Genomic DNA, 55,551 nt, shown 5'->3' on the forward strand with positions numbered 1-55,551 from the left:
ACAGCACTATATATTGGTAACCGAGCAAATTCTGGATTTTCATTTCAATAAAGAAAGCCTGAGACTCACCTATATCACCGACCCCGCTTTCGCCGAACACACAGCCGATTTATTGCATCGCGCCAAAGACCGTCAGTCGATGATCTTTTATCAACAAAAACTGACCGAAGTGATCAATAATCACGACCCTGACTGGCTTTTATCGCTCGCCGATCTAATTCAACCGCTGTTTAAACTCGCCTACCAACGATCCAGCCTCAAGACGGCTATCAAGGACAACCGGATCGTGATTTTTACGATCAACAGCTATGTCAACAAACATGAAACAATGCCCTATCTGCCTAGAAACATCATTGCCAAGCCGCGCACTGAATATCCGGTATTTTTATATCGAAGAATTGATCTAGCAAAGCATTTCATCGCATCGGCAACGCTAACAGCGACCGGCGGCGGTCATTTGGCAAATATGATAGGAATGGAAAAAGAATTGAGCGACGCAAGAAGCGGCAGCGGGTTTAGTTTTGTCGATTTGGCCGGCAACCGGGCCGGCATGCGTTTCGGCCAATTGGCCGTATCGAGCCCGGAAAATGCGCGCCGTCTGCAGCAGGCGATGGCTGAAATTAAAGACTACACGGCGTTCATGCCGGATGTCAGGGATTTTCCGGAAAACCTCAACCGTTCCGCATTCAAAAAACAATACGGCTCGGTTTACAGTCCGAAATATCAGGAAATGTTGATGGCGATCGATAAGCGTATCGATCAACTAGAGATCTATCAAGATTAGCGAACGTCTAGCGCACCGAGCTAGACGTTCGAATTAAATAATAGCTTATTTGGCAACACGCCCCGGAGTACCCGGTAAAGTCGGCATGCTTTGTTTTGGAAATTGCCCCGTCAGCCCATTCAAGAACGCAACGATATCTTCAATATCCTCGTCCGGTAAATCTTTGTCCAACTGAAGTTTACCCATCAATTTAACGGCTTTCTCCAAAGTATCGACCGAACCGTTATGGAAATAAGGCGCGGTTAACGCTACATTGCGCAAAGTAGGTACTTTCCACATATGTTCGTCTTCTGGTTTATTGGTAACTTCAGCACGGCCTTTGTCTCTTTTGAATTTATATTGCGCTTCAAAATAACCGTTACTGTTCACAGGGAATTTTTGATAAGTGCCTGCACCGTTAAATGCCGGTCCGCTATGACAAGAAGTGCAACCCAGCTCAGCAGCTTTGTTCAGACCGCGAACTTGTTGCTCGGTGAGGGCCGATTTGTCGCCTTTGACATATTTGTCATAAGGGCTGTTTGGAGTAATTAGCGTTCTTTCATAAGCGGCGATCGCCTTGGTTGCGTTTTCCTGGCTGATCGAGTTTTCACCGAACACTTTGGTAAACGCCTCCTGATAACCTTCTATGGTTTTCAAGCGGTCAACCACATCGTCCCAACTTTTCATGCCCATTTCGATAGGATTGGTCACAGGGCCTGCCGCTTGGTCTTCGAGACTCGCCGCGCGGCCGTCCCAAAACTGGACTTTGTTGAAAGCCGCATTCCAAACGGTCGGCGCGCTTCTGCCTCCGGTTTGACCGTTTACGCCCATGGAATTCGGGCGATTATCCTCGCCTCCGAGCATGGTGTTGTGACAAGAAGCACAAGACACAGTACCCGTTGAAGACAAACGAGGGTCATGATAAAGCATTTGACCTAATGCCACTTTTTCAGCAGTCGTTGGGTTATCGGCGGGCTCCGGTGCCTTCGTAGGTAATGCCTCCAAAGCATAAGCACCCGATACGGAACCGGCTAAAACCAGAGCTGTCACCAGCGAACGAATTTTAAACATACTATCCTCCTAATTATTATTAAACGACGAGAGTCGATCGGTATAGCCGTAAAATCAATTCACCATGAATGATCAAACCGGCTTTGCACACTGCACACGAATTGTATGCCAAGCAATCAGTTAGGTAAAACCGAAATCGTTACTGGACACAAATCGCGCCAACCGCGTACAGTGGCGTATTCAATGCCCTAGCCTCATTCCGACAAGTTGCGATAAGCCGACCGGAAATAAAGTAACGGAGAACCTGATCGGCACACGACATCCTGCACTTCCCCAACCATGATCCAATGGGTACCCGCTTTAACTTTTTCGACGACCTTGCATTCCAGACTTGCGAGGCAGTCGTTTAAAATCGGCATACCGCAAATGCCATTTTCCCATGACACATTCGCAAAACGCTCTTCTTGACTGGCGCCGCCGGCAAATTGATTGGAAACCTCTTCTTGTTCCGCAGTGAGAATATTGACCGCAAAATGCTTGCTTTCTTCAATACCGTCTCCGGTATCCGCATTCTCATTGATACAAACCAAAATTTGCGGCGGTTCCAACGAAACGCTGCAAAAAGAAGTTGCCGTCATGCCTTGCGTCCCGTAGCGTTCGGTATTTGTTGTAATAACCGTCACACCGCTAGCCCAAAGTTGCAGAGCGTTTTTAAATTCATTTGCTTCAACAGCCATTTTTTTCTTTGTATCCTTTTTAAGTGATCGGACAGATGCCGATTGAACATAAGGCCGAACATTATAGGATAAATTGTTTTTATGTTGAAAAACTAAGTCGGATTTCGAGACAATATGCCAACGAAACGAGGCAAATATCAACCCAAAAAATGGCTAAGTGACAAGCCTTGTAGGGTACGATATGCGTACCATGGCACTTATAAGTAGTCATTTTCGTGGACTGACTATCGGATTACTGTGAAAGTTCGCGGATTCGGACTCTGTATTGCTGTTTCCCAAGCTCTGCTTGGGAAACGATTCCGCTAGCTCTGCTTGCCGTCACGAGAAGCAGAGCTTTCGGGACTGCCTTCCCAAGCCGAGCTTGGGAAGGAGCAAAATCTTGGGATATTAAACATCAGTGACTTCGAAATCGCGACGAAGGCGTCGCTCCCACAAGGGGCCGGATGCTCTGTGGGAGCGATCCCCAGATCGTCCCTCACCTAACGCTAGGTGAGGGAAAGTCGGGAACGTTGGGCGACAAAAAATGGTATCGAGGCCTCATTGGCTAAGATTGCAAAACAGTAATTTTTTTCTGGTTCCCACGGTCCTCCGTGGGAACCCATACCTTGTCAGCCGAAGCAAGATCGGTATGCATTCCCACGCTGGAGCGGTGGGAACGAGGAAAACTGTAATTTTTGACTTATGTATAACGATGAGAGCTCTGCTTGGGAAGGAGCAAGCCTGTAGCCCGTATGCATCGTCAGCGGAATACGGGGCAGGCATGGCTTCGAAAGCCCCGGATTGCGCGAGCTCCATCCGGGCTACGCAGTTGAACTTTCATTTACCGGGGCGATGACCGGGCCTTCATGAACGTTAGATTGAAAGCTTGCAAACCTAGCTTTCGTAGCGTTGCCTCAACATTTCAATTTCTTCGAGCAATTCGAGCACCAATGCCGCACCGGGGAGGTTTATGCGAAGATCGCGCTGAAGCCGTTGAACGGCTTGAAGCCTTTTCAGTGCGTCCGCCCCGAAACGCCAGTCGCCGATTCCAGAACCTTCCGGCTCCAAAACACCCTCCTCGACCAGTTCGATAACCCACTCGGCGCTGGTTTGTCCGAGCCGGCACAATTCAAGCAACGTAAAACGGGTATTATCATCCAAAACGATTACGCTGCTTATAATGACTTCATTGCTCATACTAGACTCCCATCCCGGCTCTCGGGTTTAGCGGCATCGCTCTTGCCATTTGTTCGTATATCGCTTTATCGGCATCAGACTTGGCTGGAGGCACGACAACTTTCAAAACGGCAAACTGATCGCCGGGCGGATTGCCGGGTAAGCCTCGCCCTTTCAGACGTAGCTTATGGCCGGTTTGCGAACCGGGCGGTATTTTTAATTCGACCGAGCCGCCCAGCGTCGGCACGGCAACTATTGCGCCCAATGCAGCCTCCCAAGGCGTTACCGGCAGTTCTAAATAGATATCGAGCCCTTCGGCATGAAAATAACGATGCTTTCTGAACGCAACTTCGAGATACAAATCGCCTTGCCGCCCTTTTCCGATGCCGGGTCCGCCTTGACCGGTCAATCGGATTTGTTGTCCGGCCTTAACGCCTTTGGGAATTTTGACGTTCAATGTGCGCGTTTTATTGATGATACGCCCGGCATCATCGATCTCAGGGATTTGTAGACTAATTAGGCGAGAAGCGCCGTGATAGGCATCTTCGAGATCGATCAGAATTTTAGCGCGATGATCTTGTCCTTGTGCTGAAAAATTCCGGCTATAAGTCTGTCTGCTTGCCCCGAACGGCGCGCCTCTCCCGAACAGCGTTTCGAAAAAGTCGCTGAAACCCGACGTATCGCCGCCGGTAAAGCCGCCGCCGGAAAATTCGAAACCGACATCCCAATCGGGCGGCGGCGTAAACGGCTGGCCTTCGCGCCATTGACTGCCGATGCGGTCGTAGGCCGCTCTTTTTTGAGGATCTTTCAGGACTTCGTAAGCCTCGCCGACTTCCTTGAATTTTTGTTCAGCATCGGGCTCCTTGCTGACGTCGGGATGGTATTTTCGCGCCAGTTTACGGTAGGCGCGCTTGATCTCGTCCTGAGTCGCGGTTTTTTCGACACCCATGATTTTGTAATAGTCTTTGTATTCCATCGAAAAACCTTTCCTTATCTGTTTCTATGCCTCAGGTTTCATAGCTCCGGCGTATGGAGACGAGACGAGTTCAGTGCCGCTCCTGCGGCACGGGACGCAGAGCGTCCCGGACTGCATTCCCACGCCGGAGCGTGGGAACGATAATCGATAGCGCCTCAACGACTGCCTTGCATCAGGCCCCGAATTTTTGCGACCAACTCGGCTTGCATGCCTGGCGCGGGTTCGCAATCGCCCATCAATAACGGCAAAAGCAACGAATCTTCCAGATTCAGCAAGGCTAGAAACGATTTTTTTTCGTCGTCCCCGGCGGCCAAATAACCATACTCGAGATAATTGATCAGCATGATATCCAGCTCCAGCGTGCCGCGTCGGCATCTCCAGCGAAGTTTGGCCAATTCGCTCATTACCCCAGTTTTCGTTGCACCAGCAGTTTTTTAGTTTCCGCTATCGCCTTGGCCGGATTCAAACCTTTCGGGCAAGTGTCGGTACAATTCATGATCGTGTGACAACGATACAGCTTGAATGGGTCTTCCAATTCGTCGAGACGTTCGCCGGTTCCTTCATCGCGGCTATCGACGAGCCAACGATAAGCCTGCAACAAAACGGCCGGACCCAAATAACGCTCGCTGTTCCACCAATAACTCGGACAACTGGTCGAACAGCAGGCACACAGCACGCACTCGTAAAGTCCGTCCAATTTTGCCCTGTCCTCACGGCTTTGCAGTCTCTCGGAGTCGGCCGGCGGCGGCGTTTGCGTTGCCATCCACGGTTTAATCGAAGCGTATTGCGCATAAAAATGCGTCATATCGGGAACCAAGTCTTTGACGACCGCCATATGCGGTAACGGAAAGATCTTGATCGTGCCTTTATATTCGTCGATCGCCTTGGTACATACTAAGGTATTTTTACCGTTGACATTCATCGCACAAGACCCGCAAACCCCTTCACGGCACGAGCGGCGGAAAGTCAAGGTGCTGTCGATCTCGTTTTTGATCTTGATGATCGCATCGAGCACCATCGGGCCGCAACTGCCGACATCGACTTCATAAGCATCGATACGCGGATTTTCACCCGAATCGGGGTCCCAGCGATACACCTCGAATCGCCGGACATTCGTTGCGCCGTCGGGCGCCTTGAAAAATTTGCCCCGGGTCAACTTGGAATTTTTCGGCAGTGTAAACTCAACCATCAGTAAACCCTCTCTTTCGGCGGAATGGCTTCGACTTCATCGGTCAAGGTATATAAATGCACCGGCCGATAGTCGATTTTGACTTCATTATCGTTTAACCAAAGCAAACTATGTTTCAGCCAATTCGCATCGTCGCGCTGACTGAAATCCTCACGCGCGTGCCCTCCCCGGCTTTCGGTTCGATTCCCGGCCGCAGCCATCGTTACGACGGCTTGGCTCATTAAATTATCCAATTCCAAGGTTTCGACTAGATCGGTATTCCAAATCATCGACTTGTCGGCCACGCTCACATCGGCAAGGCTTTCTCGAATGGCTTTCAGTTGCGTCAAGCCCTCCGCCAATGTCGAACCGGTTCTAAAAACGGCAGCCTTGCTTTGCATGACGCGCTGCATGTCGAGACGGATCTCGGACGTTGTACGACTGCCGTTGGCGTTTCGCAATTTGTCGAAACGTTCCAAGGCCTTGTCGCATGCATCGCTCACGAGCGGTTTATGCGCTGTGCCAGGCTTGATCAATTCGGCGCAGCGAATTGCCGCCGAACGCCCGAACACGACCAAATCGAGTAGCGAATTGGACCCCAAGCGGTTAGCGCCATGTACCGATACGCAAGCCGCTTCGCCGATCGCCATCAAACCCGGTATCACCTTGTCGGAATCGCCGCCTTTCAACGTGACGACTTCGGCTTTGTAATTAGTCGGAATACCGCCCATGTTGTAATGCACGGTCGGCAGTACCGGAATCGGCTCCTTGGTGACATCGACGCCGGCGAATATCCGAGACGTTTCGGCAATGCCCGGCAAACGTTCGTGAATGATCGCAGGGTCCAAATGTTCGATGTGTAAATACACATGGTCCTTGAGCGGACCGACGCCGCGGCCTTCGTTGATTTCGACCGTCATCGCGCGGCTCACGACGTCGCGGGACGCCAGATCTTTCGCCGACGGTGCGTACCTTTCCATGAAGCGTTCGCCTTCGGAGTTGGTCAAATAACCGCCTTCCCCGCGCACACCTTCGGTAATCAAGCACCCGGCGCCGTAAATCCCGGTCGGATGAAACTGCACGAATTCCATGTCCTGTAACGCCAAGCCGGCCCGCAGCACCATCGCGTTGCCGTCGCCGGTCACAGTATGCGCCGACGTACAAGAAAAATAACTGCGCCCGTAACCGCCGGTCGCCAGTACGGTCATGTGACCCTTGAATAGATGCAAGGAACCGTCATCCAAACACCAAGCCAGCACGCCCCGGCATTCTTCGCCTTCCATGATTAAATCGAGCGCGATATATTCGACGAAAAATTCGGCATTATGCTTCAAAGACTGCTGATACAAGGTATGCAAAATCGCATGACCGGTCAGGTCGGCCGCCGCGCATGTGCGTTGCGCCTGACCTTTTCCGAAATGCGTGGTCATGCCGCCGAACGCGCGCTGATAAATCTTGCCTTCCGGCGTTCTGGAAAACGGCACACCGTAATGCTCCAACTCGATCACGGCCGGAATCGCTTCGCGGCACATATATTCGATCGCATCCTGATCGCCTAGCCAGTCCGAACCTTTGACCGTGTCGTACATGTGAAAACGCCAATTGTCTTCGCCCATGTTGCCGAGCGCGGCGCTGATGCCGCCTTGAGCGGCCACGGTATGACTGCGGGTTGGAAAGACTTTTGAAATACAAGCGGTCTTCAAGCCTTTTTCAACCATCCCGAAAGTCGCGCGCAGCCCCGCACCTCCCGCGCCGACCACAACCACGTCATAACTGTGTTCGATAATCTTATAACTTCCCGTCATGTTTAGCCTGCTAGAGATATTTGTAAAACAGCGAACAATGCCGCGACAGCAATTGCCGTAAACAGTAAATGGCACGTCCAGACCGCACTCATTTTCGCGCCTTCGGTGGAAACATAATCCTCGATGACCACTTGCACGCCCAATGCCGCATGGAAGCATACCGCTAAAATCCATAGCGCGATAACAACCGTATTAAGCGGTGCCGCCAGCCAGCTTACCGTTTCTTGATAAGTCGCGGTGGTCGCCAGCTTGATCAAAACAATCAACCAATACGACAAGGGTATTAAAGCTACCGCGGTGACGCGTTGCAGCCACCAATGTTCGGTGCCGGATTTAGCCGAACCCAAACCGCGCGCTTTCGAAATCGGAGATCGATATTCCATGCTTGACTCCTAAAGAATGAAAAATGCAAAGGTGGCTGCTGTCAAAACCAGCGAAACGAAAAGCTCGATTAGCGCATAGCGATTCAATGTTTCGTTGTCGAAACTGCAACCGGCATCCCAAATCAGATGACGAACACCGTGACACAAATGAAAAAACAAGGCATACATGAAACCCCAAAGCACGATTTGCAGCAAAATCGAATCGGTCATCGCCTGCATTGCCGAGAAGGCTTCGGCGCCGCCCGCAATCGCATAAAGCATGCATAAAAACAGGATCAAACCTAAAGAAAGCATGACACCGGTCATGCGATGGGTAATGGAAATGAGGCCCGTCAAGGGCAATCGGTAGACTTGTAGATGAGGGGATAAAGGTCTGTTAGTACTGTTCATAACCGCCGCCTGCTGTTATTGAAAGCCACATACTACCCTTAGCATAGGGAATTTTCCAGGTTAAAAGTCGATACACCGGCCTTTCTTTTCCCAATCGCCGTATCGGGTCGGCTCAGGGCCCGGAGCGCCTCCTATTTCGGGAGTAGAATTCGGTGGCTTTGTACTCGTATCGACAGGCGTTTTTTTGTCTTGCTCATTCATTTGGCGTTCTTTATTCGGGTCATTTTTCATGTCGTTTACTCCTAAATTATATTCCACTGTTTTCCAAGCTCCGGCTTGGGAAACACACCCCAGAAGCTCCAGCTTCCAGTGACCGAAACAACCGCAATCAATCCCGACTCGCTCGCTCAATCTTCCTTGATCGTCGGGAAGCTAGAGCTTCCTGAACAGGTTACCCAAGCTCCAGCTCTCATCGTTATACATAAGTCAAAAATTACCGTTTTCCTCGTTCCCACCGCTCCAGCGTGGGAATGCATACCGATCTTGCCTCGGCTGACAAGGTATGGGTTCCCACGGAGGACCGTGGGAACCAGAAAAACCCGCCCCGCACGGGATTTCGTTCGATTTCCAAATCTTAAACCAGCCTAGGTATAGGGCGGCAAGATTTTGCCATCGATCCCGTCATGTTATTGACGCAATCAATTCATAATATTGATATTATAGGTTTTTTTCTTTTTGGCACGATCATAGCTTTAATCCTAAAAACAAATCTTTATCGAGGATTTAGCCATGCAAAAAAAAGCCGCCAATCTCGCCGTTGTCAGTAACAACACATTCGAAGCCTTCAAAGCGGATAATTTGACTCATTATGACATTAGCAGCGCTTTGCAAACTACACTGGAGTTCGATGAGCTAATCCATATCTTCAGTAATAAAATTCAAAACCTGATTCCACATAGCGGTTTTGTTTACAACAACGATGAATTCGGTCTTGAAATCAAAAACGGCATAGTGACTCGAAGCTCATGCTCTTATGCAATGAAGGTCGAAGAACAGCAACTCGGCGAACTCAAATTGATGCGCCGTCAGAAGTTTTCCGAACAAGAATTAAAAATGATTGAAACGCTGCTTTGTTGCTTGATTTATCCGCTCAGAAACGCGACCTTATTTCAACAAGCGATGAATCTGGCATTTACCGATGTGCTGACGCAAACACGGAATCGTTCCGCCTTCAATGACACCGTTCGCCGCGAAATACGCCTTGCACATAGAAACGGCAACCATCTATCGGTAGTATTTATCGATATCGATCATTTCAAAAGCATCAACGATAACTATGGCCACCAATGCGGCGATCTTGCGTTGACATCAATCGCCAAATGGATCAATGAAAGCATTAGAAGCAGCGACATCGTGTTCCGTTACGGCGGCGAGGAATTCGTCGTGCTTCTCAGCGAGACCGATTTAAAAGGCGCCGAATTGTTGGCGGAAAGAATTCGGCAAAACATCGAAAATCATATTTTCGCTTACGGACTGGAGACGATACGCATGACCGCAAGCCTCGGCACCAGTACTTTACACGGCGACGACACGCTAGACGAATTCATCGACCGGGCCGATCAAGCCATGTACCGAGCCAAACAAACCGGCAGGAACCGCGTCGTTACGGCTTAATGATGATTTTTCGCCTGAAACCAGAGCTCCAGCATCATCAACAAGCTGTTTCCCAAGCTCCAGCTTGGGAAACACACTCCGGAAGCTCTAGCTTCCAGAGATCCTCACCATTGCCGAACCACTTCAATCATCCCTTCTTGCCCTAAATAATTTCGTGCACTGGAATAACGCCAGTGCTCCGGCTTATCCACATAGCCTCGTTTAACAGGGTTTTGATGAATATATTCCAGCTTTTGACGCATGACTACCTCTGACTCTATTATTTGCGGATGGCTGCCTTCTTCCCAAACCTGATAGTCGCTATCATACTTGTGTACCCGTTTAAACAATGCCAGTAATTCCAATTATTTGAACGATGCTGTTCAAGATAGGCAATGAGTTGTTTTGCCGTGTATGATTTAAATCGCTGGATATCACGGCTTAAATTTTCGGATGCGGCAATCAGATGTAAGTGATTTTCAAGGATGACATAACCGTATAGTTGAAAATTGTCATTGCTCTGGAGATAGCGCCAGGAGTCAAGCACGATATCGACTAGTTTTGGATTTGTGAACAATGGTAGCCAGTGGTTTATCGTTGCTGTCAGGAAATGCGGGCAAGGGTTAGTTAGCACTCGATAACTGCTTCTTGGCATATTTGCGCTCCGTTTTTTTCGGGAAGCTAGAGCTTCCGTGACCGGTTTCCCAAGCTGGAGCTTGGGAAACAGCGAAACCGCGTCGTTACGGCTTAATGATGATTTTTCGCCTGAAACCAAAGCTCCAGCATCATCAAGATCCAAATCAATTCGCCGTAATAGGCCGCGTGGATACTCTGATGCATCTTAACGGCATGATCTAGAAAATCGGCGCGAAAATAATCGCGCTTTTTCAAGGCGCCGATACTATCGTATGCCAGCTCTTTCAACGGTTGATGGTCCTGCAGCCAAATCCCGAACGGCAAACCGAAACCATGCTTAGACTTGTTAATAATGGCTTCGGGCAAAAAATCGCGCATCGCTTGCTTATAAAACCAACGCAATTGCTGACCTTTCAACTTTTCCGAAGACGGTATCCGGCAAGACAAATCGACAATCGCGTTGCTCAGTAAGGGGTATCGCACTTCGACACCGATCATCTCGCACATTCGATTGACCTTGACCAAATCGTTATCATGCAAGGTCGTTTTCCAATCCATGTACAGCATACGGTTTAAAGCCGAAGCATTTTCCGGTCGGTGATAACAATCTCGCAGACTCTGAATTGGCCGGTCGATATCGATACCTGTCAAAAAATCGCCGGTAAATATCTCCTGAGCCGGATGCCGGTTCATGAAGTTATAGTCTTGCAAACGGTCCGGCAACGGAACTTCGGCCTGCTCGACATAGCGTTTGGCTTTAAAAAGAATTTTATTTTTCAGCAGCACATCGGGCGTATTGTACAAACCGGCTCTCAACAAAGTCCTAGCAAAACCGGGTATTCGATAATAGCGATTAAACAACAATTGTTTCGCATAGCGTTCATTGCCCGCGTACAACTCATCGCCGCCGTCGCCGGCCAGCATTACCTGAATGCCGTTGTCCTTAGCCAATTTGGCGCAATAATAAGCCGCCAACGCCGACGAATTGCCGAACGGCTCATCGTAATATGCGGCAATCTTCGGCACGGCGGCCACAGTATCGTCCGGCGTCACATAATATTCATGCGGCTGGGTTTTGAAACGCTCAACGGCAATACGCGCATACTCGATCTCATCGTAGCCTTCAACCGGAAAACCCATCGTAAAAGTTTTGGCTTGCTCCGGATACACTTTCGACAACGCACCGGCAACGCTCGAACTGTCCAGCCCCCCGCTCAAAAAAGCGCCGGTCACATTCGAATCGGCAGCCGACTGCCGGACAGCTTCTAAGATTTCATTTCGTAACGCTTGCCCGGATTGCTCGAGCGAATAAGCCCCTTGTTCGGAAAAAACCGGCATCCAGTAATACTGCAGAGCGATTTTTCCATCTTGATAAGTCAATAATTGCCCGCCTTCCAACTTTTGGACTTGCCGATAAATCGTATGCGGGCTCGGACAATGATGAAAATAGACATAATCGTAAATCGATTGGCGGGAAATCTCCGAACTGACTTCAGGGTGCGCGATGACACTATCGGCCGTCGAACCGAACACGATTCCGTTCGGCGTTTGCGCATAATAGAGATTGTTTTGCCCTAGGCGGTCTGTCGCCAACAACAAGCGTTTCTCGTATTCATCTAACAACATCAAGGTAAATGCGCCCTGCATATCCTTGATAAAATCGGCACCTTTAGTTTTATAGTTTTCGACAATCGCTTCTAGCGGCCCGAAACCGTGCCCGGTAAGCGCAAGCAGGCAATCCCGCTGTTTAAGCGACCGTTTATCATCGGAGACTAAAGCAAACGATTCGGCTATGCGTATGCCGATCGTTTTTTTAGTCGACTCGGGCGCGCAACTTTTCAGCGATTCGGCAAGCTCATGCGCTTGATTTCGATCGATACCGGTACCATACCAGCCAGCAATAAATCCCATTTTTCACCCTTTAATCGATTTTTGTTTTTCTATTATACCTTTCGCACTTCAAGTTTCTGCAGTGTTTAAGGAGGCGCCGGGGTGTTCGGCAAAGGCTTTGCCAGCATGGATGCTGACATAGAGCCTACATGGACGTATTCACGGCGTCCTTTGACGGGCACCCCGGCGCCGAATTTTGATCTACGATAGGCATATTCGCTTAAATTCGGCAACCAAAGTATCGACACGATGATGCCACGCGTTCTGCTCGGCATAATGCCTGATCGCCTGCCTGTCCCACTGTTTATTCAATGCATCCGATAAAGCAAGTTGTAATGCCGATGAATCGCCGAACGGCACGATCGCACCTAATGACGCATCATTGACGACTTCACTATTGCCGCCGACATCAGTGGTTATCACCGGCAAACCGCAAGCCATCGCCTCCAAAAAAACATTGGCCCATCCTTCATTGGCTGTTGACAATACAAATATATCTGATGCCGACAACGGCGATTTTAATTGTTCCGAAGGCAACGGCCCTAAAAAGCGGACATGGTTTTGCAAATTCAAGTCGGCAACTTGTTGTTCCAATTGCTTTCGATTATTACCCTCGGCGCAAGCCCCGCCGACGATCAAATACATCAAGTCGGGAAATGCTTTGAGCAATAACGGCAATACTTCGATAACGCGATGATAACCTTTGCGATCGACCAATCCGCCTACCGATATTAATACTGGCGCACCTTCAGGCAAATTCAAATCCCGCCTGGCTTCGGCGCGATCGACCGGTTGAAACTTATCGGCATCGACGCCGTTACCGACGACTTGTATTTTGTTCGAATCGATGCCCAACGCAACGACGTGACGCTTGAGCGAATCGGCCACCGAAAATATTTTCGTGGCCCTCTGCAAGGCCGAAACAATCCGAAGTTTGCGTGCCGGAAACTTCGACAAACTGACTTCAGTCCCTCTTAACGTAATCGTCACCGGCACCTTGAACCGTTTACCGAGCCAGGTCGCGGCATAACCGTCCGGATAGGCGAAATGCGCATCGATCAAATTAAATCGGTGTTTCCGCTTCAATCGGACCATGGTCGGCAATGCACCCAAAGCCATCATAAAACCGTCCCACTGCTTTAAAAACCCCGGAATCGACAAAAAACGAGGATAATAAACCTCAACACCCTGTTGTAATTCGAATTTCGGCGGCTGAGGACGAAAACCGGGCTTCACCAAACGGATCAGGCTTTGCAACGGAAACCAGGCAACCGGCGAAACGACGACAATCGGCAATTGCTGACCGACCCGAAACATGCGCTCACGAATGAATACACCCGAATTCGGTTGCGCGGAACTGGGAAACAAAGAACAAAAAACGACGAGGCGAGGAGTTTTATCGGTCATGAACAATCATTTTTGGAGCAAGCGTTGATAGACATTTTGATAACGGCTTACGCTATAGGCCCAATTCCGTTTTTCCTCGACGAAACGGCGCCCGTTCGCGCGAATCGCATCCCATTGGGAACGATTATTCAACAAGCGCAGAACCGTTTGCGCGAGACTTTCGGCATTTCCCGCTGCAAATAAATAACCGGTCTTTTCATCGTCGATCAATTCCTTATGCCCGCCGACATCGGACGCTATGACCAATCGCCCTTGCGCCATCGCCTCCAACGGTTTGAGCGGCGTAACCAAATCGGTCAAACGCATCGACAGGCGCGGATAAACGAAAATATCGACCTGATTGTAATAGTCTTGCACTCGATCATGCGGCACTCGCCCGGTAAAAACGACCTTGTCTTGCAAACCCAAATCGCGGGCCTTTTGCTTGATCGCGTCATCCTGAGGACCGCCGCCGACCAACAATAAACGAACATCCGGAATTTCCTTCAGAATCGAGGGCAAGGCATCGAGCAAAAGAGGAATGCCTTCATAGGCATAGAACGAACCGATAAATCCCAATACCACCTTATCCACCAACCCCAGTTGTTCGCGCAATGGCAGATCAGGCTCGACGTCGTAACTGAATTTATCGATATCGACCGCATTCGGAATTACGGTAATTTTGCTATCGGCAACGCCCCGGCCGATAATGTCGTTTCGCAAACCTTCGCAGATCGTCGTCACGGCATCGGCATTTTTAAACACATGGGTTTCCAGAAAGTGAGTCACGCGATAACGCAAACTTCCTTCGGTCGTCGATCCGTGATCGACAGCAGCGTCTTCCCAAAACGCTCGGCATTCATAGACCAATGGAATCTTGTGTTTTCGTGCCGCTTTCAGAGCAGCCAATCCGTTCAACGCGGGGGAATGCGCGTGCAGAATATCGGGGTTGATTTCTGGAATGATTTCATCCAAGCGTTTACCGAGCGATTTTACAATCGCCCATTGGTTCACAATCGGCCAATCGGCCCAAAAACATTGCGGCATCGGCGACCGGTAAAATAGTAACCCGTCGACTTCTTCAACCGCTTGCTCGGTAACTTTATGCTTTGCCGAAGTTACATGAAATGTTTGCCAACCAAGTTTCTTTTGTTGTTCTAAAATAGCACGGGTTCTAAAAGTGTAACCGCTATGCAGTGGAATCGAATGATCAAGTATGTGCAGTATTTTCATTTTTTGTTGTTATTCAAACTCGACACGGCCATCCCTGAGTTTGGAATGTATGATTAAGTTTAGCCCGAAAATTGCGTCAATATACACTATCTTTTTTAGCAACGAGTTACTTGCACCACAAATTCAAACAAAACTCTCATGAACTTACTATTATTAGGTAAAAACGGACAAGTCGGACGGGAACTTCAACGAACGCTCCTGCCTCTCGGCGAAGTTGCCGCATTCGGCCGCGACGAAGCAGATCTGCAAAACCCTGACGCATTACTCGATTTACTTAAAGAACGCAAACCGGAAATTATCGTCAATGCCGCCGCTTACACCGCTGTCGACAAAGCCGAAACAAACGAGAAAGCCGCATACGCAATCAATGCCGAGGCGGTCGATGTCTTGGCACAATACGCAAAAACCCACGGCACCTTACTCGTGCACTACTCGACCGATTATGTATTCGACGGCGTAAAAAATGAAGCCTATCTCGAAACCGATGCAACCAACCCGCAAAGCGTTTACGGGAAATCGAAACGCGCGGGCGAAGAAGCCATTTTAAATACCCGATGCAATACACTGATTTTCCGAACCAGCTGGGTATTTTCCGCGCAAGGCAATAATTTTATTAAAACCATCCTGAGGCTCGCCCAAGAACGCGAAAATATTAATATCGTGGCCGATCAATTCGGCGCGCCCACTTGCGCCGAACTCATTGCCGATGTTACCGCTCATGCCATTATCGGCTTTCGCCGCAATCAACTAGCCGGAGGCATATATCACTTGACATCCGGCGGCGAAACTACCTGGCACGGATTGGCCTGTTACGCCGTTCAACGAGCCTACGAAAACGGAATGCAACTTAAGCTTAAACCTGAAAACATACAGCCGATTCCAACCGAAGCCTATCCGCTTCCTGCCCAGCGTCCGAAAAACTCGCGCTTGAAGACCGACGCACTCGCCAATTCCCTGGCGTTACATTTTCCGGATTGGCGGTTATATGTTGACCGAGTAATCAGAGAATTATGCATTCGAGATTAAAACGTTATGAACAAAAACTGGAGCAAACCATGACCGCAAGCTCACTTACCACTCAAAAACCGCCTCCAACTCGAAAAGGGATCATACTGGCGGGCGGTTCAGGCACCCGACTGCACCCGGCAACACTTGCGATTAGCAAACAATTACTGCCGGTTTTCGATAAACCGATGATTTATTATCCGCTCAGCACGTTGATGCTGGCTGGAATACGCGACATCTTGATCATATCTACCCCCCAAGACACGCCGCGTTTCGAACAACTGCTCGGCACCGGAGAACAATGGGGATTAAACCTGCAATATGCCGTACAAGCCTCGCCCGACGGACTCGCCCAAGCCTTCATCATCGGTCAATCATTTATCGGCAACGACTTAGTGGCATTGGTGCTAGGCGACAACATTTTTTACGGTCATGACCTTCATCAATTGCTCGGTAATGCAATGAAGCGCACCGAAGGCGCCACGGTATTCGCATACCATGTGCAGGACCCCGAACGCTATGGCGTCGCAGAATTCGACAATAACGGCAAAGCGTTATCGCTGGAAGAAAAACCTAAACAACCCAAATCCAATTATGCCGTGACTGGCCTTTATTTTTACGATAACGATGTCGTCGAACTCGCTAAAAACCTTAAACCGTCTCCTCGCGGCGAACTGGAAATAACCGATTTAAATCGGCTCTATTTAAACGAAAAAAAACTCAATGTCGAAATCATGGGACGCGGCTACGCTTGGTTAGACACCGGCACTCACGATTCGCTGCTCGATGCCGGTCAATTTATTGCCACCATAGAACACCGCCAAGGATTAAAAGTCGCCTGTCCTGAAGAAATCGCCTACCGGCAAAAATGGATCGACAATACCCAACTCGAACGATTAGCTCAGCCTCTCTCAAAAAACGGATATGGGCAATATCTATTACGGATTCTTAACAACGAAAAGGTTTTTTGATGAAAGTCACACCGCTCGCAATCCCCGACGTTATTCTTATAGAACCTAAAGTGTTCGGCGACGCTCGCGGCTTCTTTCTGGAAAGTTATAACCAGGAGTCCTTCCGGCAAGCCTCCGGGCTCAATCAACAATTCGTTCAAGACAATCACAGCCGCAGCTCCAAAGGAGTCCTGCGCGGCCTACACTATCAACTTGCGCCAAAAGCACAGGGCAAACTCGTTCGAGTCGTAAGCGGCGCCGTATTCGACGTAGCGGTCGATGTCCGAAAAGGTTCCTCGACTTTCGGTCAATGGGTCGGCGCCGAACTCAACGAAGAGAACCATCGGCAAATGTGGATTCCCCAAGGCTTTGCACACGGCTTTGTCGTTCTCAGCGAAACGGCCGATTTTCTATACAAAACCACCGACTACTACGCACCGGAACTCGAACGCTGCATCGCTTGGAACGATCCGACCATCGGCATACAATGGCCGGCAAACATCAACCCGGTCCTTTCCGACAAGGACAAAGAAGGAAAAGCGCTAAATGAAGCGGAATGTTTTGAATAAACTGTAGGTATTTGAGCGTTAGCGGCTTTCCCTCACCTAACGTTAGTTGAGGGACGACGAAGGCGTCGCTCCCACCATCGCTGTAACCCTTTGTGGGAGCGATCCCCTGATCGCGATTTCGAAGCCAGGCGCCTTTGCTGTTTCCCAAGCTCTAGCTTGGGAAACCGATACGTGAAACTCTAGCTTCGCGATACAAATGAATAAAAAACAAATACCTCTGCAGGACGGAGCTACAAGCCCCGTCCTGCCTAAGAGGCGGTGGTGAAATTAGGCATTGCCATTCCTTGGCACTGGATTCCGCCAGAGATTGGCGCTTATGGTTGCAAACCCGTTTTGCCAATAACCCTCATCTATAGAGTGAAAGAACACCAAACCCTTTTCCAGTAAAATTACAAACAAACCATGCTAATCATTATCACCGCACTACTGACAATATGGATTTTACTCACCATAATCCTTTTTGTTTGGAAGCGCGACCTATTCTTAAAAACCTGGCAAGAACCTTATTTCGCCGATACGCCGATATTAATCGAAAGCGACGACTGGGGGCCGGGCGGCGATTTTCATGCCGACCGCCTTGAGGCCCTGTTGAAAGCCTTAACCGAACAAAAAGACAGCGCCGGACGCAACGCCCTATTGACCGCAGATGTCGTGCTGGCCGTACCCGATACCGCTGCGCTAGATAAAGCATCCGACGGCGAATATCCGAGAAAAATACTCGACCGCGATTTCCCCGGCATTTATAGAACGATGCTAAAAGGCATCGAAAACGACGTTTTCGTCCCGCAATTACACGGATTGGAACATCTAAACGGCGAAGCCTTCGTTAAACTCTGCCGAAATAACGACCCGCGCACGGCAAATGCACAAGCCGATTCTCACTGGTGGGACTGGGAAACGCTCGACTCGCCTTTGCAAGGGCATTATGTCGATGGCAGCAACTTACCGACACAACCGGTCGACGCGAAAAAAGCACGTAAAATCATCGAAACGGCCACCGAAACCTTTCAACGCTTGTTCGGCCAGCCCACTTTAACGACCGTTGCCCCTTGTTATCTCTGGAACGAAGACATCGAAGCCGAATGGAGCCGCCATTCGATAAAAGCGATTCAAACAGCCGGCTACCGCTGTCCCAAAAGAGCACACGACGGACGCTATATTCAAGACAAGCAATTAATTAGAACCGGCGATATCAATGCCTTCGGACAAGTTTATTTAGTCAGAAACGTCATGTTCGAACCGGTCGACGGTAAAAACACGCCGGACAGCGCCTATCAAGAAGCACTACAAGCCTACAGACAAGCTTTACCCGTTACGATTTCGACCCATCGCTACAACTTCACGCGCACTGAAAACGAATTCGAATTTTCGCTCGCGGGACTGAAGATTCTATTGAATAAACTGACGCAAAACTTAAGCGGAACGCGCTTTCTATCCTCGGCGGAATTGGCCGAAGCTCTTATTTCGCCAAACAGCCCTGTAGTCAATCGCTTCAATCAAAAAACGCTGCCACCGATCGAGCGAATCAAAGGCCCAGCCAAACTCAGCCCGTTTTTATACCGGCTTTATTATCGACACCCGAAACTTGCCATGATCGGTAAAATAAGCGGTTTAATAGTGCCCGGCTGGCTAATTTGCCAATATACCTTAAAAAAAACCATTAAATCATGAACATCAGCGTCGTCATTCCTGCCTATAACAGTGCCGAATTTATTGCCGATGCGGTCCATAGCATCCTAAAACAAACTCGACCCATCACTGAAATCATAATCGTAGACGACGGTTCGACCGACAACACACAACAAATCGTCGAAGCTCTGCCCGGCCCGATCACTTATGTCAAACAGCCCAATCAAGGCCCTTCGGCGGCCAGAAACACAGGCATCAAGGCCGCAAACAGCGAATGGATCGCTTTTCTCGATGCCGACGACCAATGGACGTCTGATAAAATCGACAAACAACTTAAACTATTGCGAAAAATCCCGGAGCTCGTGTTGATAGCCGGCGACATGGCCGAGATCGACAAAAGCGGTCAATTGATTACTGAATCGGTCTTGGATAAACACCACCTGTTAAATAAATTTCAAGCAATCCAAGACCGAGCAATCCCAAACGCACTAGCCGAACTCGTCACCAAAAACTTCATTCCCACCGGTACCGTGCTGGTCAACAAATCAGCCCTCTTAGAAGCCGGCTTATTCAATCAAACCATTCGTTTCGGCGAAGATTTAGAACTATGGGCAAAAATCGCCGCGAAACACCCGATTACATGTATACCCGAAGTGCTGATGTTACGCCGGCAACACGGTAACAACGCCACGCAATTGACTGCAGCGCTGCTGAGCGATCTAGTCAAAGTCATGACCTCGATCAGAAATTACGCCGCAAAAGAACTGTCATTACAAAATATCGACCCCAACAGGCTCGTCGCCAATGCCTATGCCGACTTAGGCTACTGGCATTTTAGCGAGTACGATTTGATTACGGCCCGGCAAGCATTTTCGGCCAGCCTCAAAGAAAAGCCGAATAAACGCGCCCTGCTCTACTGGCTAGCCTGCTTAATGCCAGCAGGAATAGTCAAGATGTTGCGCAAAATAAAAAATCTATGACCGACCAAACCAATCAACCTAAAAATCAGTCCTGATTAGCATGATACTTCAGCTTGCCGAAGCCAAGTGTCCGAGCGAGGTCCAGTCGTAGCCGCAAAAACTAAAATATGCTGTTACCCAAGCTCCAGCTTGGGTAACCTGTTCAGGAAGCTCTAGCTTCCCGACAATCAAGGAAGATTGAACTAGCGAGCCAGTGAATATGCGGAGGTTGTGTCGGTCTCAGGAAGCTGGAGCTTCCGGTGTGTCTTTCCCAAGCTGGAGCTTGGGAAAGAGCGTGAACATCCCAGCGTGCTTTGGGAAGGCTTCATGAAAGCTCTTGTTGCTGCAAATAAGCAAGCATATCGGGATTCTGAACACGCCGATAGATATCGGCAACCGACAAAGTCAACCCTATGGATTCGAGTACAAATTCATCGCCTAAAAAATAATGCCGTGACAACCAATTTTTGCTGCGTCTGCAAACTTCAACATCGACAAAATCCTGCTCGATCAATACCAACTCTTGTAAACTTGGAATCGATTGGTAAGCCATGCGCTTTATCGTTTGATCCATGCGGCGCGTCGATGACGACAACACTTCGACTAAAACCGTCGGAGAATCGGTGTAATAAGGATTCTCGGAACGATCTTCACAAACCACCATGACATCGGGATAAAAGAAATCTTCATTAACCTTGACTTTCACGTCGCTCGCAAAAGGTTCGCACGAATGATTTTGCAAATGAACATGCAGAAGAACAAAAATATTACCGGCGATACGCTCATGATCCTTACTGGCACCCGCCATCGCATAAGCAACACCATCGATCAACTCATGCTTGATTTCCGAAGACAGCTCACCCAGCAAATAGTCTTCTTCACTAATGCCCTGTTTAATTGCAACGTTTAACGCCATGACTAACCTCAGGTAATTATTCACACCCCCCCTATCGTTCCCACGCTCCAGCGTGGGAATGCAGCCCGAGACGCTCTCGCGTCTCGTACCGCTGGAGCGGTACTCAGACATTCCCACGCAGAGCATGGGAGCGAGAATGGTCGTGGAACTGAATACTCACAACCTCAGTAATTCCCGCCATATCTAAAAAACAATTATAATCATTGCATTAGATCATTGATAAAATGCTTATGTCAAAAGTATCAGGAGAGCCGCAATGACCACCGTAACCCGAAACGAAGTTTGGGAAATGTTTCGCGAAGTGGCACGCAGCTTCGAAGAAACAGACCGCAAATTTCAAGAAACCGATAAGCAATTCAAAGAAACCGATCAAAAATTCAAAGACACCGAACGCCTAGTTAAAGAAGTCAGCAAAAGCATCGGCGATCTGGGCAACCGATTGGGCGACTTCGTACAAGAAATGGTCCGTCCGGCACTCGTGGACTTATTTCGCGAGCGAAACATCGACGTACATGAAGTTCATCCGAACATCTATGCCGAACGAAACGGCGAATCGGCCGAAATCGATTTACTGGTCGTCAACGAACAAACCGCGATTGCCGTGGAATGCAAAAGCCAAATGTCAATCGACGACGTCAACGAACATTTGAACCGACTGGAAAAATTGAAACGCTTGTTGCCAAAATATCGAGATGTCGAACTCATGGGCGCGGTTGCCGCAATGGTCATACCCAACGATGTTGCCCGTTACGCATACCGCAAAGGCTTATACGTACTCTCCCAAAGCGGCAACACCGTCTTGATCCGCAACGACGGAAAATTTTCACCGAAAATTTGGTAACAGCTCTATCCGCTATGGGAGCAAATCCCAGCATAAGATGGGTAGCAGCGAAGCGGAAACCCATCGCTTTGTCTGTGCGCAGATACGAATGCGATAACGCCGCCATTAATTAAACCCGTGATTTGTTAAAATGACTCTCCTGACACAGAGGGCTTCTAGAAACCGGTAAGCAAGAACTAACGTAAAGACTTACCAAACCAAAGTTAAAGAAACATCACCTCTAACACACAAAACACCATCGGTTAATTTCGACTACAATAAACAAACCGTAAAACAACGACCGAATGGTGAGTAAAACATGCAAACCCCGCCCCCAAAACGCATTCTTTACGTAGAAAACGGCATCGGCTACGGCGGCGCGATCATTTGTCTTCGTCATCTGGTTCGAAATCTCGATCGTCAACGATATATTCCGATGGTCGTCACCGGCAGAACCGGCCCGCACTACAAAGAAATCGCCCAAGAAGCGGAATGGAAACACATACCCGATAGACATATCGACATCGTCGGCGCGCATCGAAACTTAGACCCCGCAACATGGCCCGATAAAATCCCCGGTTTACGCTTCGTCATCAATCAAATACTCGCCAGAACGGACGATACCGCGAACTTCCTGCCTTTTTTCGTTCGATTGCTGTGGACCGCGAAAAACTTTAAAGCCGATTTAATTCATGCCAACAACGAACCTCTTTGTAACCGAGCTGCCCTACTCGTCGGCAAAATCCTAAACATACCCACCGTCTGCCACGTTCGCGGCGATCAAAAAGGCTCTCGATTGATGGAATGGGCCTACAGCCTTCCCGACCGGTTGATATCGGTATCGCAATGGGTCGCCAAAAGCGTGCGGGAAAAACTACAATTTCCCGAAGACCAAATCGACGTCATCTACGATGGCATAGAATTGGAAAAACTGGACATCGAAGCCGACGGCAACGTATTCAGAAAAGACCATGACATTACTGCAAACGATTTTGCCGTCGGCCTAATCGGCCTGTTAATCCCGTGGAAAGGCCAAGAAATGTTTCTCGATGCCGCCAAACTATTAAAAGAAAAAATACCCCATTTAAAAATGCTTATCATCGGCGGCACTCCGGATGAATGCCAAGCTTATGAAGCCGCGCTCCGGCAACGAGTCATTGATGAACAACTCGGCGACATCGTCGTATTTACCGGCCATGTCGCAAAAATGGAACCCGTCTACAACGGCCTCGACGTCATCGTATCGGCCTCGACCAGCCCCGAACCCCTCGGAACGGTCGTCATCGAAGCATTGGCAATGGGCAGACCGTTAATAGGCCCTAATCACGGCGGCGCCGCGGAAATGATGGAACATGACAAAACCGGCCTGCTATTCACGCCGAAAGATGCCGCATCACTCGCCGAACAAATTGAAAGATATTACAAGGACAGTGAGTTGCGAACAGCGCTAGGAAAAAACGCCCGTCAACATGCCTTGAAAACCTTTGACGTCGAAACGCATGCCGAAAAAGTGCAAGCGGTCTACGACAAGCTATTGAACTAGCCTCGATCAATGAAAACCGACAGTCTCTTTTACCGGCTTTTCCAAAACGCACCAGAATTGCTACTGGAACTCGCCGGACTGGACTTCCGCAACGAACCGGACTACAGCTTTCGCTCCGAAGAAATCAAACAAACCGCGTTTCGACTGGACGGCGTCATGATACCGCCTACCAATCAATATGATTTACCGGTCATTTTCGTAGAAGTACAATTTCAACCCGACCCCCAATTTTATAGCCGTTTCTTCTGCGAAATATTTTTCTATCTTCATCAAAATCAACCTATACATCCTTGGTTAGCAGTAGTCATCTACCCCTCGCGTAAAACCGAAACTGACGGAACCTTACATTATTCCGATTTATTGAACGGCGACCGGATTAAAAGAATCTACTTAGAGGATTTTACCGACCCGCCCGAAGATAAAATCGGTCTGCAATTGATTCGACTGATTATTGTCGAAGAACCGCAAGCAATAAATACAGCGCAAAATTTACTCAGTCGTATTAAAATCCAAAATGATCGACAAAAAGCGGCGTATTGGCTGGAATGGGTCGAAACCATCATGGTCTATAAACTACCGCGATTGAGCCGCGAGGAGATACAAGCAATGCTAGGTTATAACGATATCGAACTAAAACAAACCCGCTTTTATCAGGATGTTTATTCAGAAGGAAAGCTTGAAGGCAAACTAGAAGGCAAACTAGAAGGAAAGCTAGAAGGCAAGGCTGAGGGCAAACTAGAAGGAGAATCTACTATTATTCTCCGACTACTCAAACGACGATTCGGACCAATACCGAACGACATTCAAAAACGCATCCAACAATTGCAAAATACACAACTCGAAACACTGGCAGACCAATTATGGGAAATAGATAACCTCGATAAACTACGGGAACGATTGGCACAAGTCGTCACTGAATGAGATAGGGTTTATTGTCGCTCGTTCCCAAGCTCTTGGCTTGGGAATGCAGTACGAGAAGCTCCAGCTTCTCGTAACCGGTAATCAAGAGCTTACGTGAAGAGCTTCCCAAACCGGAGTTTGGAAAACAGCAAAGAAGATCAGAATACTTACTTTTAAAACTCTCTTGGTCACTGATTTCTTTATGCTACCTTTAAACCAGACCGCCACATTTTTCTAATAATACTAACAATGCATCCTTTCATTTCCCGGAATATCGTATACCCCCTTCAAGAAAAACTCTTGAACCGACCGACTTTTTCCTATCTAAAAGAACTGGAAAAAACCCAATGGCTTTCCCGAGAAGAAATCGAAACATTACAACTCAAGAAACTACGAACGCTGCTGAAAATCGCCAATGAACATTCTCCTTGGCATGCCAACCGCATTGAAGCATCGGGTATCAATCTAAACGAATTAACACTCGATGATCTAAGAAAGATCCCAACAATGACCCGCATCGACGCCCAACAACACGGTCATGAAATGGTATGGCACGGAGTACCCGGCGGCGCCTATCGCTACACCACCGGCGGCTCAAGCGGACAACCGCTGATTTTTTACTATGGAAGACAACGCCAAGCCGCCGACATGGCCAGCCGGATACGCGCAAGACGCTGGTTCGGCTTCAATGTCGGCGAACCGGAAGTCTACTTATGGGGTGCCCCGGTAGAACTCAATAAAACCGACCGCATCAAAACGATACGCGACCGTTTGCTGAACCAACTCCTTCTCAACGCCTTTCAAATGTCGCCGGAAAAAATGACAGACTACCTGAAAGCGATCGAAAAATTTCAACCACGCTGTATGTATGGCTACGCCAGCAGTCTGACCTTACTCTGCAAACACGCCCGACAAACCGGAAAAACGATCCAACTGCCCCACCTCAAAGTCGTCTGCACGACCGGCGAACCGCTCTACCCTGAACAACGAGAAATCATAGCTGAAACATTCAAAGTACCGGTCGCCAACGAATACGGCAGCCGCGACGCCGGCTTTATCGCACACGAAAACGCACATCAACAAATGCTGCAAATGAGTGAAAGCAATATTGTCGAAGTGCTCGATGCACAAGGCCATCCGGTAAAACTCGGCGAAACCGGTGAAGTTGTTATCACCGGCTTATGCTCCGAGGCGCAACCCTTCATTCGCTATCGAACCGGCGATATGGCATCATTATCGAACGAAACCGACAAAGACGGACGGGGACTACATGTCGTTGAACAAATTCATGGTCGCAGCACCGATTTTCTCGTACACGAAGACGGCTCGATCGTCCATGCGCTGGCCGCAATTTACATACTGAGAGAGACCGAAGGCGTGGAACAATTTAAAATCATTCAACATGACATCAATGAATTCGAAGTCTTATTAGTGACCAATGAGGATTGGCATACCGCGTCAGTCAGCGAGATTACAGAAAAATTCAAAGCGCGTTTCGGCAATCGATGCAAAACCCACATTAGTCAAACAGAATCGATCCTAACTGAATCGTCCGGAAAACTCAGGCAGGTTGTTTCCAAAGTACAACCTGATATTTAACTCGACACTGCGTCAGGCATCGCTGAAATGACGAATGAAAAAAGATTTGAACCTGTCGTATATAGAGAAAATAACGGAACGCATTTCGAATTTTGACTAAACTCAAGCATAACTGACAAAGCGTTTTAGGCGAGTGCGGCACGGTCAGGACTACGCCGGAGCGTAGTGGGCTTCTGACAGAATATAAAGAAATAACAATTTGGTGAATCGATGAAATTTAAAAACCTGATACCGTGGCGATTTAGCGGCATTGATCCTTTTCTAAGCACATATGGAGACTTTTTGTTTTTTCATTCAATACAAAAAACTCCCTCCATAGAAACTAATCCAGATGCACAAACTAGTATCCATACCATCGTTCCTCATCGTTACCTCAACGCATTTCTTTTAGCTATCAAATCGTTTTTAAGATTTTACTCAGACGTTGCTGTTTACGTTCATGACGACGGATCGTTAACCTCAAAAGACATCGACATCATAAAAGAACATATAAAAAACGTTATCATCTTAAAAAAAAGTGAAGCGGATCGATATTTTAATGAAAATATTAACGATCCATTTTTATCAAAGGTAAGAAGTAGCTATACCAGCTACTTAAAGTTATTCGATCCGGCATTCCGCAGCAAGAGTGAGAGAATCATGCTTTTGGATACCGATACATTATTTCTTAAAAGACCGGATTCAATAATAGAATGGGTTAAAAATGGCGGAGACTCTTGGTATCATTTAGCGCCCAGGGGAAATATGAAAATAGTCAAAGATAACACCAACACGGCAAAACCAAGCTCTCCGCATATACAGACATTGATCATGGAACAGTTAGACGAGATTAATGCAGCTTTATCTAGAAATTACAAAATAGAACAAGGATTTTGTGCCGGTTTTATCGGCTATAATGCAAAAGACGTAAATTTAGTCGAATTAAAAGCACTATTAACGAATTTGCATAACAGATTTGCCGATAGAATATTTAAATGGGGATCAGAACAAACGATTCATGGACTGATACTGTGCGGCAATAATGCAAATCCATTACCTATTGAGGATTATTTTGTTTATACCCAAAATAATGCAAATAGCGCTAAGAATGGTACATTCATCCACTTTGTTGGTGAAAATAGATTTTATAAAATGAACTACCCACGATTTGCACGTAATGTTATTCAAAGCATGCTTAGTGATAACAAAAATAAATGAGAATTAGCTATGATATCTTCGCCGCGTTATCCCAATATTATTTTTAGAAAAAAAATAAACGTTCAGAAAGATATAGATAGTGTTATTAAATCTATCCGGGACAATTCTCCAGTCGGGCTTCACCTGGGATGTGGAAATAATCGAATTCCAGGCTTGATTAACTGCGATCTTTTTGCTGAAAAAGCAGATATGAAAATCTGCGCTACTAATCTAGAAAATTTCGAATCAGAATCCGTGGATTTAATCGAACACCACCATATGATTGAACACCTTTCATTTAAAGAGGCTTTGATTGGGATAAAAGAATGGGCACGTGTACTTAAAATTGGTGGCTATTTAATCATAACTTGCCCCAATATACATCGTGTTCTATTAAAATGGTTTTTGGCTAGAAGATATTGGAAGTATGAATATATAATAAAAATGATATATGGTCCTCAAGAACACGAAGGAATGTTTCACAAAAGTGCATATGATAAACAAAGATTTGTTGAGCTGTTAGCACCTCATAATATCGATGTAGAGTTTTCCTATACACCTTATCCTAATAGACCGACCCCTTCTTTATTAATTATTGCACGTAAAAAATCATCTCAGAATTAATAAAAATAAAGTAACTTTATGAAAATAGCTGCAATTACATCCGGAAAAAACACGCCTTCTACACGTTTCCGGATTAGACAGCATATTAAATTATTTTCACAAAAAGGCATTGAGGTAAATGAATATTATCCCTGGCTAGATAAAAATGCAGGATTACCATCGATAATAACAGATAGCATTCCCAGAAATATTTATCCATTTATGGAATTCAGTTGGCAACAATTAAAAAAACAAGCGCGTATTTCTGGAGTTATAAAAAGTTGGAGCCATGATTTAACATGGCTTGGTAGAGAACTGTTACCTGGCCGCTACACTTTAGAACGATTTTTACATAAGCCTATTGTTTTCGATGTAGATGATGCTATTTGGCAAGCAAAACCTCACGGCGTAAAAACGATTTCAAGAATTGCGAAAGAATCGACGTTCATCACAGCCGGCAATACATATATTGCAGAATGGATGAAGCAATATAATCAAAATATTGAGATTATTCCAACCGCAATCGATATAGTGAAATACAAAGCAAAAGAATGGACTAACACCGATCGGGAAAAATATCCTTTTATTATAGGTTGGACAGGAAGCGCAGGAAATTACGTATATCTTTATAATATTGAAAAAGAATTAAATAATTTTTTATCTCAGTATAATTCAAAATTGTTAATTATTGCTGAAAGCCCTCCCTGCTTTAAACACATTGCTTCTGATAAAATCAAATTTGTTGAATGGTCTGAAAAAACCGAGGCAAGTGCATTACTAAAAATGGATGTCGGCTTAATGCCTCTTCCCGATACAGCATGGACACGTGGCAAGTGTGCTTTTAAAATGCTTCAATACATGGCATGCTGTGTTCCCGTTATTGTATCCCCTGTTGGAATGAATAAAGAGGTACTCAACATGGGACCAGTTGGTTTCGGCGCTGAAGCAAATGAAGAGTTTTTAATGCACCTGATTCATTTATATGAAAATCCAGAAGTTGCTTTCGAGATGGGAAATAATGGTAGGAAAATAATAGAGCAATATTTTAGTACCATAGTAATTAATGAGAAATTGTCCATGATTTTTAATAAAATTAAAAACATTAATTAACAAATACTATACCAAGAATAAATAATATAATTATATTATCTTCATTAAAAAATAAATTACCAAAAAATATGAAAATTCCCTGTCCCTATCTTTTGTTTGCTGGTTATCTTTTTTATTCATTAGCTTTCAACACAGTTAAGGCAGATATAACAAAAGTCGAACTGGCTAGCCTGCCACCATTCTGCCAAGCAAGAATGGGTAATGACGCTAACTTGAAAAAAAAATGGTCAAAAATCCTAGGCCAGTCTAATTTCACATGGATGAATCACTTTTGTTCTAATCTTATTGCTAAAAAGAGATGTTTCGCCATTATTCAGAAACAAAAACGCTACAAATGCTATGAAAGACTTACAGACCATAGTTACACACTGGAACATACTAGCTCAAATTTTCCTCTGAGGCCTTTGATTTATTATGAGGCCGGCGATACTTTTATGAAAATCGAGGAATATGGCAAAGCGGAAATTCAGTTTATTAACGCTATTAAAGCTAATCCAAAGTTTTCGAGACCTTATATTTCTCTAAGTAAAATTTATGCAAAACAAGGAAATGAAACAAAGGCAATCGATATTATAGAACGAGGACTTATTAAAAAACCTTCCTCAAAAGCACTCAAAAAAATACACAAGAAACTAATCAAGTAGCAAATGAATATTGGACAAAGCATCCGAAAAGGAACCACATGGGTATTTACCGGATCATTAATTGGCCGAGTCTATGAATTTGCTTTCGGTGTGATACTGGCCCGACTTCTCTTGCCTTCCGATTTTGGGACATTGGTCACCGTGCAAGTATTTACTGGTGCTGCAGGTTTCATTGCCGGCGGCGGAATGGGGCAAGCCCTTGTTCAAAGAAAAGATATCGAAGAAATTCATTTTCACGTCGTTTTTACGCTGCAATTCATTATTTGCTTACTTATTTATCTATTCTTTTTTTCGATATCACCTTATTTTGCCAAATGGTTCGACAACCCTATCTACGAAGATTTATTAAGAGTATCCGCTCTTACATTTTTATTTCGCCCGTTCAACAATGTAGCAGGGGCAAAGTTACGCAGAGCCATGAATTTTAAAACCACGACTATTATTGGGTTATTTAGTGGATTACTTAGCGGAGCTTGCAGCATAACACTCGCTATATATGATTTTGGTGTTTGGAGTTTGGTATTAGGCGGCTTGTTTGGACTGATAATTTCTATCCCTGTTTTACTAATTTTTGCCCGATTTTTACCACGTATTCGCTATGATTTCGAAATTGCTAAACAGGTTGGAGGTTACGGAATTAGGTTTTCGATAAATGATATTATTTCATACCTACGCGAGCAAACGCCTAATTTCTTAATCGGCAAACTTATAGACACACAAGCGGTCGGCTTATTCAACAAAGGTTATAGTTTAAGCGTATATCCTGTTAAATTAATTGCCGGTTCGGCATATCAAACAGTATTTCGAGCCCTATCCTCTACACAAGACAACTTAGATAAAAGCAAATATATCTATTTAAGAACAATTACATTAGTGTGCGTTTATACTTTTCCATTTTACATCGGCCTGATTTGGCTGGCAGATCCTTTTATAACCACTCTATATGGCGAAAAATGGCGCTTAGCTGCCACACCGTTACAAATTTTTTGCCTCGCACGAATATTGAGTTGTTTTGGCAATCCCTCCGGTGCGGTGATGGCAGCTCAAGACTTGCTCGGTACTGAAATTAAGATTCAAATTTTCACTTTATTAATGACCATAGCGGGGTGTTGGTTCGGCATTCAACAAAAAAACATAAACTTCATTGCCTGGGGTATGCTTCCGTCTTTTTTCTTTCTTTATATTTCTGTTGTTTTTTTTGCATGTAAACGCCTTAATGTCACTTTTACCGAATTTATAAGATCAACCTCCCCTGCTTTATTTTTAAGTTTTTGTCTTATTATAATCTTAACTTCATTTGAATTATTCAAAACCTACTATCCCCTGGAACAAAATAATTTGGCCTATATTTTTTCCATGTCAACCGTTGGTGGCCTCACCTATGGCCTACTGTTTCTTTTTTTACCTATTCCTTCGCTAAAAACGGAACAAAATCGTTGGAAGAAAAAAATTCGCATTAGACCATAAAATACAAGCTAACTTAATGTTTTACTACGTGCTTTCAGCCTATAATTTAAGCAATTAATTATCTATACAACCATGATAAAAAATTTTATTCGATATATAGTCAATATTTTCGACGTATCAAAAAAGATGTTGTTATTGCATCGTTTCAGTATTTTTCTGGATGAATCAACGCCCGAGGAACTACATAAAAACTTGCTTGCCTGGCGATTGTTTAAAAGAGAATATGGGTATCTGCGCTCCTTAAAAGAAAACCAGTGTGTCAATGCTAATGGCGAACCAATCCCTTGGTACACTTACCCTGCCATAGAGCAACTTCGCTTATGGGACTTTAATAATTGCGATGTACTGGAATATGGTAGCGGTAATTCAACCAAATGGTGGGCCGCACGCTGCAAAACGGTTACTAGCATTGAAAACTCTAAATTATGGTATGAAACGGTATTAAAAAATAAGCCGGATAATTGTCAACTCATACTATCCGAAGTCGACAATGACGTCATCGATCAAGAACAAATTGAAAGATATATCGAAGTTATCGATAAATTAGACATGTTTGACATCATCATTGTAGATGGCTTCAGTAAAGCCGGTACACGAAAAAAATGTGTGGAAAAAGCGCTCTCACATCTCAATCCCGGTGGTTTATTAATTGTCGACAATGCCGACTGGCTACCTAAAACTTGCAAATTATTAAGAGACGCAGGTTTCTTCGAAATTGATTTTTCCGGACTAGGACCACTTAACGCACATGCCGAAACAACATCTTTGTTTTTTAAAAATGATTTCAAAATTCGTCCTATTTCTGATAAGCATCCAGGCTATGCAACCGGAGGCCTAAAATTAAATTATGACCTTGAAGTCTAATAGGCAACTAAGGGGACAATTTCTTATATCAGCCTGAATGATTTCAGCGTAAGTCAAACTCAATGCTATTCAATTCATACGAATTCATTTTTTTATTCTTGCCGGTATCGTTATTGGTATTTTTCTATATCGGTAATATAGGACACCATCGCATTGCATTGAGTTGGCTGGTCGGCGTATCCCTTTTTTTTTATGCGTGGTGGAATCCGGCCTATCTCGGCTTGCTACTGTTTTCATTATTGTTCAACTACGCTTGCGGAGTCGCACTTTCAAGACAAACGCATAAATATTCAAATAAAAAGAAATTAGCCTTATGGATAGGCGTCGGCATTAATTTATCCTTGTTGGGTTATTTTAAATATACGAACTTCCTGGTCGATTCGATCAATGCGATGACATCGCAAAACTGGCATGTCGACAATATCATTCTGCCATTGGCCATTTCTTTTTTCACCTTTCAGCAAATCGCCTATTTGGTTGATGCCTACCGCGGAGAAACTCGAGAGTATAACTTTCTGCATTACTCACTATTCGTCGTTTTTTTTCCACAGTTGATAGCGGGTCCGATCGTTCATCACCGGGAAATGCTACCCCAATTCGCCAAACCTGAAACCTATCGTCCTCAGTTCGCAAACCTAGCTGTCGGAATCACAATCTTCGTCATCGGATTGTTCAAAAAAGTCGTTATCGCCGATACTTTTGCTGGCTATGCTTCTCCTGTATTCCAGATCGCCGACAGCGGAGGACCGCTCAACTGCTTTCAAGCTTGGGAAGGCGCAATTTCTTACACCCTACAGCTTTATTTCGACTTTTCGGGTTATTCCGACATGGCGATCGGCTTAGCCAGACTTTTCGGCATCCGGCTGCCACTCAATTTCAATGCGCCATATCAAGCCTGCAATATCATCGAGTTTTGGCGCCGCTGGCACATGACCTTATCTCGTTTCTTGCGCGATTATCTTTATATCGCGCTGGGCGGAAACAGAAAAGGCGAACTCAGACGCCATCTCAATTTGCTCGCTACAATGCTGTTGGGCGGTTTATGGCACGGAGCTGGATGGAATTTCGTGGTCTGGGGAGGTTTGCACGGCGTTTATTTGATCATCAATCATGTTTGGCAGCGCCTCGTTCCTGTTGAAATCAACCGATGGTGGTCGAGATGTATCGCACACACTGTCACACTGTTAGCCGTCGTGATCGGCTGGGTATTCTTCAGAGCCACGACATTCGATGGCGCGTTGTCTATGTTAAATGCGATGATCAATCTACCGAGTAATCTTCACGGTCGCATCGGACCGTTGGAACAGTTCATGGTCGAAATCGGGTTCCGGTTCGACAGCGGATATTTGGCGTCCGAACATTACGTCAAGCTCGGCCTGTTGCTTTTCTGGCTGTGGATTCTGACTGTTTGGCCCACGACGCAACAACTAATGAAAAATTTCGAGCCGGCGATCGATTACAAATCGCAAGTCCAAGGTGTTTTGGCAAATAAACTGGCATGGCGACCCAACGCTTTTTGGAGCGCCCTGCTCGGCATCATGGCCGTCCTCTCGATTCTGCATCTCGGCAGTATTAGCGAATTTCTGTACTTCCAATTCTAATCGGCCGGCTCATGAATACATTTCAAAGTTATTTAAAAAAATTATCGTTTACGATAATTTTTCTACTGACGCTAACCGCGGTAATCAATGCATTGGTCGATCCCTTCGAGCTATTTGGCAGTCCGAAAATAGAAGGTTTCAATCGATTGAAACCGGAATATCACAAACATGTCAGAATGATCAAGGCCCACCAGGTGCGCCTCCGAAAACCGGAGGTTTTGATTATCGGTTCGTCCAGGGCCGAGTTAGGCCTGGATCCCGATCACCCAGCCTTGATGAAGGCCGATTCAGTCTCATACAATCTTGCTTTAAGCAGCGCAAATATCTATGAAATATTGCGCTATATACAGCATGCTCATGCAGTAAACCCGCTAAAACAAGTTGTTATTGGACTCGACTTTTTCATGTTCAATATCAATAAACTGAATGAACCGGATTTCGACGAAACCCGCATTGCACCCAATAACCGAGGTTGGCATAAGGATATCGTAAATTCGTTTTTGAGTATCGACGGTTTGTCAGCATCGGTATCGACTCTAACGAAACAAAATGCAACTCCCGTTTCACACTATATGCCTAACGGTTTTAAAGACGACAGTCATCATTGGAATGCGATACAAAAAAAGGGTGGACATCGTAAGGCAACGATCAACAATGAAAGCTATACTTTAAAAGCTCTTGATGGGTTCGTATTTTTCACGACCCACAATAATAATCGCAAGTCACCTACCTACGAACATTTCAAACAAATCCTGGTATTTTGCAAAACGAACCATATCGATCTTCGCCTGTTCATATCTCCCGAGCACGCCAGGAAATTAATATTGATGCATACGATCGGCCTCTGGGGCGTTTATGAAGATTGGAAACTCACAATGACGCAACTGATCGAATCGAATACCCCTTCTTATTCTTTGTGGGATTTTTCGGGATTCAATCAAATCACGACAGAGACGTTTCCGGTATTAGGTGACAAAAAGACAGAAATGCGGTGGTACTGGGAGTCGAGCCACTACAAGAAAGAGACAGGCGACATCATTTTGAGTAAATTGCTTAATAAAGATGAGACTGTTAAAAATAAATATCCGAACTTTGGTATTCTGCTAAGCCCTCAAACAATTGAAAGTAAATTCGAATTGGATCGAGAACAACTCGAAGCTTACATTGAACGAAACCCGAAAATCATCGAAGAAATCAAAAAAATGATGGCAGATACCTCTTCTATTAGAAAACGTCTTATCAGTCAGAATAAGCAATTCGAACCCATTGTTTATTTCAGACTAAAGTCATCGAAGGATAAAAAGGTCCAGATGAATGTTAGAATGCATTTGATTTCATAAACCAAAAACCATAAATTGCATTGGACAGATGACTTCGACGCTCAAACCTATCGTTCTTATGTATCATGGAACGCCCACAGCCCCCCCTATAACAGACTATTCGTTACGAGCCTCTTTATTTAAACACCATTTAACTTATTTAAAAACAAACGGCTGGCATTTAGCCAATGTGGGCAAACTGATGCAATTTCAAAATTCGCCCTCAAAGACTATCGTTCTAACTTTCGACGACGGCTACGCCGACAATTTCGAAAATGCGTTTCTACCGTTAATTGAAAACGGGATGAAAGCGACCTGGTTTATCACAACGGATTGTATTAGCAAATATGCACAATGGATGGGTTCTCCTTCCGAACAAACGAAAATGCTCTCTGCCGACCAAATACGAGAAATGTCGGATGCCGGTATGGAAATCGGTTCGCATACGTGTTCTCATCCCGATTTATCTCAATTGTCTTTTAAACAACAATTAGAAGAGCTCACTCGATCCAAACAACTATTAGAAGATTTACTTCAAAAACCGGTTACTGGATTTGCCTATCCTTTCGGCAGATATAACGAAGATACGCTCAAAGCAGTACGCGCAGCAGGTTATAAATGGGCTTGCAGCACCCGCTCCGGCTGGTTCAAAAAAGAAGATGATCCGTTGCTGATTCGACGCGTGACTGTTTTTTCAGGCGATACATCAAGCATTTTAGCCCGCAAACTGAGCTTTGCAGTCAACGACGTAAGTTTGACAAAACTGGCTACCTATTATCTGCAACGTCTTAAAACAAAACTTACCAACAAACAATGATTCAAAAGCAATCCCCGGCCTGACAAATTGGCTTTTATAGACCATAATTGGACCGCTAATTGACAAGCCCCCCAAAACTATGACTCAAACCCCGCAAATCTCGATCATCATGCCTTGCTACAATGCCGAAAAATGCATAGAAACAAGCATTGACAGCGTTTACCGGCAAACCTTTAAGGATTTCGAATTGATCGTCGTCAACGACGGTTCGACCGACGATTCGTTATCGATACTGCAAAAGCTTGCCGACAGGTATTCAGGATTGCGAGTCATCGATCAACCGAATAAGGGGCCGGGGCCAGCTAGAAACCACGGCATCAAAGAAGCTACAGGGCAATTTATCGCCTTTCTCGATTCGGACGACAGCTGGCATCCCGACTGCCTAGCCAAACTTCATCGAGCCTTACAAAACAATAAAGATGCATCGATTGCTTACTGCGGCTGGCAAAACATGGGTTTAGAACCTAATCATTGCAAGCCTTTCATACCGCCCGACTACGAAAAGCCGGACAAGATCGAAACGCTGTTGCGCGGTTGCCGTTGGCCGATTCACGGCGCGTTGACCCGCAAATCAGTTATCGATAAAGCAGAAGGTTTCGATGAACAATGGACATCGTGCATGGATTACGATTTGTGGCTTAGAATCGCCTCTTTCAACAAAGTCGTCTTGGTCCCGGAAGTATTGTCTTACTATCATCATCACGATGGTGAACAAATTACCAAAAACCGTTTACGAATTGCAGTGAATCATTGGAAAATCCAACTAAAGTTTCTACGTGCGCATCCGGAAATCGCCGAATTTCTAGGGAGCCGAAAAATCAGCGAAATTACCGACGGCGAATTATTACATCGCGCTTATGTCAGTTACTGGAGAAACGATCTGCAAACCGCGCATACGTTGTTTCGAAAACTTTTATTTAAGAGGTATTTCAAACCGAAAGATTTAAAATATCTACTACCAACTCTTCTGCCGTTTAACGCCTATCAATCCATTTTATTAAAGCTCCGATCATGACCCGTTCAGACAAAATCATGGTTGCCGTATGCAGCTATAATGCAGCGCACTATCTGCCGGATCTTTTAAATGAATTGGTTAGGCAAAATTGCTCGATTCCATTTGAAATTTTAATCGTCGACAACAATAGCACTGACGGCACTTACGCCTTAATCGACCAATACGCGGCATCGAGCTCAATTCCGATCCGCTACGTCAACGAACCGGAGCAAGGCATTCCATTCGCCCGTAACCGGGCAATCGAAGAAAGTTTGTCGAACCGTTACCTAGCTTTTATCGATGCGGACGAACTGCCCTTTACCGGCTGGCTGCAGGCGGCCGTCGATACGCTCATAGATGACCAAATTGATTGCGTTGGCGGTAAAATTTCGATTTACTTACCCGACCGCCCCACTTGGCTAAGCGACGATTTGCTACCTTTTTACGGCGAAATAGACCACAGCGACCAAGCATTTGACATCAAAGACCGCTCGACGCCGATATGGAGCGGTAACATCGCCTATAATACGCGTATTTTTCATAAAGGATTACGCTTTGATACCCGTTACAACCGGAAAGGAAAAGGCGTCGGCGGCGGTTCCGACGGCATCATGTTTCGACATTTCATCGAGCACGGCTTACGCTTACGCTACGAACCTAACATGGCAATTCGGCATTTGATACCCGACGAAAAAATCAACCGCCGCTATTTTTTAAAACTACATTTTGTCGCAGGAAAAAAAGCCGGGTTGTACGAAAAACGCCCCTCGGGCAAAAAGATAGCCGGAATTCCCCGTTATATGTACAAACAATTACTGGCAAAATTACTACTTGTTTTGCGACTCTATTTCACCCGACCTAACGCCTACATGCGGGAAGCAATGAATTTGGCTTATCATATAGGCTCGATGTCCGGTTTGTATCAATCCCAATCGAACGACGCTCATGGTTAACGGACCTATTTTCATCGTCGGAGCAGCCCGGTCGGGCACGACGCTGCTGCAATACATGCTAAAATCCCATCCGGATCTGTCATTACCAACTGCCGAGTCGCATTTCTTTATTCCGTTTTACCAACGCCGCACCGAATTTGGCGACTTGAGCGACCTTGGAGCGCTAACTCGTTTACTCGAAGCGATTTATGATTCGCGTAAAATTTTTTTCGATGAGGACGTCCACGGCATCCGCTTTAACGCGGAAACATTGGCGAAACGCTTTCATACACGTCAGTTGACAAGCGTCCCGGAAGTCATCGACGGCATATTCGAAGCAAATGCCGAATCCGAAGGGAAGCGCCGCTGGGGCGATAAGACACCCTACTACATTCTGCATATGGAAACCCTGCTCGAAATGTTTCCGAACGCACAATTCGTTCACATCATTCGAGACGGTCGCGATTGTGCATTATCGATGCTGGAACGGAAATGGGATCTTGAAATTTTTAACACTTATCATGCTGCTTACACCTGGAACAAATACGTTAACGCCGGCAAAGCCTTCGGTGCAAAATATCCGAACATTTACCATGAAGTGTATTTTGAAAGCTTGTTGAACGAACCTGAACAAACCGTCGACTCGCTTTGTCGTTTTTTGAACATAGAATTCAACGAGCGCGTCATCGAGTTCAAAAAATCGAACGGCTCCGGCAAAACGCAATTGTTGACTCAACCGCTGCAAAAATCCAACCAGGGGAAGTGGCGGGAACAAATGAGTCCGAGACAAATCCGCATCTTTGAAGCGCTCGCCGGCGAAACGCTTTCCGCGTGCGGTTATTCGCTCGTCAATAAAACTCCTCAAGTTAATTCGATAGACTGGTTTATAAACGAGTTGCACATTAAAGCTTGCCACGCCTATTGCCGCCGATTTTTAAAGAAAAAAAGATGAAGCTTTCTGTTGTTATCTGTACGCATAATCGAAGCGAACTGCTGCTAAAAACCATCGACTCAATAAACAATGCCCGAATTCCCGATCAAGTCGATCTATCCATTCTCGTAATTCCCAATGCTTGTCGTGACGATACGCTCAATAAATTAACCGATTATCAGCGGAATCGACATTTAAACAAGCCACTACCTCTCGAATTTATCGAAGAACTGGCTCCAGGTAAATCCAATGCGCTTAACAAAGCACTGGAGATAATACGAGACGGGTGGGTTTGTTTTATTGATGACGATCACCGTGTCGACGCTAATTATTTTCAATCTGTCATTGCAGCTATTGAGAAATACCCCGGCACAAAGCTTTTTTGCGGAAAAATAATCCCCGACTGGACAGGAAAAGAGCCCACTTGGGCTCATGAAACAGGCCAATTTAAAATCACACCTTATCCGGTGCCTTATTTTGATTTGGGAAATAACGACTTACTGCTATCCGAAAAAAACTCGATTCCTGGCGGCGGCAATTTAATCATTACCCGTAAGGTATTTGATAAAGTAGGCAACTTTTCTGTAGCCCTTGGCCCTAAAGGCCATAACCTGATGGGAAGCGAAGATAGCGATTTTGTTATTCGCGCGCTACGTTCGAATGAAATGCTTCGCTATATACCCGATATCATCCAGTATCATTATGTAAATCTTGAACACTTTAAAATCGGTTTTCTCATCAAAAAAAGCTTCCAGAGAAATCGGTCGATTACCTTGACGAAATATCCTGAAAAAACCAATTTTCCTTTATATCTTTGGCTTAAAATTTTAAGATATTCGGCCGGAGTTTTATTTAGCTTCAACATGATTAAATCTCGATTTTATTTGACCCGTTTGGCAGGCATACTCGGGCAAATCATGGGCTATAGACAATCCAAGCCTCTCTAAAAATTCATCATGCGCGATATCGTCGTACTTATATTTCTAATTTGTTGCATTGGTGCCGCCATTAAGAAACCCTGGTGGGGCGTTCTCTCGCTTGCCGTCTTTAGTTATCTAAACCCGCATGCTTATGCTTGGGGTTTTGTGCGAACACTTCCCGTCTACTATATTTTATTCTTGGTCGTTGCATTTAGAACCTTTACGGCAAAAGACAAACAACCTATTCCGAAAGAATGGAGAATTATTTTTTTTGTGCTTTTATGGATTTATTTTCTGTTTACGACAACACAAGCCTATTTTCCTGACGTAGCTTGGCAACGCTTCTGGTTTGTAACTAAAATTTATATTCCATTCTTTTTTACATTGGTATTAATAAATACACGAGAAAAACTGTATTATTTGATTGTTACGATTGGTCTCTCGATCGGGATCGTCGCATTGAAAGGCGGGATTTTTGCAATACTATCCGGATTTGGGCATCGCGTTTATGGCCCGCCTGCAACACAATTTGAAGAGAATAATGCCTTTGCAGTTGCAATGCTGATCTCGATCCCATTACTTTTGATATGGCAGAAAGAATCCCTGAATACTTGGATAAAAAAAGGCGTTCTCTTCGCTATTCCCATCATTTACGCCGCATCTTTATCATCCTGGTCTAGAGGCGCATTGATAACGATGACCATGTTAACACTCATGTTGATTTGGCACAGCAAAAGAAAGTTTTTGGCGATTCCGATGGTGTTGATTGGCGCATTTTTTATTAAGGATTACCTACCGCAAGAATGGTTTGGCCGAATGCAAACACTTGAAACTTATGAGGAAGATGGATCGGCCATGGGGCGTTTGGAAGCATGGCGAGATGGTTGGAACCATACCTTGGAACATCCCTTTACCGGTACAGGCTTCGAGGGTTGGATGCATGTAACGATGCGCGATTGGCACAGTTCTTATGTCGAAATGTTCTCCGAACATGGTTTCATCGCTTTCGCACTCTGGCTATCGTTGATTTTAGGAAGCGTTATTAGTTTAACTTTGCTACCTAGAAAAACCCGCAATATAGAAGGCATGGAATGGGTCACGAATTATTGTTTTATGGTTCGTGCTTCAATCATCTGCTACATGGTCGGCACCGCATTTTTAGGACTGTCTTATTGGGATTTGATTTATCATTTAGTATTTATTTCAGTATTAATCAAAAAATTTGCACTAGAAGAAATGGAGACTAAAGAATCTTCAAGCAAACGCCAGAGAAACTTATCTCCTTTTGCCATATGATCGAATCAACGCGTAGAAAAAGGGTTTATGCCGCCAAGATATAAGTGTTGAAATTTGCAATTCGCTTAGCATTTATTTTCCGAAACCTAATCCAACAAATTTTGATTTCGATCGCAAACCATGTGCAACACCCGCTCTATCCTGTCTCGATTAGCGCTCTTTTTCCACTTCTCGACGCCAATTTCGGAAAATGTATTGTATGGCTTGTTTAAAACCGAACGACAATGGTTTTGCATGGCTTGATCGAAAGGCACCGAACAACCGTCAAAAAGCCGCTTAAACTCTTCGACCGGGTCGGCAATCAATGCTTCGTAGCTGACTTCATGCCACTGTTCGACCGGAATCGTCTTTTTGGCGGAAAGAATCGCTTTGTTCATCGCTTTGTATTGAAACGCGCAAACTTCTTCGATAGTCGATCGGGTCAATTGTCGCCAACCTTCGGCTAGAAAAAAACACCAGCGTTTGTATTTGCCGTTATCAATGGCAATATCTTCAGGCAATTCATCTGCCCAAGTCCCAAACTCATCGGCTTTATTCCAACCTTTGATTAACGAATCGATATTATCTCCGGGATTCCGCTTGATATACACGAAATGCGCATCGGAAAATAATCGGTATAGATAAGGCACCGAGAGTCCGTTTTGATTGTTTTTATCGACAATACGCCGCTTGCCGGTTTGCGTGTAGAAAAAACGCGTTACGATTCCACGGTCTTTATCGCTTGCCGATTCAGGCTCAATTTCGTGCGAATCACAATTTCGTTCCGATAATGGATGCAATTGCACCCAGAAATCGTGAGTTTCTTTTTGCAAACTGCCTAAATATTTCGATTCGGAAAAGGTTTTATAGACCAAGGTGGTCCCTGCCCTACTACAACCGATAACGAATATCGGTTGCTTTAACTGTATGCCGAGAACGGGGTAAATGAGGCTCCGAAATTTTATTGCACTAATGTTTTTATAGTGCTTCAGGGTTTTAGTTATTTTTTCAGATAAATTATTCATATTTTAATGTTGATGTATGAATGATTGCACACTCGGAAATTTCGTCCGTTGCCGATATTCAAACTCATGCCACTTTAAATTCTCCCATTCGCGAATGATAGCCGTCATGCGCTCTTTTTGCTGAGGATCTTTCAGCCAGTCTTGATAAGGCTTCCATTGCTTTAGATCGCTCAAGAATGCTTGTTTAGTTCGAAAATCGAACACAATCCGGTCTCCGCCGTATTTGACATGCCCGATTAGTGCCGGCAGTTTTAAATTACCAACCAATTGAAAGACCGTTTTATCTTCATCGAGCCATTGGTTCGGCAGTCCAAATGCCGAGCGAATCGCCATTTCAACGACATCGATCTGCCCTATCGCTTCTGGTACTTCTATATTAGGATCGTTGAACACCAGCGGTATATGCGTTTGCGCGTCGCTGATCGCATGACCGTGTCCGAGAAACCCATCTTCAAATAACGATTCGCCGTGATCGCCCAGTATAACCAATGTGGTTTGGTCGTAGAGTTTATTGCTTTTGAGCATTTCGACCACCTGCCCGACCGCCCAATCCGCATTGGCTATTGCGTTCCAATAGGTTTCGGCGACTCTTTCGCGATTTTCCGCCCGGATTTCCGACCGTGGAATGAAATCGTCGATTAAGATTTTCTGCATGTTCGGATGCGAATACGGAAAATGCGCTGCCTGAAAGTTTAAATAAATAAATTGCGGTTGGCTGAAATCCAGTTCGGTAAATCGCTGTAGAAATTGTTCGACGACGCGTTCTTCGCTGAGTCGTAGACTGCCCGAGTCTTTACTCGGAAAGACTCGGTCGTCTATCGCGGTTCGTGCGTCGAAATAATAATTGCTTGTTTTATTCATGCCGGTAAAGGTCGCCACATCGCCGAACGATTCGTCTTGTCCGGAAATAATCGAAATGCCGTAGCCGGAATCTTTCAGAAAATCAAGCAGTTTGATTCGGTTATCGTGATGAATCAATTCACGGTTGAATATTGCCATCAGCGAGGTCGTGGTATAGCCGGTATGGCTGTAGGCATAATCGACTGAAGTTCCGGTACGAGCAACTTCGCGCATTACCGGCGCGACATAACGCCCGTTGATGCACTGCTCGAGCAAATCGAATCGCGCGGTTTCCAGGACGATCAGGATAATATGTTTTCCGGGGCGAGGCTTGATGTTGCGTAATGGGTCGGGCGTCAACGGTACCAACTGCGCATCGCCCATGATGCCGTCTTCGTCGATTCGATTGCCGGGAATATCCAACGCACCGGGATAGATGCGTTTATCGAATGGCGCCGTATCTTTCGGATAGCCGAACAGTCCGTAACCGTCGCGGTCGAAATCGGTCAGCTGATCAAATCCGCTCGTGATCAGATTGTAGGAAGTTTTTTTAGAGAGTCCGTATCGCCAATAGTCGCTGTCCGACACCGCATAGGTTAAAAACGGGCTAATCAAGGTCATGATCGTCAAAGTCCATTTGAAATCATGCGACTGCGAAAGCTCTTTATGATAGTCGCGAATAAAATGATGATTCTTTAAAAACCGGGCGATTAAGATGAACAGTACAATCAACCCGGCCATCGTGCCGGCAAACAATACGATTTCGTTTGCCGCATAAAGCAGACCGTCACGCAGACTGCCGCCCCCCAAATTGGCGATGATTTGATAATTGATCGTATCGTTAAAGTAGGACAGGACTTTGAATTTAAGCCCTAACCAAACCCCCATGCTGAGCAATATCAACACGGTAAAACTATAGTAAATCAGAATTCCGGATTTATTGAGCCGGTCGGCGATATAAAACCAAGCGACACCGATTAAACCGAACAGAATGAAGTCGTACCATAATGTCAACAGAATAAAGCCAAGCCTTTCGAACAGTGTGAGATAAGCATAAGGCTGTAAAAAACCGCCGATAAAGATATCGTATTTGACTTGTAGTAAGGCCAATTCGAACAGTTGTATGATCGCCACGACTGTAATGACCGAAACCAAACGCCGATGACGCCAGACAAGCTTTTCTAACGATAAGGGGAATTTAGGCACGAAATTTATTTAGAATGGGTTTGGTGATTTTCAATTTTCTAATATTTTGGCAATTATTCACACCCCCTATCGTTCCCACGCTCCAGCGTGGGTATGAAGACCGAGACGCTCTAACGTCTCGTACCGCTCCAGCGGTACTCAAGCATTCCCACGCAGAGCGTGGGAATGATAATTGCTAGGAGACTAAATAGTTACATATTTTGCGCTTGATCATTTATCTATTATCGCTAAGTTTTAATCTAATTTCTCTTTTTAAATGCGGCATCGGAATTACAATTTCGTCATTGACGATCGGTTTTTGTTGTAAATAGCGATAAATATGGATATTCGTGTTTTTGAATTCGTCAACGTTAGTATCTACAGCAAATGATTTAACGAGTTCAAATTCATAGCCCTTCAATGTTTCAATCAGCAATTCAAACTCTTCCATGCCGACTAAATCATGATCTTCGGATACGATGTAACTGACACCGTATCGATCTAGAATAGCCAATATATCGCTTTTATTTTCGATATAAGACTTAACCCCAAAGCTTTTTACTACTGCAATAGATACTAGTACCTTATCGGCCCGTAAAACGATATGATTTCTTTCAGAATCAAGCGTTTTTAAATTGAAAATAAAATTGCCGTCGTGCTTGCAACAAAATAAAACAGGTACCGCAACGCTTTGATTATGTATAAATTGCGCGGCTTTCTGATAACCGTCGACATAAGGTTGGTCATTATCCGCCAGAACGACTACGTTCCAAATTGCAGCCAAAACGGCTGTTGAATACGCAACGTAGTCCATAATCGGCTTTCTTGGATCAACATTTAAAAAGGGTCTTGATGTAAGCAAGGCTACAACCGGCGCCAAATAAGTCGTATAACGTAATACATTGTTTTCAGCGCTGATTACAATGGTAATTGCCAGATACCAAAATACTAACCAAGCAAGAATCAAAGCATCATAGGCATTACGTTTTTTGTTAACCGCGATAGTCAAAATCCCGGTCGCGGCAAGCAATAAAACAGGCAAAGTATACGCTTGATAAATCACCCGCGCGCACATCGTCCACCGCTCGACAGAAAACAAGGCTTGATAGTCATAAGCGCGATTATCCCCACCAAATGCATTGACACCGAATTTTCTGGCATGAATGTATACCACTGCCAATGCCAAACCGGTTAGTAAATAAGCCGGTAATACCTCTTTCCTGAATAATGTCTTGAATGATTGTTGATATGAGGCATAAACCAACAGCGCCGGAAATAAAAAAAGTGACGTTTGTTTGGTTAATACCATTGCAAAAATAGCGATCCCTGCAATAAAAGAGCGTTTGAAAGTCGGGCTTTTCAAAAAGCCATCGAAGCTCACAAAAGCAAGAATCATCATCGTCACTAAAGGGACTTCCAGCATGACCGAACGCCCCCAGTACATATAAATCGGGTGCGTAATTAATATCAGCGACGATAAAAACGCAACCGAACGCCCCCACGCATTTCTGGCCAATAGATACCAAACCCAGACGCCCAAAAGCGCAAACAACAAAACCGTCAAGCGAGCGCTAAATTCCGAAATACCGAAAAGGTTAAAAACGATGCTTTCAATAAAGGCGAAAAAAGGCAAGTACCAAGTCAACCCCAAGGCAGGAAATCGAACGAAATATTCCTCGGTGTATTGATATAAGTTAGCAAGTGGCAAATCGCGTATTACGTCATAGAGATACACGCCATCCATCGCATGGCGCGATTCATCGGTCCACCAGAACCCGCCGATGTTCAATGTCATGCCGGTCAAAATTGCACATAAAAGCAACAACCCGAATAATTGCAATCCATCCGTTTTGTTCCAACTCAAATCATTTTGATTAAGATTGACTGTCATATTATTTAGGAACATAGCGTATTGACTACTCGATCCAATTGCGGCTCCACGCCTATCCATAACGGCAAACGCAATAATCGATCTGACAGTTCGTTGGTATTATGCATATCGCCAACCGCTCGCCCATACCGTAAACCAGCCGGCGAACTGTGCAGCGGCACATAATGAAACACCGCATAGATTTCTTGTTGTTTCAATCGGGAGATTGTCTCGATGCGACGCTCCAAGGATTTCATAAGTACATAGTACATGTGGGCATTATGGCGGCATAATGCCGGGATTATCGGGCGGCGCAAATCACCTGACGCCTCCATTGCAACTAGCGCTTCGTGATAACTATCCCATATCGCCAAGCGTTTACGTGTTATATCTTCCGCCTCCTCCATTTGCGCCCATAAAAAGGCCGCGATGACCTCGCCCGGCAAATAGGAAGAACCGGCATCGACCCAAGTGTATTTGTCGACCTGGCCTCGAAAGAATTGACTGCGGTTTGTGCCTTTTTCTCTGATGATCTCGGCGCGCTCGACGAAACGCATATCATTGACCAACAGCGCCCCGCCCTCGCCGGAAATGATGTTCTTGGTTTCGTGAAACGAGTATGCGCCCAAATGCCCGATCGTACCAAGCGGTCTTCCCTTATAGGTCGACATAATGCCTTGCGCGGCATCCTCGATGACTAAGAAGCCATGTCGTTCGGCAATGTCCATGATCGCATCCATTTCGCAGCCGACACCGGCATAATGCACCGGAACGATCGCCTTAGTACGTGGCGTAATCGCCGCATCGATCAGGGTTTCATCGATATTAAGCGTGTCCGGACGAATATCGACGAAAACCGGAACCGCTCCGCGTAAAACGAAAGCATTGGCAGTCGAGACGAAAGTATAGGACGGCATGATCACTTCGTCGCCCGGCTGAATATCGGCCAGAATCGCCGCCATTTCCAATGCCGCGGTACAGGAATGCGTCAACAACGCTTTCTGGGTGCCGGTTTTCTGTTCCAACCAAGCATGGCATTTTTTGGTAAAACTTCCGTCACCGGAAAGATGGCCCATCGTATGGGCTTGGGCGATATACCAAAGCTCGCGTCCGGTCATGTAAGGTTTGTTGAAAGGAATGGTCATAGTGACTCACAATGTCGACAATTGTTATATCGCTCTCAAAATTACGATTAGGATAACTTAAAGAAAAATTATTCTACTAAATCTCTTTCTTTCTAAACGTGCCTATTCTTGAGCCACCTGCCAAATGCAGCAAGCCTCCTAATATTCCAACAGCCGCTCTATTAACAAACACTGTCAGCGCCAGCAATGCCGCATCGGCAGCCGATATTCCGAATTGCGCAAGCACGAAGACCAAAGCACCCTCTCGAACACCCAATCCTCCCGGGGAAATAGGTAAAACAGTAACCAGATAAACAATCGGCATAGCTACTAATAGCATTGACGCGGTCAACTTAATACTCAATGCTTGAGCAATACTATAGGTCACCGCAATGTCTAATAACTGGAAAATAACCGAAAGGAGTAATGCAACCAGCAAATGGACTACTCGAACCGATTTGATCGGCACCAACTCTTTAATTAATAAGGAAAAAGCTTTTATAATACGACTGTTGCCGTAGCCATCCTGACGACCTTCATCTCGCGCAAATCGTCTCAACAGGGAGGGTAAAACAAAAACCCCGAATAAACCGGCACCCGCCAAAAACGGGGCTATTCCTAAACCCAATCCGCTATTTACAATAGGAAAAAACGTAATACCGACATTCAACAGTATCAATAAAGTCAATACGCCTAAGGCTCTCTCCAGAAGCACTGTTGCCGTTACTAAGGAAACACTTGCATCGATTTCTCGATAACATAGCCAAACTCTAGCCACATCACCGCCTATCACACCTGGCATTGCTAAACTGTAAAAAGTACCCGTCAAATAGGCCCGATAAGCCGATATCACATTAAAAATCTGATTTACGGCTCGCAACAGAATTGTCCATCGTAACGCAGCGACGAACAGTGACACCAGCGAAAGACTGTAACCCAAGGACAACCAACGCAAATCAGCATGTTGTAAGAGATTGATCGAACGATTCCAATCGACTATGTAAATAACATAGCTTAGGGCCGCTATCGCTACTAAAAATTTAAGTGCGAGTAATACAAAACGGCGATGAATCAATAAATCTCCTTATGGATATGTATCTTAGGACGAACGGAACATCGGGAAGAGAACTATATTTTAATGAATTCGCTGAAATTTCAATCAGTGGGATTGAAATTTTTTTTGTTAGTGTATATTTAGATCTAAGCTTTCGAATTCTGATCTATATTCCACATAAAAATATCAATAGCTTCAGGGAATTTTGTACCTAATCTTGCCCACAAATTAAGCGCCCCCAAATTATCTGCGGCAATTGCGGAAATCACGTTTCGAATACCGGATTCATAATAAGCTGACATAACGGCCGGATATAGATAGATTCCAAATGGACCTCGACAGTCATCAGCAATCCCCCCTAATGCTGCGTATAATTCATTTTCGCGACGCGTCGGCTTGGAGTAAAAAAAACCGACAATATTGTCTTTATATTCAAGAACATAGGAATATTCAGCCCCTTCATTCTGTAATTGTTCTACCCAATTAGAAAATCGCTTACCAATTAATGATGATTCTATATTTGGAATATATTGGAAACGTGAATTGAGAAAAATTTTACTAGCTATATCTTGTACCCTATCCAAGTCTTCATCCAAGGCCAATCTCAATGTCCCTAAATTAGCCTTTGGCGTTAAATTACCAAGGAGATTAAGCTGACATTTCAATTGAAGTTCGACATGGATGAAACCTAATGATTGCAGGTAATACCGAAGAGCAAAGTCATTTGAAGGGACTCTGCAAGTTACGGTTTGCAATTGGCTTTGCTTAAAAAATTCAAGCACCGATTCTGGTTTTGGATAGTTGCGTCCCCCTGAGATATCGAGTTCATAGCAAGAACGCCTCAATGAGTTTGAATCCCATGGATTCAAACTCATTTCTAATAACGAGTCATATTCCTTAAAAATCAACTTAGCCATGTGTTTTTGTTGTTTTTTGTTATTATCGATTCGGATCAACAGTGGTCGAGACCCATCTGACCATACGAGAAACCGGAAACATGCCATCCCATGGTGATGCATATAAACTCATGCCCCCAACAACAGGACAACGCTCGATACCCTTTTGAGTCAAGGCATCGGCAAGGCGAATATGCCGATCTTTGACTGCAAGTCCGGCTGTTTGTGTATTGATCGAACACAAAGACACTACATCGAAAATATCGTTGACTGGCCTAACAAATAAAGTTCTAAGATAACAAGGCGTCGCCAAACCCTTATCATCCCCACTGTATACCACGGTCCACCCCATACCATTGGAATAGTAAGCATCGCCACGCATATCATATTCAGCTCGTACACCCAATATATTCATGGTGTCTCCGGGTTGAACCTCGTGTAACGATCGGTTGGCCAATGCAAAATCCATTTCTTCGGCAACTATTCTGGTAAATTCGTTTGGTTTGATTAGCCCACCCTTTTCCACAAAAACGGTATGAGGAGAATTACAACCGCGCTGATCGAACGCCGAAACATCTTTTACAATATTTTTGGCCAACTGTCGGGCGGAAGCTTCATTACACAGGTATTCAATACCAACGACGATAAAAGAAACCTTGGGGCCAAAAATAATATCTTCCGTTCCGAATCGTCGCGGGAGGTTCATTATCGATTCAACCGCCTCCCGCCCGCCCCACGCGACTCGTACATCAGCAATTGTTGATAAATATCGTGCGGCCTCAATATCGTCCTTTTCTGAATAGATGACTGCCACGCTATTCGTTAGAATATCAGCACTTATTTTCTGCCCGGAACGGGAAATATAAGTAACGTCCTTAAAAGAATCCAGTAAAGCTGGCAACAGACCGGCATCATGACGCGAGGCTTTAACAATTGTCGCGTTTTTACCCAAAATGCCCTGAATCAATGAAATCATTCCCAAAACGGGGACATTTCCGGCTATCCAATGCACTATCAAACCGCGCGGTTGACAACGAAATAACCGGGTCTCATGTTGTTCCGACAATGAAATAAAGCGGTCCAAGGCAAAACGATTGCCATTTAAAGACAAATCACAAAGCGACTCGAGATTAGACCTACGCATCCAAAGCGGTATAAAACCTAAACTTAACTCCCTTATCAACGGAGCGAGCGGATGATTCGAACGAGACCAACTTTGGGCAACTGCATCACAAAGACCAATGATGTCATCAATCGACAATGCCGTTAAAGTTTCTTGGCTACGTTGAACTCGATCGACAATACTTTCTAAAGAGTTAACGCTAGGTGCGTCTGAAACATTGCTGTTGATTTCGATTTTTCGGGTGCCGTGATCAAATAAAACTCTGAACTCCATCGTTATGCCCCCTGATAAACGCGATCCGGAAGCGTGTCGCCGCATCCTCTTATTTCAGCATTCTTTGCTCTTCCTATGATTTCGAAGCCCGTACCACACCAGCCATTCGAGGAAGGTTGCCTAGTTAGGATGCGCCCCATGTCATCAGTCAATACAGCGATTCCTGGATAACTATGCGGAAGCGGAGAAATAAACTCTAATAAGCCTATTTTCCCGTCCGGTACAACCTCTAAAGATACTGGATCGCGAACCAAAACCTCGGCATAAACCGGCGCACGCTTAATACCTTCCGGATCGTCGGGGTAAATGACACCTAATTGTTCGGTAAACCCGTAAATATCGTAAATTTTATCTCGTTGCAAGCCGAGAACTTCAGTTGCAGTTTGATTCAATTTCGATTTACCGACTTTCAGATTTTCGAGCTTTTTCCAGCCACCAAAATGTATAAGACTCGCCGATTCGGGCAATGAAAAAACTGTCCCAGCCGAAGCCAATGTTTTAAGGACGTGTTGATACAGAACAAAGGTATAACCGAGCAAACAAAAGCTTTCATTATTGACATTGAGCTCATTGATTGCTTCTATCAATGCCTTAATATCCAACTCTGGAATGCCATGTTCATTATACTTAAGAACATAGTAAATTCGGCTAGCAGCCATTAGATAACCACGTAGCCCGGCAATCCTAGCGGAAAGCTCCGCCGAGATTTTTTGTTCGCTCGATGGTTTCGCATCGAGCACTATGAAAGGACGCCGCCGCTCACCAATTAAATACTTTAATGAAGTCGCAAGCACTCTCATTTGCCGGTCGCGGGTAACACGATCCAATGAAACCTGGCTAGGTGTTTGCGAAGTAGTCGCACTGGATTTTAGAACTTTTAAGATGCTTCCTTCATCGCTCGATTGTAAAACCAAACGTTTGAAGATATTGACCGGCAAAAAAGGAATATCTGTAAGACTATAATGATCACTTTTGGGATCGAATCGTTTTTTATCACACCAGCGTCGATATGGATTGCAACGATCATAGTGACTGGACAAAGCCTCAAAAACGGCTGGAAAAAAAATGCGGTTTTTTTGATCCTGTGGCGTGACAAAAGGATGACAAGTAATTAAAGCATCGAACTTTTCCATTATGCTAAAGCCTCCAGCAATGAAATTACGTCATTGTCATGAAGTTTTTGCGGATTTGTCCGCATACAAACATCCTTCATGGCTTTCTCGGCGATATCTGAACACACCGAAAGATTCATGACTACCCTGCTTATATCGGAAAGGTTTTTTGGAAGGGATAGAATTGCTATTAACTCTTGGATCGAAGCAAATAATTCATTCAAATCATAGCCGGAATCTTTAGCCAACGATAAAAAAGGCATATTATTTTTCTTTTTATTAAGACACATAGATGGAAAAAGGAATAACGCATTTCCTGCGCCATGACTTGAACCAATAATAGCCGTAGAGGCATGTGTCAATGCATGAGCTAATCCGGTGGATGCCGAACTCTGACATAACCCGGCGAGATAAGATGCGACCATCATATTTTCTCTTGCCGACAGATCATCCGGCTTGGAATAAACAATTGGCAAACTTTCTAAGATCAAGCGCAATGCAGATGCCGAATTTATCTGCACATAGCGCCCTGAAAGCCTGGAAACATAAGATTCCACCGCATGAGATAAAGCATCCATGCCAGTATGTGCGGTTAATACCGGCGGTAATTCGATAGTTAATCTCGGGTCGAGTATCACTATTTCAGGAATCCATTCAGGCGAGACATAAGGGAGTATCGAACCGTCTGTTTCATTCTTTAATACAGCTACTTGTGAAGCCTCTGCGCCCGAACCTGAGGTTGTCGGAATGGCGATCAATTTAGCTTTTTGTTTAAATGGTGGGATTTTTAAAGGCGGCGGACAAGAAAAATCAAGCTCCTCATGTTCATAATTTGCCCAAGCCAATTTAGTGACATCCATAACTCTTCCGCCACCTAGAGCAATAATCCATTTCGGTTTTACCGAACGCATTTGGTCCGCAACGACATGTACAAGAGAAATCGTAGGCTCCTCGGCTTCAAGTGTGACGCTTTCTGGAACATTGCCGCCTTTTTGTAACAAATCCATCGCACGATCAAAAAACCCAAGTGTATGCGACGATGATCCAGTCACTAACAATGCTTTCCCTATTGGCAATGTCTGAAGCCGCCGTAAAGTATCTATGCCACTTACAACCTCGATGGGACTTAAAGAGCGCTTCAGCATACTCAGCATCAAGCTATTGTCCATTTTTCCTTCCTACATTTCTTTCAATTTTTCACGGAGAATTTTGCCGGACTCCGTTTTGGGTATAGAACTAATTCGTTGAAATAATTTTGGAATTTTATATTCTTCCAATTTATCACGAAGTTGGTTAATGAAGTAGCGGTCATCTAGCACATCATCGGCAACATAAAAAAGTTTAACTTTCTGTCCAGTAATAGAGTCTGAAATACCGATGCAAGCACCATCCGTAATGACAGTATTAGCAATTACAACATCTTCAACTTCATTTGGAGATACCTTGAGTCCTCCGACATTAATAATGTCATTTTGCCTTCCATGCAAATAAATATATCCATCCTTATCTATTCTTCCAATGTCGCCGGTACGTAAACCATAATCGCAAAAGCTTTTCGAATCCAAATCCGGCCTATTCCAATACGATTTCATAGTCATTGCGCCGTTGATGACGATTTCGCCTACTTGATCGACATTCAAAGGAATACCATGATCGTCAATAATATTAATTTGCACATTGGGACTCGGACGACCAATTGAAATAGGTTTAAGCGCATCTGCATGTAATTCCCTAAAGCATGCCCGCGAAGCCTCGGTCAAACCATAATGATGGCAAATCCGCGTTTTCGGTAACAGGGCCATTAATTTCCGTCTAGTCTCATCACGTAGCGCAGCACTACCTATTTCTATATATTTCAAGTGATCTCTTGCATCGGCAAGTTTGTCTCGAGTCAAACCCAATATCAATTCAAAACCGGCCGGAACCAGTGCTAGACCGTCGGCTTTGAGATCCAAGATGCGTTTCAATAATAAAGCGGGATTTCTTAAACCGGGTTCCAACACGAGCGAATTTCCAACTACAGCCATACTTCTCAATCGTCCTAAGCCAAAAGAATGACTGAGGGGGATCGGCAGAATCTCTAAGTCTGATTGTTGATTTTGTATGAATGTGCTTATATTCAATGCGGCAGCAGCTATATTTAGATGTGTTAGTAATACACCTTTTTTAGAGGTTGTACCTGTTGTATACAAAATATCGGCATTATCTTTAAGATTCGAAAATATCTTAAACATAATCTTCGAAGAATCTGTACGAGTTAAAGTCTCTAATTCTTGTTGATTGATCTTTAAATTTTGTGTATTTTCGGTCAAGCCTAATTTTGGTTTGGAGTCATTAATAATAAAAGCCAGCTCTTCCTTTTTTAGACTAGAACTAACCGGCACTGCAACGGCTCCTATGGAATGAACAGCAAAGTAGGCAACGGCAAAACTATCATGGTTAGAACCCATGATCAGAATTCGATCACCTTTCTTTATATCGCTATCCAATAACCGCATTTGAGTTGCAGCAATACGCTGAACAAATTCGCCATATAAGACCTTGCGCCCTTCCGAAATAATCGCCAAATGATTCGGATACTCCAGTCCCAATTTAAATAGCGATTCAATAAGCGTTTTACTAGGCAAATGCATAATTAGGTTACTGTGATTTTGTAGCGACTAATTCTCGAATAGCTTTTACAGAATCCATGCTAATTATTTCATCCATATCCAGCGTCGAACCTATTAGGCTTTCAAGTTCCGACACAAGCATCATATGCCCCACGGAATCCCATCCTGGTACACCTTCAAATACCAAATCGTCGGTAACTTCAAAATCATCAGTGAGCTGAAATGCTGTTCGAAATGCTTGTTCCACAATGTCTGCCATAGAAAACCTCTTGATAACTGTTATTATTAATAATCGAATGCCTTGCCGCTTCCTAATTGGACTTTTTTTGTTTCAAATAAGGAATCAATAAAAGCATCATCATCACTAAAGAATTTTTTTGCTATATTTACATTTTCACTGATAGTTCTTTCATTATTGTTACTGCTAGGGACTGAGCTCTTATCAAGATAATTCCTTACTCTTCTGAGCGTATTACCTGGCACACAAAACTCCAATACTTTAGCTAAAGGCTCTCTGCTCAATAGATAAGAAATTAACCACATATTTTTTCTATTTGAGGAATTAATTTTTATATTTTCTATATTATCTATATTGAAATAACTTGGCACATTCAAGAATTTTTCCAATGCCTTTAAAACAGCCAAAGGATCTTTATTTAGTAAATCATAATGGTATATCAAAATCCTATCCTCAAAAGCATTCATATATTGCTGGATTGTTTTAGAGATAAAATTATTATCTAAATTAATTAAAAACTTTTTACCGATCGTAGGCTTGAACCAATGTTTTCTTATAAAATCATTAAAAGGCGGCATATTTAATTCCCGTGTGCCAAGCTGGGTATACCAGGAATGAATCCAGTCAGAAGGTTTTCTGACACACAATACTAACTTGATTTTAGGGCTCGCTTTATTTATTCGATCAATTGCATTAGCGTCTAAAAAATATACTGGACTTATATCAATTCCTAATTGATCGTTCTGTATATTTTTAAAATAACTTTCATACCAAGAAATTCCTTTATCATAATTACTGCAAAAAAAAGATAACTCCTTACGATGAGGGGTAAAGATATTAGGATGCTTTTGTAAGACGTAATATAAATAAGTTGTCCCTGTCCGTGGCATTCCACATATAATTACGATTTGATCTAAAATTTTTTTTGCCATAAAAACTATTTATATACTATATGTATTATTTACTTCTACAATTAATTGTAGATAATTAAAATAAAACAGATCAATTAATTTATATGTATTTATAGATAAGTACTCATCCAAAATTAACATGATATTTTGATTCTGTACCATAGTGCCGAAAAATCTCCTGAAGGGCATTTCGGAGACTCTGAAAATTGGTATAAGCGACCCAGGGTAGCCACTCGTATAGAGCCCGTGATTAATTAAGCTACATTCGAAGCGTATTTAGTATCTTCCAGTCTGAAAAAGGAGCTAATACGTTCTGCATTGTGCTTCAATGAATCCAATGCAAAAATAATCCGTTCTTTTAAATCAGCTTTATTTTTTATAGGTTGCTTCCCCAAACGGTTATTTTTAATTTCATTCCAAACTTGTTCATCCGGGTTGAATTCAGGTGCGCGTTTGGGCAAGAAATAAACCCTTAATTGAGTCCTATGCTCATTGACATATTGGCGAACCGGTTTGGAGTGGTGGAATGTGGCGTGATCCACAAAAAGGATTAAAGGACGTTGACGGTTTGTAATCAATTCTTCGAGAAACTCAATATAGCGTTCCCCGTTAATGGTGC

Annotated in this window: 52 protein-coding genes and 1 pseudogene (1 of these 53 cut by a window edge); 25 read left to right on the forward strand and 28 right to left on the reverse strand. The window is 44.8% G+C overall.

Annotated elements, in window-relative coordinates:
* On the forward strand, window positions 1–784 hold the 3' portion of the coding sequence (locus ACRJJO_RS07025; protein ID WP_431065156.1) for a hypothetical protein. 467 nt of this gene lie to the left of the window's left edge; only the last 784 of its 1,251 coding nucleotides appear in the window; its start codon lies beyond the left edge, outside the window; it ends in the stop codon at window positions 782–784.
* 45 nt (window positions 785–829) lie between these two features.
* Here ACRJJO_RS07025 and ACRJJO_RS07030 read toward each other — a convergent pair whose 3' ends face one another.
* The 10 genes from ACRJJO_RS07030 to ACRJJO_RS07075 all read right to left on the reverse strand — a co-directional run bounded on the left by ACRJJO_RS07030 (window position 830) and on the right by ACRJJO_RS07075 (window position 8,619).
* Window positions 830–1,834: a cytochrome-c peroxidase gene (locus ACRJJO_RS07030; RefSeq protein WP_431065157.1), complete on the reverse strand. Its 1,005-nt coding sequence runs from the start codon at window positions 1,832–1,834 to the stop codon at window positions 830–832.
* Between the two features lie 194 nt (window positions 1,835–2,028).
* Entirely contained in the window at window positions 2,029–2,511 is a 483-nt protein-coding gene (locus tag ACRJJO_RS07035) for a flavin reductase family protein (protein WP_404355894.1), read from the reverse strand.
* 873 nt (window positions 2,512–3,384) lie between these two features.
* Window positions 3,385–3,687, reverse strand: a complete 303-nt coding sequence (locus tag ACRJJO_RS07040) for a chaperone modulator CbpM (protein WP_431065158.1) — start codon at window positions 3,685–3,687, stop codon at window positions 3,385–3,387.
* A 1-nt stretch (window position 3,688) separates the two neighbouring features.
* Window positions 3,689–4,642 carry a DnaJ C-terminal domain-containing protein gene (locus ACRJJO_RS07045; protein ID WP_431065159.1) on the reverse strand — a complete coding sequence of 318 codons (954 nt, stop codon included), beginning with the start codon at window positions 4,640–4,642 and terminating at the stop codon, window positions 3,689–3,691.
* Between the two features lie 155 nt (window positions 4,643–4,797).
* Window positions 4,798–5,046, reverse strand: a complete 249-nt coding sequence (locus ACRJJO_RS07050) for a succinate dehydrogenase assembly factor 2 (RefSeq protein ID WP_125219819.1) — start codon at window positions 5,044–5,046, stop codon at window positions 4,798–4,800.
* Window positions 5,046–5,831 (reverse strand): succinate dehydrogenase iron-sulfur subunit, encoded by a 786-nt coding sequence (locus tag ACRJJO_RS07055; protein WP_431065160.1) that lies wholly within the window; start codon window positions 5,829–5,831, stop codon window positions 5,046–5,048. The genes ACRJJO_RS07050 and ACRJJO_RS07055 overlap by 1 nt, the downstream gene beginning before the upstream one ends.
* A complete protein-coding gene (gene sdhA, locus ACRJJO_RS07060) occupies window positions 5,831–7,615 on the reverse strand; it encodes a succinate dehydrogenase flavoprotein subunit (RefSeq protein ID WP_431065161.1) in 1,785 nt (594 codons plus the stop codon). Before sdhA ends, ACRJJO_RS07055 begins: the two co-directional genes overlap by 1 nt.
* Window positions 7,616–7,617: 2 nt before the next feature.
* Window positions 7,618–7,998: a succinate dehydrogenase, hydrophobic membrane anchor protein gene (gene sdhD, locus ACRJJO_RS07065; protein WP_125219822.1), complete on the reverse strand. Its 381-nt coding sequence runs from the start codon at window positions 7,996–7,998 to the stop codon at window positions 7,618–7,620.
* Window positions 7,999–8,007: 9 nt separating this feature from the next.
* Window positions 8,008–8,388 (reverse strand): succinate dehydrogenase, cytochrome b556 subunit, encoded by a 381-nt coding sequence (sdhC, locus tag ACRJJO_RS07070; RefSeq protein ID WP_404355905.1) that lies wholly within the window; start codon window positions 8,386–8,388, stop codon window positions 8,008–8,010.
* 60 nt (window positions 8,389–8,448) lie between these two features.
* Window positions 8,449–8,619, reverse strand: a complete 171-nt coding sequence (locus ACRJJO_RS07075; RefSeq protein WP_431065162.1) for a DUF1674 domain-containing protein — start codon at window positions 8,617–8,619, stop codon at window positions 8,449–8,451.
* 498 nt (window positions 8,620–9,117) lie between these two features.
* Here ACRJJO_RS07075 and ACRJJO_RS07080 point away from each other — a divergent pair, with 498 nt between their 5' ends.
* Entirely contained in the window at window positions 9,118–10,002 is an 885-nt protein-coding gene (locus ACRJJO_RS07080) for a GGDEF domain-containing protein (RefSeq protein ID WP_431065163.1), read from the forward strand.
* Between the two features lie 104 nt (window positions 10,003–10,106).
* On the opposite strand, the pseudogene ACRJJO_RS07085 reads toward ACRJJO_RS07080, so the two are convergent.
* The 4 genes and pseudogenes from ACRJJO_RS07085 to ACRJJO_RS07100 form a co-directional block, all read right to left on the reverse strand.
* A pseudogene (locus ACRJJO_RS07085) lies at window positions 10,107–10,636 on the reverse strand (REP-associated tyrosine transposase).
* Window positions 10,637–10,728: 92 nt separating this feature from the next.
* Complete coding sequence (locus ACRJJO_RS07090) at window positions 10,729–12,528, reverse strand: asparagine synthetase B family protein (protein ID WP_431065164.1); 1,800 nt, start codon at window positions 12,526–12,528, stop codon at window positions 10,729–10,731.
* 180 nt (window positions 12,529–12,708) lie between these two features.
* Entirely contained in the window at window positions 12,709–13,914 is a 1,206-nt protein-coding gene (locus ACRJJO_RS07095; RefSeq protein ID WP_431065165.1) for a glycosyltransferase, read from the reverse strand.
* Window positions 13,915–13,920: 6 nt separating this feature from the next.
* Complete coding sequence (locus ACRJJO_RS07100; RefSeq protein ID WP_431065166.1) at window positions 13,921–15,126, reverse strand: TIGR04063 family PEP-CTERM/XrtA system glycosyltransferase; 1,206 nt, start codon at window positions 15,124–15,126, stop codon at window positions 13,921–13,923.
* 138 nt (window positions 15,127–15,264) lie between these two features.
* Between ACRJJO_RS07100 and rfbD the strand changes: the two genes are divergently transcribed.
* The 5 genes from rfbD (at window position 15,265) to ACRJJO_RS07125 (ending at window position 20,259) form a co-directional block, all read left to right on the forward strand.
* Complete coding sequence (gene rfbD, locus ACRJJO_RS07105) at window positions 15,265–16,152, forward strand: dTDP-4-dehydrorhamnose reductase (protein ID WP_431065167.1); 888 nt, start codon at window positions 15,265–15,267, stop codon at window positions 16,150–16,152.
* Between the two features lie 29 nt (window positions 16,153–16,181).
* Complete coding sequence (rfbA, locus tag ACRJJO_RS07110; protein WP_431065168.1) at window positions 16,182–17,102, forward strand: glucose-1-phosphate thymidylyltransferase RfbA; 921 nt, start codon at window positions 16,182–16,184, stop codon at window positions 17,100–17,102.
* A complete protein-coding gene (rfbC, locus tag ACRJJO_RS07115; RefSeq protein ID WP_431065169.1) occupies window positions 17,102–17,650 on the forward strand; it encodes a dTDP-4-dehydrorhamnose 3,5-epimerase in 549 nt (182 codons plus the stop codon). The genes rfbA and rfbC overlap by 1 nt, the downstream gene beginning before the upstream one ends.
* A gap of 402 nt (window positions 17,651–18,052) precedes the next feature.
* A complete protein-coding gene (locus tag ACRJJO_RS07120) occupies window positions 18,053–19,321 on the forward strand; it encodes a hypothetical protein (protein ID WP_431065170.1) in 1,269 nt (422 codons plus the stop codon).
* A complete protein-coding gene (locus tag ACRJJO_RS07125) occupies window positions 19,318–20,259 on the forward strand; it encodes a glycosyltransferase family 2 protein (protein ID WP_431065171.1) in 942 nt (313 codons plus the stop codon). The genes ACRJJO_RS07120 and ACRJJO_RS07125 overlap by 4 nt, the downstream gene beginning before the upstream one ends.
* A 304-nt stretch (window positions 20,260–20,563) precedes the next feature.
* On the opposite strand, the gene ACRJJO_RS07130 is transcribed toward ACRJJO_RS07125, so the two are convergent.
* Window positions 20,564–21,154 (reverse strand): Uma2 family endonuclease, encoded by a 591-nt coding sequence (locus tag ACRJJO_RS07130; protein WP_431065172.1) that lies wholly within the window; start codon window positions 21,152–21,154, stop codon window positions 20,564–20,566.
* Window positions 21,155–21,410: 256 nt separating this feature from the next.
* Between ACRJJO_RS07130 and ACRJJO_RS07135 the strand changes: the two genes are divergently transcribed.
* The 18 genes from ACRJJO_RS07135 (at window position 21,411) to ACRJJO_RS07220 (ending at window position 40,690) form a co-directional block, all read left to right on the forward strand.
* Window positions 21,411–21,995, forward strand: a complete 585-nt coding sequence (locus tag ACRJJO_RS07135; RefSeq protein WP_431065173.1) for a DUF3782 domain-containing protein — start codon at window positions 21,411–21,413, stop codon at window positions 21,993–21,995.
* A 298-nt stretch (window positions 21,996–22,293) separates the two neighbouring features.
* Complete coding sequence (locus tag ACRJJO_RS07140; RefSeq protein WP_431065174.1) at window positions 22,294–23,517, forward strand: glycosyltransferase family 4 protein; 1,224 nt, start codon at window positions 22,294–22,296, stop codon at window positions 23,515–23,517.
* A 9-nt stretch (window positions 23,518–23,526) separates the two neighbouring features.
* Window positions 23,527–24,438 (forward strand): Rpn family recombination-promoting nuclease/putative transposase, encoded by a 912-nt coding sequence (locus ACRJJO_RS07145; protein WP_431065175.1) that lies wholly within the window; start codon window positions 23,527–23,529, stop codon window positions 24,436–24,438.
* A gap of 228 nt (window positions 24,439–24,666) precedes the next feature.
* Window positions 24,667–26,016 carry a phenylacetate--CoA ligase family protein gene (locus tag ACRJJO_RS07150; protein ID WP_431065176.1) on the forward strand — a complete coding sequence of 450 codons (1,350 nt, stop codon included), beginning with the start codon at window positions 24,667–24,669 and terminating at the stop codon, window positions 26,014–26,016.
* Between the two features lie 210 nt (window positions 26,017–26,226).
* Complete coding sequence (locus ACRJJO_RS07155; RefSeq protein WP_431065177.1) at window positions 26,227–27,213, forward strand: hypothetical protein; 987 nt, start codon at window positions 26,227–26,229, stop codon at window positions 27,211–27,213.
* A 9-nt stretch (window positions 27,214–27,222) separates the two neighbouring features.
* The gene (locus tag ACRJJO_RS07160; RefSeq protein ID WP_431065178.1) at window positions 27,223–27,816 is read left to right on the forward strand and encodes a class I SAM-dependent methyltransferase; all 594 of its coding nucleotides are present in this window, start codon (window positions 27,223–27,225) and stop codon (window positions 27,814–27,816) included.
* A gap of 18 nt (window positions 27,817–27,834) precedes the next feature.
* Window positions 27,835–28,905 (forward strand): glycosyltransferase, encoded by a 1,071-nt coding sequence (locus ACRJJO_RS07165; protein ID WP_431065179.1) that lies wholly within the window; start codon window positions 27,835–27,837, stop codon window positions 28,903–28,905.
* Between the two features lie 68 nt (window positions 28,906–28,973).
* A complete protein-coding gene (locus ACRJJO_RS07170; RefSeq protein ID WP_431065180.1) occupies window positions 28,974–29,549 on the forward strand; it encodes a tetratricopeptide repeat protein in 576 nt (191 codons plus the stop codon).
* A 3-nt stretch (window positions 29,550–29,552) separates the two neighbouring features.
* Window positions 29,553–31,016, forward strand: coding sequence for a lipopolysaccharide biosynthesis protein (locus tag ACRJJO_RS07175; RefSeq protein ID WP_431065181.1), 1,464 nt, complete (start codon window positions 29,553–29,555; stop codon window positions 31,014–31,016).
* Window positions 31,017–31,088: 72 nt separating this feature from the next.
* On the forward strand, window positions 31,089–31,880 hold the full coding sequence (locus tag ACRJJO_RS07180; protein WP_431065182.1) for a hypothetical protein: 792 nt from the start codon (window positions 31,089–31,091) through the stop codon (window positions 31,878–31,880).
* Between the two features lie 62 nt (window positions 31,881–31,942).
* Complete coding sequence (locus ACRJJO_RS07185) at window positions 31,943–33,481, forward strand: MBOAT family O-acyltransferase (protein WP_431065183.1); 1,539 nt, start codon at window positions 31,943–31,945, stop codon at window positions 33,479–33,481.
* Window positions 33,482–33,492: 11 nt separating this feature from the next.
* Window positions 33,493–34,821, forward strand: coding sequence for a hypothetical protein (locus ACRJJO_RS07190; RefSeq protein WP_431065184.1), 1,329 nt, complete (start codon window positions 33,493–33,495; stop codon window positions 34,819–34,821).
* Between the two features lie 28 nt (window positions 34,822–34,849).
* A complete protein-coding gene (locus ACRJJO_RS07195; RefSeq protein WP_431065185.1) occupies window positions 34,850–35,617 on the forward strand; it encodes a polysaccharide deacetylase family protein in 768 nt (255 codons plus the stop codon).
* Window positions 35,618–35,696: 79 nt separating this feature from the next.
* On the forward strand, window positions 35,697–36,632 hold the full coding sequence (locus tag ACRJJO_RS07200) for a glycosyltransferase family 2 protein (RefSeq protein ID WP_431065186.1): 936 nt from the start codon (window positions 35,697–35,699) through the stop codon (window positions 36,630–36,632).
* Complete coding sequence (locus tag ACRJJO_RS07205; RefSeq protein WP_431065187.1) at window positions 36,629–37,564, forward strand: glycosyltransferase; 936 nt, start codon at window positions 36,629–36,631, stop codon at window positions 37,562–37,564. The genes ACRJJO_RS07200 and ACRJJO_RS07205 overlap by 4 nt, the downstream gene beginning before the upstream one ends.
* On the forward strand, window positions 37,557–38,495 hold the full coding sequence (locus ACRJJO_RS07210) for a sulfotransferase family protein (protein ID WP_431065188.1): 939 nt from the start codon (window positions 37,557–37,559) through the stop codon (window positions 38,493–38,495). Before ACRJJO_RS07205 ends, ACRJJO_RS07210 begins: the two co-directional genes overlap by 8 nt.
* Window positions 38,492–39,421 (forward strand): glycosyltransferase family 2 protein, encoded by a 930-nt coding sequence (locus ACRJJO_RS07215; protein WP_431065189.1) that lies wholly within the window; start codon window positions 38,492–38,494, stop codon window positions 39,419–39,421. The genes ACRJJO_RS07210 and ACRJJO_RS07215 overlap by 4 nt, the downstream gene beginning before the upstream one ends.
* 9 nt (window positions 39,422–39,430) lie before the next feature.
* A complete protein-coding gene (locus tag ACRJJO_RS07220) occupies window positions 39,431–40,690 on the forward strand; it encodes a putative O-glycosylation ligase, exosortase A system-associated (RefSeq protein ID WP_431065190.1) in 1,260 nt (419 codons plus the stop codon).
* Between the two features lie 86 nt (window positions 40,691–40,776).
* Here ACRJJO_RS07220 and ACRJJO_RS07225 read toward each other — a convergent pair whose 3' ends face one another.
* From ACRJJO_RS07225 to ACRJJO_RS07285, 13 genes are all read right to left on the reverse strand, one after another.
* Window positions 40,777–41,694 carry a sulfotransferase family protein gene (locus ACRJJO_RS07225; protein ID WP_431065191.1) on the reverse strand — a complete coding sequence of 306 codons (918 nt, stop codon included), beginning with the start codon at window positions 41,692–41,694 and terminating at the stop codon, window positions 40,777–40,779.
* Window positions 41,695–41,697: 3 nt separating this feature from the next.
* Window positions 41,698–43,740: a sulfatase-like hydrolase/transferase gene (locus ACRJJO_RS07230; protein WP_431065192.1), complete on the reverse strand. Its 2,043-nt coding sequence runs from the start codon at window positions 43,738–43,740 to the stop codon at window positions 41,698–41,700.
* Window positions 43,741–43,954: 214 nt separating this feature from the next.
* Window positions 43,955–45,583 (reverse strand): ArnT family glycosyltransferase, encoded by a 1,629-nt coding sequence (locus ACRJJO_RS07235; protein WP_431065193.1) that lies wholly within the window; start codon window positions 45,581–45,583, stop codon window positions 43,955–43,957.
* Window positions 45,584–45,615: 32 nt separating this feature from the next.
* On the reverse strand, window positions 45,616–46,734 hold the full coding sequence (gene rffA, locus ACRJJO_RS07240) for a dTDP-4-amino-4,6-dideoxygalactose transaminase (RefSeq protein WP_431065194.1): 1,119 nt from the start codon (window positions 46,732–46,734) through the stop codon (window positions 45,616–45,618).
* 76 nt (window positions 46,735–46,810) lie between these two features.
* Complete coding sequence (locus ACRJJO_RS07245; RefSeq protein WP_431065195.1) at window positions 46,811–47,788, reverse strand: lysylphosphatidylglycerol synthase transmembrane domain-containing protein; 978 nt, start codon at window positions 47,786–47,788, stop codon at window positions 46,811–46,813.
* Between the two features lie 125 nt (window positions 47,789–47,913).
* Entirely contained in the window at window positions 47,914–48,684 is a 771-nt protein-coding gene (locus tag ACRJJO_RS07250) for a GNAT family N-acetyltransferase (RefSeq protein WP_431065196.1), read from the reverse strand.
* 22 nt (window positions 48,685–48,706) lie between these two features.
* A complete protein-coding gene (locus ACRJJO_RS07255) occupies window positions 48,707–50,059 on the reverse strand; it encodes an acyl-CoA reductase (RefSeq protein ID WP_431065197.1) in 1,353 nt (450 codons plus the stop codon).
* A 2-nt stretch (window positions 50,060–50,061) separates the two neighbouring features.
* Entirely contained in the window at window positions 50,062–51,192 is a 1,131-nt protein-coding gene (locus ACRJJO_RS07260) for a hypothetical protein (protein ID WP_431065198.1), read from the reverse strand.
* Window positions 51,192–52,340 carry an iron-containing alcohol dehydrogenase gene (locus tag ACRJJO_RS07265; RefSeq protein WP_431065199.1) on the reverse strand — a complete coding sequence of 383 codons (1,149 nt, stop codon included), beginning with the start codon at window positions 52,338–52,340 and terminating at the stop codon, window positions 51,192–51,194. The genes ACRJJO_RS07260 and ACRJJO_RS07265 overlap by 1 nt, the downstream gene beginning before the upstream one ends.
* Window positions 52,341–52,349: 9 nt before the next feature.
* On the reverse strand, window positions 52,350–53,804 hold the full coding sequence (locus ACRJJO_RS07270) for a class I adenylate-forming enzyme family protein (RefSeq protein WP_431065200.1): 1,455 nt from the start codon (window positions 53,802–53,804) through the stop codon (window positions 52,350–52,352).
* 7 nt (window positions 53,805–53,811) lie between these two features.
* On the reverse strand, window positions 53,812–54,042 hold the full coding sequence (locus tag ACRJJO_RS07275; RefSeq protein WP_431065201.1) for a hypothetical protein: 231 nt from the start codon (window positions 54,040–54,042) through the stop codon (window positions 53,812–53,814).
* A gap of 26 nt (window positions 54,043–54,068) precedes the next feature.
* The gene (locus ACRJJO_RS07280) at window positions 54,069–54,953 is read right to left on the reverse strand and encodes a sulfotransferase family protein (RefSeq protein WP_431065202.1); all 885 of its coding nucleotides are present in this window, start codon (window positions 54,951–54,953) and stop codon (window positions 54,069–54,071) included.
* 233 nt (window positions 54,954–55,186) lie between these two features.
* A partial coding sequence (locus ACRJJO_RS07285; protein WP_431065203.1) for a transposase occupies window positions 55,187–55,551 on the reverse strand: 365 nt, incomplete at its 5' end.

This window comes from Methylotuvimicrobium sp. (genome assembly GCF_050611805.1).
Lineage (GTDB): Bacteria > Pseudomonadota > Gammaproteobacteria > Methylococcales > Methylomonadaceae > Methylotuvimicrobium.

Bases quoted from the DNA above. Each gene is read 5' to 3' on its own strand.
- rfbC (WP_431065169.1), top strand. From the start codon at position 17,102: ATGAAAGTCACACCGCTCGCAATCCCCGACGTTATTCTTATAGAACCT.
- ACRJJO_RS07040 (WP_431065158.1), bottom strand. From the start codon at position 3,687: ATGAGCAATGAAGTCATTATAAGCAGCGTAATCGTTTTGGATGATAAT.
- ACRJJO_RS07135 (WP_431065173.1), top strand. From the start codon at position 21,411: ATGACCACCGTAACCCGAAACGAAGTTTGGGAAATGTTTCGCGAAGTG.
- ACRJJO_RS07275 (WP_431065201.1), bottom strand. From the start codon at position 54,042: ATGGCAGACATTGTGGAACAAGCATTTCGAACAGCATTTCAGCTCACT.
- ACRJJO_RS07125 (WP_431065171.1), top strand. From the start codon at position 19,318: ATGAACATCAGCGTCGTCATTCCTGCCTATAACAGTGCCGAATTTATT.
- ACRJJO_RS07045 (WP_431065159.1), bottom strand. From the start codon at position 4,642: ATGGAATACAAAGACTATTACAAAATCATGGGTGTCGAAAAAACCGCG.
- ACRJJO_RS07035 (WP_404355894.1), bottom strand. From the start codon at position 2,511: ATGGCTGTTGAAGCAAATGAATTTAAAAACGCTCTGCAACTTTGGGCT.
- ACRJJO_RS07200 (WP_431065186.1), top strand. From the start codon at position 35,697: ATGACTCAAACCCCGCAAATCTCGATCATCATGCCTTGCTACAATGCC.
- ACRJJO_RS07215 (WP_431065189.1), top strand. From the start codon at position 38,492: ATGAAGCTTTCTGTTGTTATCTGTACGCATAATCGAAGCGAACTGCTG.
- rffA (WP_431065194.1), bottom strand. From the start codon at position 46,734: ATGACCATTCCTTTCAACAAACCTTACATGACCGGACGCGAGCTTTGG.
- ACRJJO_RS07165 (WP_431065179.1), top strand. From the start codon at position 27,835: ATGAAAATAGCTGCAATTACATCCGGAAAAAACACGCCTTCTACACGT.
- ACRJJO_RS07225 (WP_431065191.1), bottom strand. From the start codon at position 41,694: ATGAATAATTTATCTGAAAAAATAACTAAAACCCTGAAGCACTATAAA.
- sdhA (WP_431065161.1), bottom strand. From the start codon at position 7,615: ATGACGGGAAGTTATAAGATTATCGAACACAGTTATGACGTGGTTGTG.
- ACRJJO_RS07210 (WP_431065188.1), top strand. From the start codon at position 37,557: ATGGTTAACGGACCTATTTTCATCGTCGGAGCAGCCCGGTCGGGCACG.
- ACRJJO_RS07170 (WP_431065180.1), top strand. From the start codon at position 28,974: ATGAAAATTCCCTGTCCCTATCTTTTGTTTGCTGGTTATCTTTTTTAT.
- ACRJJO_RS07075 (WP_431065162.1), bottom strand. From the start codon at position 8,619: ATGAAAAATGACCCGAATAAAGAACGCCAAATGAATGAGCAAGACAAA.
- sdhC (WP_404355905.1), bottom strand. From the start codon at position 8,388: ATGAACAGTACTAACAGACCTTTATCCCCTCATCTACAAGTCTACCGA.
- ACRJJO_RS07270 (WP_431065200.1), bottom strand. From the start codon at position 53,804: ATGCATTTGCCTAGTAAAACGCTTATTGAATCGCTATTTAAATTGGGA.
- rfbA (WP_431065168.1), top strand. From the start codon at position 16,182: ATGACCGCAAGCTCACTTACCACTCAAAAACCGCCTCCAACTCGAAAA.
- ACRJJO_RS07095 (WP_431065165.1), bottom strand. From the start codon at position 13,914: ATGACCGATAAAACTCCTCGCCTCGTCGTTTTTTGTTCTTTGTTTCCC.
- ACRJJO_RS07255 (WP_431065197.1), bottom strand. From the start codon at position 50,059: ATGGAGTTCAGAGTTTTATTTGATCACGGCACCCGAAAAATCGAAATC.
- ACRJJO_RS07055 (WP_431065160.1), bottom strand. From the start codon at position 5,831: ATGGTTGAGTTTACACTGCCGAAAAATTCCAAGTTGACCCGGGGCAAA.
- ACRJJO_RS07250 (WP_431065196.1), bottom strand. From the start codon at position 48,684: ATGGCTAAGTTGATTTTTAAGGAATATGACTCGTTATTAGAAATGAGT.
- ACRJJO_RS07145 (WP_431065175.1), top strand. From the start codon at position 23,527: ATGAAAACCGACAGTCTCTTTTACCGGCTTTTCCAAAACGCACCAGAA.
- ACRJJO_RS07190 (WP_431065184.1), top strand. From the start codon at position 33,493: ATGAATACATTTCAAAGTTATTTAAAAAAATTATCGTTTACGATAATT.
- rfbD (WP_431065167.1), top strand. From the start codon at position 15,265: ATGAACTTACTATTATTAGGTAAAAACGGACAAGTCGGACGGGAACTT.
- ACRJJO_RS07265 (WP_431065199.1), bottom strand. From the start codon at position 52,340: ATGGACAATAGCTTGATGCTGAGTATGCTGAAGCGCTCTTTAAGTCCC.
- ACRJJO_RS07205 (WP_431065187.1), top strand. From the start codon at position 36,629: ATGACCCGTTCAGACAAAATCATGGTTGCCGTATGCAGCTATAATGCA.
- ACRJJO_RS07195 (WP_431065185.1), top strand. From the start codon at position 34,850: ATGACTTCGACGCTCAAACCTATCGTTCTTATGTATCATGGAACGCCC.
- ACRJJO_RS07050 (WP_125219819.1), bottom strand. From the start codon at position 5,046: ATGAGCGAATTGGCCAAACTTCGCTGGAGATGCCGACGCGGCACGCTG.
- ACRJJO_RS07280 (WP_431065202.1), bottom strand. From the start codon at position 54,953: ATGGCAAAAAAAATTTTAGATCAAATCGTAATTATATGTGGAATGCCA.
- ACRJJO_RS07140 (WP_431065174.1), top strand. From the start codon at position 22,294: ATGCAAACCCCGCCCCCAAAACGCATTCTTTACGTAGAAAACGGCATC.
- ACRJJO_RS07100 (WP_431065166.1), bottom strand. From the start codon at position 15,126: ATGAAAATACTGCACATACTTGATCATTCGATTCCACTGCATAGCGGT.
- ACRJJO_RS07120 (WP_431065170.1), top strand. From the start codon at position 18,053: ATGCTAATCATTATCACCGCACTACTGACAATATGGATTTTACTCACC.
- ACRJJO_RS07130 (WP_431065172.1), bottom strand. From the start codon at position 21,154: ATGGCGTTAAACGTTGCAATTAAACAGGGCATTAGTGAAGAAGACTAT.
- ACRJJO_RS07260 (WP_431065198.1), bottom strand. From the start codon at position 51,192: ATGGAAAAGTTCGATGCTTTAATTACTTGTCATCCTTTTGTCACGCCA.
- ACRJJO_RS07185 (WP_431065183.1), top strand. From the start codon at position 31,943: ATGCTATTCAATTCATACGAATTCATTTTTTTATTCTTGCCGGTATCG.
- ACRJJO_RS07030 (WP_431065157.1), bottom strand. From the start codon at position 1,834: ATGTTTAAAATTCGTTCGCTGGTGACAGCTCTGGTTTTAGCCGGTTCC.
- sdhD (WP_125219822.1), bottom strand. From the start codon at position 7,998: ATGGAATATCGATCTCCGATTTCGAAAGCGCGCGGTTTGGGTTCGGCT.
- ACRJJO_RS07220 (WP_431065190.1), top strand. From the start codon at position 39,431: ATGCGCGATATCGTCGTACTTATATTTCTAATTTGTTGCATTGGTGCC.
- ACRJJO_RS07080 (WP_431065163.1), top strand. From the start codon at position 9,118: ATGCAAAAAAAAGCCGCCAATCTCGCCGTTGTCAGTAACAACACATTC.
- ACRJJO_RS07090 (WP_431065164.1), bottom strand. From the start codon at position 12,528: ATGGGATTTATTGCTGGCTGGTATGGTACCGGTATCGATCGAAATCAA.
- ACRJJO_RS07150 (WP_431065176.1), top strand. From the start codon at position 24,667: ATGCATCCTTTCATTTCCCGGAATATCGTATACCCCCTTCAAGAAAAA.
- ACRJJO_RS07155 (WP_431065177.1), top strand. From the start codon at position 26,227: ATGAAATTTAAAAACCTGATACCGTGGCGATTTAGCGGCATTGATCCT.
- ACRJJO_RS07175 (WP_431065181.1), top strand. From the start codon at position 29,553: ATGAATATTGGACAAAGCATCCGAAAAGGAACCACATGGGTATTTACC.
- ACRJJO_RS07180 (WP_431065182.1), top strand. From the start codon at position 31,089: ATGATAAAAAATTTTATTCGATATATAGTCAATATTTTCGACGTATCA.
- ACRJJO_RS07160 (WP_431065178.1), top strand. From the start codon at position 27,223: ATGATATCTTCGCCGCGTTATCCCAATATTATTTTTAGAAAAAAAATA.